The organism is Lacinutrix venerupis, from assembly GCF_001971745.1.
In the GTDB taxonomy this organism is placed as follows: Bacteria; Bacteroidota; Bacteroidia; order Flavobacteriales; family Flavobacteriaceae; genus Lacinutrix; species Lacinutrix venerupis.
In genome coordinates this window covers 2,889,730-2,947,400 of record NZ_CP019352.1, presented here as the reverse complement: position 1 = coordinate 2,947,400, position 57,671 = coordinate 2,889,730, and the positions used below count along the sequence as shown (strand labels likewise).

Genomic DNA, 57,671 nt, shown 5'->3' with positions numbered 1-57,671 from the left:
CTGTAGACTCATGATGAACAGTAATTATATCTGCACCAACTTTTGCAAACTCTTCGATATAACGCTCTGGTTTTTCAATCATTAAATGTACATCTAATGGTTTTTTTGCATGTTTTTTTATGGCTTGAATTACTGGCATACCATAAGAAATATTTGGTACAAAGTGACCATCCATTACATCAATATGAAACCAATCGGCATCACTATTATTAACCATTTCTGTATCACGTTGTAGATTGCCAAAATCGGCAGCTAACATTGAAGGTGCTATTAATTTTTTAGCCATTATTTGTAGTAGTTTTGTGTTGTTTGCGCAAAGCTAAGAATATTTATTAGTCGATAGTTAATAGATCTTCTATAATTTTTGAAAATAGATTACTATTCTCAAAATTACTTTGATTCAATTCCATTACATATTTTTGCAATCCATAAAGAGCATCAAAATCTTCAATTACTGCATAACCAGTATCAAAAGCTTTAAAGCTTAATTGAGAAATAGTTTGATTTAATAGTTCGACAATATTTGTGTGTCTTGTGTCTAGCTTTATTTTCTTATAAACTTCATCTATAATTTTAGAATGACCTTCTATTATTTGAAAGAATGTGTTTTCTTTCTTTACCAATACACCAAAAATGTTGTTTTTATTATTGTTAATTTGAGTTTCATTAAATAAAGCTTCAAAAGTTAGCATGCTTAGATTTGATTTAGCTTTACTTTTATAGCATATGGTTTTTAGCATACTGTAAATATAATAAATTCAATAAGTTGAGTGTTAAAGAATATATTAAAAACGACCTTAATAAAATGAGTGAACCCAGAGTAATCAGCTCTGGGTTCTTTCATCAATCAAAAAACGAACAGTTATGAATAACTGTTTGTTATTGTAACTTAGTGTTTATCCTAAGTAAGTTTTTAATATTTTACTTCTAGACGTATGTTTTAATCTACGTATAGCTTTTTCTTTAATTTGTCTAACACGCTCACGAGTTAAATCGAAAGTTTCACCAATTTCTTCAAGAGTCATTGGGTGCTGGTTTCCTAAACCAAAATATAGTCTAATAACATCTGCTTCACGAGGTGTTAAAGTTTCTAAAGCACGCTCAATTTCTGTACGTAAAGATTCGTGCAATAAACTACGGTCTGGATTTGGAGACTCACCAGAGTTTAATACATCGTATAAGTTAGAATCTTCACCTTCAACTAGAGGTGCATCCATACTTACGTGACGTCCAGAATTCTTCATAGATTCTTTAACGTCGTTAATAGTCATATCTAATTCTTTTGCAATTTCTTCGGCACTTGGCGGACGCTCGTGTGCTTGCTCTAAAAAGGCAAAAGTTTTATTTATTTTATTAATAGAACCAATCTTGTTTAATGGTAAACGTACAATACGAGACTGCTCTGCTAAAGCTTGTAAAATAGATTGTCTAATCCACCATACAGCGTAAGAAATAAATTTAAAACCACGCGTTTCGTCAAAACGTTGCGCTGCTTTAATTAAACCTAAATTACCTTCGTTAATTAAATCTGGTAACGTTAAACCTTGGTTTTGGTATTGCTTAGCTACCGATACTACGAAACGTAAATTAGCTTTTGTTAACTTTTCAAGAGCGACTTGATCGCCTGCTTTAATACGTTGTGCTAATTCTACTTCTTCGTCTGCGGTAATTAAGTCAACTTTTCCAATTTCTTGTAGGTATTTGTCTAATGATGCGGTCTCACGGTTGGTTACCTGCTTGGTAATTTTAAGTTGTCTCATGTAAATAAGTTGTGATTAATTCCTAGTAAAATAGGAGTGAATAATTTTGCTATCAATGGTTATACGTACTAAAGAAACATTTTGTTACAAAAAAGTTTATTTTTTTTTAAAGTTGTTACTTTTTTTATTCAGAAGGTTTGAAAAGACTAGGTTTTTCGACTATATAATTTAAAAATATAAAGCCTGTTTAATAATAAAAACAGGCTTTATAGAGTTTATGGTGTTTTATAAGTTTTAAATATTTGTTCTAATATGTCCGTCTCCAAATACGTAATATTTATTAGTTACTAATTGTTTAAGACCTAATGGTCCACGATGGTGCAATTTGTCTGTACTAATAGCTAATTCTGCTCCAACACCCATTTGTCCGCCATCTGTAAATCTAGTAGAGGCATTATGGTAAACAGCAGCGCTATCGACTTGTTGCATAAATTTCTCTGCTTGTATTTTGTTTTCGGTTATAATAGAAGCAGAATGTCCGCCAGAGAATTTATTTATCATATCTATGGCATTGTCTTCATTATCAACTTCTGCTATTAAAAGTTTCATGGCTAAAAACTCTTCGTACCAGATAGATTGAGATAGTATTTTATTTTCATTTGGAAGTAGTTTGCTTATTTTTTCATCTACAACCAAATCAACATCTAGTTTATTTAAAATAGTTTTAAGTTCCTTAACTTTCTTTTCATATTCAGGAATATTTTTATCTATTAATACTTTGTCTAAAGCATTACAACCAGAAATTTTATCGGTTTTAGCATTAATAATTACTTTTACAGACTTTAACCAATCGGCATTTTTAGATACATATAAGAAGTTGTTGCCACGACCACTTATTAATACCGCGCACGTAGCGTGATCCTTAACAAATTTGATTAAACGTTCTCCACCTCTAGGTACAATTAGGTCTATTTTTTCTGGCGGATTTTTTAAAAACTCTTGAGTTTCTTCGCGTTTTAAATGCAATAGTTTAATCCAATCTTTAGATAAATTATTTTCTTCTAATGCTTGATGCCAGCATTTTTCAAGAATAAGATTGCTGTTTATGGCCTCTTTACCACCTTTTAATAAAATTTTATTATTTGCTTTAAAAGCTAAAACGGCGGCTTCTATTGTTACATCTGGTCTCGATTCGTAAATAATCATTATGGTGCCAAATGGTGCACTTTTATTTTCAATTTTTAAACCACTATTTAATGTGGTGCTTGATATAATTTGATTAACAGGATCTTCTTGGTTTTTTACTTCTTCAATAGCGTTTATCATGCCGTTAATTTTAGCATCGTCTACTATAAGTCTATCGTATAAAGCTCTGTCGTCTTTAGTAAACGACTCTAAATCTTCTTTATTAGCGGCTATTATATTAGCACGCTGTTTATCAATAATTTTCATCATTGATTGTAGTACTTTATTTTTTATTTCTGTATTTAATAATTTCATAATGTCTTTTTAGTGAATAAATTTTGTTCCAACTTCTTTATTGTCTACAATGTCTACAATAACATTTTCACGTTTACCATTGGCGATATAAGTTGGAATGTTTTTTCTTGCTGTGCCTTTGGCAATTTTTAGTTTTGAAGCCATGCCGCCTCGACCTTCACCTTCTTTTTTAACAGAGGCTTGTACATATTGTTCTACGTTTTGGTCTACGGTAACTTCGGTTAACTTTTTAGAATTTTCATCGTCTGGATGTCCGGTATATAATCCATCTGTATCAGATAGTATGATTAAACGGTCAGCATCTAATAATTCTGCAACTAAACTAGCTAGCTCATCATTATCTGAAAACATAGACATTGTTAGTGAAACCGCATCATCTTCATTAGCGATAGGTACTACGCCTTCAGATAATAATCCTTCGTAACAATTAATCATATTTTCGCGATGTTTTCCTGCATCAAAATCTCTTTTAGTTGCTAAAACTTGAGCGCATCGCATACCATAATCATGAAAAAGACTATAATAATGGCGCATCATTCTTGGTTGTCCTACCGATGAATACACTTGTCTTCTTATGGAGGAATCATCTATATTGGTTTCTCCTAAAATTTCTTTACCTGCAATTGCAGAACCAGATGATACTAAGATAGTTTCTATATTACGTTCGTATAAAACGGATATTTGTCTTACTAATTCTCTTAAAATTGGGCCTAAAATTCTGTTATCTTTATTGGTTAATACATTTGTACCAACTTTTATTACTACTCTTTTTGTTTCCATTTTTATTTTTTTCCTAATTCAATTGCTCTATCAAATGCTGCATATGCTGCATCTTGAATAAGTTGTTTTACGTTGTTATCTTCCATGGAGTCTATAGCGGCTTGTGTTGTACCTCCTTTAGAAGCAACTTTATCTATCCAAGATTTTGGAGAAATATCATTTTGGTTAAAAAGTTCTATTGCACCTTCAAAAGTGCTACTAACTAAAACTTTAGAATCGTAATCTGAAAACCCCATTTTTTGAGCAGCCTCTAACATAGATTGCATAAAATAAAAAACGTAAGCAGGACCACTTCCAGAGATTCCTGTAGAAGCATCAATAAACGTTTCGGTATTTACATGTATTGATGTTCCTGTGGTGTCTAATAGTGTTCTTACCATTATTAATTCTACTTTAGAAACTTCTTTAGATTCTGTATAAGATGTTACACCTTTTCCAACTTGTGCTGGTAAATTAGGCATAGATCTTACTACTTTTTTTACTTTTAGTTTTTCTTGAATGGTTTCTATGGTAACTCCTGCCATTAAAGACACAAAAATTTGATCACCATTAAGCATAGATTTCATGTTATTAAATAGACCATCACTATGGTATGGTTTTACTGCTATAAATACTATGTCTGCTTTTGGTAAGCAGTCTTCCAAATTATCGTAAACGAGAAATCTTGAATCTTTACGTAATGTTTCAATTTTTTTAGGATCAGTATCATAAATTTTTAATCTATGCTTATTTAGCATCGCACTATCTGCCATACCTTCTGCATAGGTTAATCCCATGTTTCCTGCTCCAATTACTAATACTTTCATGTTTTATTATATTATTTCAACCTATTAACCACAAGGACTATACGGAAGTGCCATAATATAATATTGATTTTAAAAATTATAGAATTCTGAATATATGCAGGAGAAGTATTGTGATACTGAAAACTATATGGTTGTTTGCTTACGAAAATGAAAAAAAGAAAAATTTTGAATGGATACGAAACTGACAGGCTGTCGGTGACATATTGCGTTTTCTTCAATAAGAAAACTTCAAAGTCCTTAAACGCATTTATTATACGTTTAAGGACTTTGAAGTTTTAAATATAAAAAGGCTATATTATTTTACTGCGTTTAATTCGCGAGTTAACCAACCACTTTTACTAGCAGTTGCAATTGCGTAAGGTGTAATCCAGAATAGCGCAAATGTATACAATATACTATATGAATATGCCCAAATACCTTTAGTAGTTTTATATCTACTTGTGAAAAATAAAACAGAAAACGTAGAAATAATTAAAATACTAATAGATGTAGAGCCTATAAATAGTAATGGATGCAAGGCAACAAAAAATAACATGGCTATTATTAAAGGATAGCTCATTAGTATTTTTAAAAACTGACTAATAAATAAAATTCTTATTCCAGATTTATTTGTTGTTCTAAAATTTGTGAAAATAAATTTTCCCATTTCTAGACTCTCTCTTACATTGCTTCTTCCCCAACGTATGAACATTTTATATAATCCAACGTATTGTTCTGGGACATTAGTGTAAGCAATAGCATCTTTTTGAAAAAGCACGTGCTTGCCTTGTTTTAAAATCATGTTGGTTAATGCTCTATCCTCACCAATATCTGAAGGTTTACCCATAAATGTTTGGTTAATCCATTCTGGTAAGCATTTGTGCACTGCTGTGCTCTTGTATGCTGCCAAAGCTCCTGGTGTACATAGTACAGAATTTAAATTACTTTCTGCAGAACGCACAAACTCAAAACTTAAAACAAAACTAACATCCAGCATTTTAGGAAGTATTTCTTTTTTGTTATTTAAAACTCTAATGTTTCCGGCAACGGCACCACAATGTTCGTTAGTTGTAAAAGGACTTACTAAATTTCTAAGCGTGTCTTCTGTTACAATAGAGTCGCTATCTACTGTAATATAAATATCACCAGTTGCTAAGTTAAAGCCTCTAAATAATGCTTGACGTTTACCTTGATTTTCTGGTTGTTGATAAATTTCTAAACGGTCTCCTAATTTTTCTTTAGCGTCTTGCATCCATTTCCATGTATCGTCTTTACTACCATCATCTATAGATATAAGTTGGATTTTATGTTTTGGATAATTACTTTTCGAAATACTCATTAATGTATCCCAAACTTGTTTTCCTTCGTTATAGGCAGGAACAATAACTGTACATGTTGGTAATTCTTGATCTGAAGCAGAAGCAACAGGCTTGTATTTATAATAATTATAGGCTTTAAAAATAAAGAATAGAACTTTAAAAGCGAATAGGAAAACTGCTATAGCTATAAATGTAATACCTAAAGATGAACTCATTTGATAGGCATTGAATTTTTCAAAATCTTCATGAAAAACGGAGAAGAAATAAACGCCTAACATTAAGAGTGAGAATGTGCTAAGTAGCACTATTTTATTTTGCGAACTTGATGTTTTAGACTCACTAATAAGAAATAGGTTAAAATTTCCTGTGTGTTTTTTTATTTTACTTTTTGTAGATGATAAGAAGTTTTTTAGAGTAGCTTTTTTTGAAATCATAAATCGTTATATATGGTAATGGTTTAAAGTAGATTTACGATGACTTTTAAAATTTAGATTGTTTTTAATTTTTATTTAACATTATATGGCCATTTTTATAAAAAAAGAACCCTAAATGAAATTTTCATTTAGGGTTTTATATTTAAGAATTAAAGTTAGAAATTAATTTTCCTTCTTGTCTTCTCTAGGTTTTCTATTATCACGACCGCGATTATCTTTACCTTTGTTATCACGTCCACCAGAACGTTTATCGTCCCTTGGTGGTCTTGCAACATAACCTTCTGGTTTTGGTAAGATGGCTTTTCTAGATACTTTTTCTTTACGAGTTCTTGAATCTATTCCAAAATATTTTACATCAAAAACGTCTCCCATATTTACAACATCAGATACATTTTCTGTGCGTTCCCATGCTAATTCACTTACGTGTAATAATACTTCGTTTCCAGGTGCATCCATATACTCAACAACAGCACCAAAATCTAACATTTTGATAACTTTTACTGTGTACACTTTACCAACTTCAGGCTTAAATAAAATAGCATCTATTTTTGCCATAACAGCATCGATACCTTTTTTACCTACACCCATAATTTCTACAATACCTTCTTCGGTTACTGGATCTTCATTAATAACAATAGTAGTCTCAGTTTCCTTTTGCATTTCTTGTATCACTTTTCCTCCTGGTCCAATTAAAGCTCCAATAAATTCGTTAGGAACTCTTCTTGTTACCATATTTGGTGCATGATCTTTAACATCTGCATTTGGATTAGAAATAGTGTCTGTTAATTTTTCTAAGATATGTAAACGTCCAGCACGAGCTTGTTTTAGTGCGTTTACTAAAATCTCATATGATAATCCTTTTACTTTAATATCCATTTGGCAAGCAGTAATACCATCTGCAGTACCAGTTACTTTAAAGTCCATATCTCCTAAATGATCTTCATCACCTAAAATATCAGATAAAACAGCGTATTTTCCAGAATCTGCGTCAGATATTAATCCCATAGCAATACCAGAAACTGGTTTTTTCATTTGTACACCAGCATCCATAAGTGCCATTGTTCCAGCACAAACTGTAGCCATAGAAGAAGAACCGTTAGATTCTAATACTTCTGAAACCACACGTACTGTATAAGGACATTCATCTGGTACCATACCTTTTAAAGCACGTTGTGCTAAGTTACCATGTCCTACCTCTCTACGAGATGTACCACGTATTGGTCTAGCTTCACCAGTTGAAAATGGTGGGAAATTATAGTGTAAATAGAAACGCTCTTCTCCTTCTTGAGATGGCATGTCTATTTGGTTAGCATCTCTAGATGTTCCTAAAGTTACAGTGGCTAATGCTTGTGTTTCTCCACGTGTAAAGATTGAAGATCCATGTGTAGATGGTAAGTAATCTACTTCACACCAAATTGGTCTAATTTCATCTGTTTTACGACCATCTAAACGTAAACCTTCGTTTAATGTTAAATCTCTAATTGCAGCTTTTTCAGCTTTGTAGTAATATTTTGAAATTAAATCTCCAAAATCTTCTTGCTCTTCTTCAGAAAAGGTAGCAATAATTTCTTCTTTTATTTCAGAGAAAGCATTACTTCTTTCATGTTTAGCAGATCCAGCTTTTGCTATTGCATAAACTTTATCATAAGCCATGTCATGAATTTTCTTAGCTAAATCTTCGTCTGCTCTTTCTGGCTCGTATTCACGAGTTTCTTTCTTTCCAAAAGCTTCGGCCAATCTAACTTGCGCAGCACATTGTACTTTAATGGCTTCATGAGCAAACTTAATTGCTTCAGCCATTTCTTCTTCAGAAATTTCATCCATTTCACCTTCTACCATCATTACTGAGTCGGCAGAAGCACCAATCATCATATCTATATCAGATTCTTCTAATTGTGCCAATGTTGGATTGATTATAAATTCTCCATTAATACGTCCAACTCTAGCTTCAGAGATTGGGCATTCAAATGGGAAATCTGATAATTGTATAGCAGCAGAAGCAGCTAAACCAGCCATAGCATCTGGCATAACATCGTCATCGTGAGACATTAATTGAATCATTATCTGAGTTTCAGAATGATAATCTTTAGGGAATAACGGACGTAAAACACGGTCTACTAAACGCATAGTTAATACTTCGCCATCACTTGGTCTTGCTTCTCTTTTAAAGAAACCTCCAGGATAACGACCTGCTGCAGCAAACTTTTCTCTGTAATCTACTGTAAGTGGTAAAAAGTCCACTGGACTTTGTTTGTAATTGGAAACAACTGTACATAATAACATACATTTTCCTGATTGCACAACAACGCTACCATGCGCTTGTTTTGCTAATTTTCCGGTTTCGATAGAAATTTCTCTTCCATCACCTAGGTCTATGACCTCTCTAAAAACTTTTGGAATCATAAATAAGTTTTAATTCTAATCTTGAAGATTTAGTTTCTCTATCAAGATTTTGTTAAACATTGGTAGTTGTGTTGTGTAGTAGTAGTTATTGTTATTACCAATGAAAAACTATAATTAGCTTCTTCAATTTTGGAGTTTAAACTCTTCCAAAAACGAGTTGATTTTTTATGAAAAAACCACGCTGTTAGGCGTGGTCTTTGTGTTGAGATTATTTTCTTAATCCTAATTCTTTTACTATTGCACGATATCTTAAAATATCTTTTTTAGTTAAGTAATCTAGTAAAGCACGACGCTTTCCTACTAACATAACTAATGAACGCTCTGTATTATAATCTTTACGATTATTTTTTAAGTGTTGCGTTAAATGCTCAATTCTTTTTGTAAATAATGCAATTTGTCCTTCTGCAGAACCTGTGTCTTTTGCGTTTTTACCGTGTTTTTTAAAGAGTTCCTCTTTATTTTCTTTTGTTAAATACATTCTAATATTATTGTAAATGATTGTTATGTACACGAAAGCTTGTCTTTCGAGCGGCAAATATAGTTATTTTTTATTTCCTACTATATAATTATAATCAATATTTTAAAAACTATAGTTTTATTCTAAAAATTACATTATTGATAACAAACTTTATTAATGGATAATATCTTTGTAATATTCTAATGATTTTACATCAAAATTTTATTTATTGATATTTTTTTATGCATTTTACCGTAAAATTTCGTTTTTATTTTTTTGTTAGGTATTACTCTTTTATTTTTATGTCGTTATATTTCAATGTTTTATGAGTGTTAAAATTGCCGAATTAGAAGCAGAGCTTTTTCAAACGATTTTTAATCAAGCTAATGAAGGGATTTCTATTGTTAGCTTAGAAGGTGAGTGGATAAAAGTAAATAAAAGTGTTTTAGATACTTTAGGATATACCGAAAATGAGCTTTATGCAATGACCTTTAAAGATATTACTCATAAAGATGATTTAGAATTAGATTTAAATAAAATGACGTCTTTATTATCTGGAGAGATTTCTAACTATACAATGAAAAAGAGATATTTTCATAAAAAAGGTCATGTTATTTGGGCTAGACTTAGTGTCTCGTTAGTAAGAAATGATTTAGGTAGACCATTGTATTTTATTTCTCAAATAAGTGATATATCTAATGTTATAAAAAACGAGCTTAAAATTAAAAGCATGTTAGGTATTGTAAAAGCTCAAAACGAACGACTGTCTGATTTTACAGAGATTGTTACGCATAATCTTAAAACGCATGTGTCTAACTTATCTACACTTGTAGGATTTATTGAACAGGATATTCCAGAAGTTAAACCTAAGGAAGAATTTATAATGTTAAAAGATTCTGTTTTAAATTTAAATGATACAGTAAAGCATTTAACAGAAATCTCTAAAATTAATGTAATAAAAGAAAATAATTTAGAAACACTTAGTTTGTGTAATTATGTAGATAAAGCAATTTATAATATTAGCGCATTAGCTAAAAATTTTAATTGCAAATTCGTTAACAATATAAATTCTAATTGTAAAGTTAAAGCTATCCCTGCTTATTTAGATAGTATTATACTTAATTTTTTAACAAATGCTATAAAGTATAGGTCTAAAGAAAGGCAATTGGTGGTAACATTACAAAACGAAATACAAGGTGAGTATAATGTTTTACAAATAGAAGACAATGGTTTAGGGATAGATTTAAATAAATTTGGTGATAGTTTATTTAAGCTGTACAAAACGTTTCATTATAATGATGATGCTACAGGTGTTGGTTTATTTATTACAAAAAACCATGTAGAGTCTATGGGAGGTAAAATTGAAGTAGAAAGCGAAGTTAGTAAAGGTACAGTATTTAGAATATATTTTAAAAAAGGTTAGTTTTTTGAAGCTATATATTTATAAAAAAAAACCTTTAATATATGTTATTAAAGGTCTTTTTTTATATAGAAAATTGTGTTAATTTCTTAATGGTTGATTCATTATCAAATCTATATACAAATTAACCTTATTCTTTAGGTCTTTACGTAATGTAATAAAATCTAAGAAACCATGTTCTAATAAAAATTCTGAGGTTTGGAAACCTTCAGGTAATTCTTTACCGGTAGTATCTCTTACAATTCGAGGTCCTGCAAACCCAATTAGTGCTCCTGGTTCTGCGATGTTAATATCTCCTAACATAGCAAAAGAGGCAGTAGTTCCTCCTGTTGTTGGATCTGTACATAAAGAAATATACGGTAATCCTGCGTCTGCTAATTGAGCTAATTTTGAAGATGTTTTTGCTAACTGCATTAAAGATAATGCCGCTTCCATCATTCTTGCTCCTCCAGATTTAGAAATAATCATAAAGGGTAATTTCTTTTTTAAAGCATAGTCTGCAGCACGAGCAATTTTTTCTCCTACAACAGAGCCCATAGAACCACCAATAAATTTAAAATCCATAGCGGCAACTACTAAATCTTTTCCTTTAGATTTTCCTACGGCGCAACGTACTGCATCTGTTAATTTAGTTTTTTCTTGAGCAGCTTTTAAGCGTTCTGGATATTTTTTAGTGTCTTCAAACTTTAAAGGATCTTTTGATGATAAGTTTTTGTCTAATTCTTTAAACTTATTATCATCAAATAATATTTCGAAGTATTCTTTACTTCCAATTCTTACGTGATAACCATCTTCTGGACTCACATAAAAGTTTTTTGCTAATTCTTCAGAATCTACTACTTTTCCAGTTGGAGATTTGTACCATAAACCTTTTGGAGTATCTTTTTTCTCCTGAGTTGAGGTGGTGATTCCTTTTTCTTTTCTTTTAAACCAAGACATATTGCTTTGTTTTTTAAGTTTAATATTCTAGCTTAAACTAGAATAGTTGCTATTAGTTAGTTTCTATTTATGGAATAAAATAGGAAGACAAAATTACTGTTTTTATTATTATAACTCAAAATTTGAAGAGCCTATATCCTAATTCTTGTTTTTTTTTAACTAAAAAATCCCATTTTAACACAGTTAAAATGGGATTGATAGAAGTATTTTTTTATTATAATGTATTTACATTATTTAAATCTTTAAAAGCTTTTTTTAATCTTTCTACAAAAGTAATTTCTCCTTCTCTTAACCATTTTCTTGGGTCATAATGTTTTTTGTTTGGAGATTCTGGACCGTCTGGAGAGCCAATTTGAGATTTTAAATATTCGGTTTTTTCTCCCATATAATCACGAACACCACTCATGAATGCGTATTGCATGTCTGTGTCTATATTCATTTTAATTACACCATAGCCAATAGCTTCTTGAATTTCTGCTTCTGTAGAACCAGATCCACCATGGAATACAAAATCGATATGATTGTGTTCTACTCCATATTTTTTAGAGATATATTCTTGAGAATTCTTTAAAATTTTTGGAGTTAATTTTACATTTCCTGGCTTATAAACACCATGAACGTTACCAAAAGCTGCTGCAATTGTAAATTGATCGCTTACTTTACTTAACTCTTCGTATGCGTATGCAACTTCTTCTGGTTGCGTGTATAATTTAGACTCATCTACATCGCTATTATCTACACCATCTTCTTCTCCTCCTGTAATACCTAATTCTATTTCTAAAGTCATACCCATTTTACTCATGCGCTCAAGATATGTTTTACATATTTCTATGTTTTCTTCAAGAGGTTCTTCGCTTAAATCGATCATATGTGAGCTATAAAGCGATTTTCCTGTTTCTTTATAATGTTGCTCACTAGCATCTAATAAACCATCAATCCACGGTAATAGTTTTTTTGCACAATGGTCTGTATGTAAAATTACAGGAACACCGTAGGCTTCTGCCATTAAATGTACGTGTTTTGCACCGGCAATTGAACCAGCGATTGCTGCTTTTTGGTCTTCGTTGCTTAAGCCTTTTCCAGCATTAAATTGTGCACCTCCATTAGAAAATTGAATAATAACAGGAGCGTTTAAAGCTGCCGCAGTCTCTAATACACCGTTTATAGAATTAGATCCAATTACGTTTACAGCTGGTAAAGCAAAGCCTTTTTCTTTTGCTAATTTGAATATTGCTTGAACTTCTTTTCCAGTAGCTACTCCTGGTTTAATATTATGTGACATTTCTCTAATGTTTTTAGTTAAAAATTGAATATCAAAAGTAAACAATTTTTAATAATTTGTAATGTAAATATTGAATAAAACCGCGAAAACGATGTAGTGTATTTTTAATGTTTAGCTATTAAAATGGATAGTTTATACCAATATTATATGCAGCATTTCTAAAGTTATAATCGTTAAACCAACGGTTGCTATTTCCGTAAGAAGGATCGTAAGTTTTAAAGCCTATATCTCCTCTTAAAACAAAGAAGTTAAAATCGTATCTTAAACCAAAACCAGAGCCTATTGCTATGTCTTTAATAGAATCTAACGAGCTAAAAGTTGCTGCATCCTCTTCGACATCATCTAAAACGTTCCAAATATTTCCTGCATCAATAAATATAGCTCCATTTAAAGCTCCAAATATATTAAATCGGTTTTCGGCACTTAAAGCAATTTTCATGTTGGCTTCATTAAATTCGTTTAGAGATTGTGTGCTTCCAGGTCCTAAATTATATGCAGACCACGCACGATTATCGTTTGCTCCACCGCTAAAGAAACTTTTTGAAAAAGGAATGTTTGTAGAATTACCGTAAGGTATAGCAATACCAAAAAAGGTACGTATTGCCACAACATTTTTATTGCCTAAATCCCAATATTTAACATAGTCTAATTCTGTTTTTACATATTGTGAAAAAGCAACATTAAATATTTCGTATTTGTCATTATTGTTTTTTTGTAACCCTAAAATATTCGAGGTTGCAGCAAAAACATTTCCTGCTAATTCTAATTTTAATCTAAAAATAGAGAAATCGTTATCGAATAAATTATCTCTTCTATCTTTGGTGTAGTTAAACGTTGTGGCTAAAATAAGGTTGTCTTCGGTTAGTCTTTCTTTTCTTTCGTTAATAGAATTTACAGTTTGAAAATCTTCTGCACTAACACCACTAGTTCCATTAATAACATCTGCAATAAATTGATTGGCTTGTTCTGGACGCGTTAATTGTTGTCCATTTTCTATATAACCAGAATTTATTGCAATACCATTTAAGGTATTAAATGAGTTTTCATAAACATAAAAATAGTTACCGGTGTTTAAGTTTTTTACATACTGAATATTAAAAAGATCAAGACTATTAGATACTTTTTCGTTAGGAAACCATCTGTAATTAAATACTCCTGTTACGGTTTGCTTATCTAAACCTACATTAGTTTGGCTGGTGGTTGCTAAACTAATTTTTGTACTTGGAAACATAGAGCTAGGGATTATTTTTTCTGTATTAAAAGGAGAAAATAATCTAGGAATAGTTAAATTTAAATTTGCTCCAATTTCGTTAATATCGAAAAATGGATCATCTGGATCTCTTCCATCTTTAGAGGCACCAATAGAAGCTATTCCAGAAAGTTCGAGTGTTTCGGCACCTTTAAAAACATTACGCATTAATACGCTTGGGTTTAAAGAGAAACCTATGGCTTGTATGTTACTTTGTGAGGCTTCTGCTCTAAAGTCTAAACCAAATTTCTTTAATGGTGTTAAGTATAAATTAGCTGTTAATGTTGTGTCTATATCATTAACTATATAGTCTATTTTAGGATATTTAAAAGTTTTTAAATTACTAATTCTTCTAGATGTTAACGGTTTGTTTTTATCGCGAAAAAGAGTGTTTGGTTTTATAAATACAGCATCTGTTAGCATTTTAGTGTTGTAGCGTAGTTTTTCTTTACTGTAGATATTAAAACCTTTATAAGTTGTAGAGTCTGTAATGGCCTTGTCTTTGTTTTCGAAAGAGCTGCTAGTATATATATTTACATCTTTTACTTTATAAATTTTAAAAGGCTCGTAAAAAACAGAATCTTGTATTCTAGTTTGTTTGTTACTTATTTGTAAATCTATATTTACTTTTTTAGTTTTTCCAATAGTATCAATTTCAAAATAGATATTATCTTGTGAGAAATGGTATACTCCAGAGTTTCTTAGCATTTCGGTAATACGATCTCGCTCGTCTAAAACGTTATTTGTTTTGTACTGAGTGTTTGTTTTTAGTAAAGATTGATTTACTACATTTTGATAAAGAGAATCTATTATTGGCGTATTAATTTTAGTAGAAAGGGAGTCTATTTTATATGGCTCACCAGTAGTTACTATGTAATCTACTGTGCCTCTTTGGTTATCCTTTCTAGTAGTTTTAAAATCTGCTTTAACATCAAACCAACCATTGTTCCAATAATAACTTTCTAATCTTTTAATGGATTTTTTAGAAAGCGTATCGTCTATTATAACAGGAGCTTCACCTGTTTTTTTTAACCAATTGTTAAATGCTAATTTGTTTTTTCGTCGTTGTTCAAATTGTTTTTTTGATAAAAAGTTTATTTGTCGTTGTGTACGTTTTGGATTGTTAGCAATTTTTGCTTCTAAAATAGAGTCTAAATTTGGTCTTGCTAAATTGTAAATGTAAAGCCTTGTTTTTATATTAGTATAAGGAATACTTGCATTAGGTTTTTGATATATAAGATTGTTTATAACATCTCTATCTTCGTTTTCATTATTTACTTTTATTGTAGTTTTTGTTAATAAATGTTCGTTTTTAGGTACACGCCTAACAGAACTACATGCGGTTAGAAACCCAAAAATTAAAATAATAAGTAGTATTTTTGAATCTTGTATTTTCAACTAAATAGTCTTTAAAAGGATTTATTTTAACTTTAAATTTTTAATTCGAATCACTTAAGATTCAAAAATACATTTTTTAAATGCTATCAAAAAGCCAAATAAAGTTAATAACGCGTCTTAAGCAGAAAAAATATAGAATTGCAGATGGTTTTTTTGTAGCTGAAGGTATAAAAGTAATTAATGAGCTTTTAAACTCCTCTTTACAATTACATTTTTTGTTTACTACAGAGTCTTTTGTAGATAATAATGAACAGGAAATTTTAATTACAGAAAACGAATTAAAGAAAATTAGTTTTCTAACCACTCCAAATAAAGCTCTTGCAGTTTTTAAAATTCCAGAACAAAAAAACATAGAGACTAAAGGCTTAATTGTTGCTTTAGATAGTGTTCGCGATCCCGGAAATTTGGGTACTATTATACGATTATGCGATTGGTTTGGAGTGAAAGAATTAATTTGTACTAAAGAAACTGTAGATTGCTATAATCCAAAAGTTGTACAGGCAACTATGGGTTCTATTACTAGAGTGAATATTAGTTATTTAGATTTAAATATGTTTTTAGCAGAAACTAAAATACCAATTTTTGGTGCTTTTATGGATGGAGAAAATGTATATAAAAAACAATTACCTAAAGAAGGTATTATTGTTTTAGGAAATGAAGCTAATGGTATATCTAAAAATATTGAAAAGCAAGTTACAGAGCGTATTGCAATTCCAAGATTTGGCGATTTGCAAGAGACTGAAAGTTTAAACGTAGCAACTGCAGGATCTATTTTACTAAGCGAGTTTAGAAGAAGCTAAATAATAAACAAATTATTACCTAAAAGTTAGGTTAATAAATACGCCACGTGTTTTCATAGAATTAATGTTACCAGTCCAAGGACTGTTTGGGTCGAAATCTCTTACTAATTCATCATTTAGCGCAAAAACACCTCGTATTGAAGGTGTAAATTTAAACCAGTATAAGTAAAAATCTATACCAAAACCAAGGTCTAAAAACTGTGTGCTTTTAGTTGTTCTAAACTCTCCACCACTATTATCTTCAGGATTTTTTTCGTTACTAGATAAATTTAAAGATGTAGCAATACCAACAGTTATAAAAGGTTTAAAGTTATTAAGACGTTTTGTAGAAAGTCTCATTAATAATGGTACATAAATGTATGTGGATTTAACTTCTCTTAAAAAATCTGAACTATTTAAATCTTCTTCAGGAATGTCGTCAAAATAATTTTCAGGATAATTTAAATTTCTTGCCGAAATAACTAAACCTGGCTCCAATCTAAAATTAATGTAATCGTTAACTCTAACGTCTCCAACTAAACCAACATTAAAACCAAAGGTTTTTACGGTTTGTATATCTCCAATATTGTCGTTATAATCAAATTTATAATCTAGATTATTTGTTCCAAAATAGTATCCCCAACTTAAGATTTGTTTATCCATGTTTTGGTTATTTTGTACTTTTTCTCTAGTAAATAACTGCGCAGAACACATTGTACTTGCTGTTATGCATATAAATAGGGCAATTAATTTCCTCATGTTACTGTTTTGATGCTGTATAAATTGTAGCCACTCCAAACGTTTGTGGTAAATGGTTCACATTTATAAACCCAATATTACGTAAAATATTGTTTAATGCTTCACCATAAGGAAAAACCGAAGCACTATCGCTTAAGTATTTGTAGGCTGTTTTGTCTTTAGAAAATAACTTTCCTACTGTTGGTAATATAATTTTAGAATGAAAAATGTAGCCTTGTTTAAAAGGGAACTTAGTAGGAACAGAAGTTTCAAGTATAACAAAAGTACCACCTGGTTTTAATACACGTAAAATATCTTTTAATCCTTTTTCTAATGTTTCAAAATTACGAACACCAAAAGCTACAGTAATAGCATCGAAACTATTGTCTTCAAAAGGCATATTTTCGCTATCTCCAATAATCATTTCAATTTTATGCCCAAGTTTTTTAGCAGCAATTTTATTTTTGCCAACTTCAAGCATACCACTACTAATATCTAATCCTACAATTTTAGTAGCACTAGTTTCGGCAAGATTAATTGCTAAATCACCTGTACCGGTAGCAATATCTAAAACAGTATCTGGATTGGTAGCTTTTACAATTTCGACTACTTTTTTTCTCCATTTAATATCAATTCCAAAGGAAATAACACGGTTTAAGCCATCGTATTCTCCAGAAATAGTATCGAACATTTTTGTAACCTGTTCTTTTTTACCTAGGTCGCTGTCTTTATAAGGATTTACTTTTGTCAAAATCAATTTTTTTACAAAGATAATACAATGTTTTTCCTTTAAGAAACATGAAAACAATTAATTAATTACCTTTGTTGTCCCTTTGATATAAAATTATAATGAAAATAATTATTGCAGGAGCTGGTGAAGTAGGATTTCATTTAGCAAAATTATTATCCTACGAATCCCAAGAAATCACATTAATAGATAGTGATAGAGCGAGTTTGTCGTATGCAGATACCCATTTAGATATAAAAGTTTTAAAAGGTGATGCAACTTCTATTAGTATATTAAAAGAAGCAAGAGTTGAAAATAGTGATCTTGTAATTGCGGTAACGGCTTCCGAGACTACAAATATTACAGTATGTGTATTGGCTAAGCAATTAGGTTCTAAACGTACTATTGCACGTATTTCTAATACCGAATTTATTAAGCATAAAGACGAAGTTGGTTTTACGCGTTTAGGTATAGATGAACTTATTTCTCCAGAATCGCTTGCGGCCTCAGAAATTCAGTTACTATTAAGTCAATCTGCTTTTAATGAAAGCTATGAGTTTGAAGAAGGAGCTCTTAGAATGGTAAGTTTAAGCTTAGATAAAACAGCTTCTTTTGTAGGTAAATCTGTTAAAGAAGCAGCTCAATATTTTCCAGAAATTCACTTTGTGCCTATTGCAATTCAACGTTTTGGGACACAGTATACAACAATTCCAAGAGGAGATACACAATTTAAAGAAGAAGATACAGCTGTTTTTATTACTTGTGCTGGTGGAGGAGAGGAGTTGTGTAAAATGACTGGAAAAAGTAACAGTACAATTAAAGATGTTATGATTCTGGGAGGTAGTAAAATTGGATATAAAACTGCCAGAGATTTATGTGGAAAAAGTTTTAATGTTAAACTTATAGAAAAAGATAAAGACCGTGCTTTTGATCTTGCAGACGAACTTGAAAAAGTCTTAGTTATTAATGGTGATGGAAGAAACGTTGAGCTTTTAGAAGAAGAAAATATAGGCGATATGGATGCTTTTATTTCTGTAACAGGAAATTCTGAAACTAATATTATGTCTTGTCTTGTTGCAAAATCTAAAGGTGTAGAAAAAACAATTGCTTTAGTTGAAAATATGGACTATTTTGAGTTGTCTCAATCTATAGGTATTGATACTTTGGTAAATAAAAAATTATTGGCGGCTAATAATATTTTTAGATACATAAGAAAAGGAGAAGTTGTTGCAATGACTAAGCTTAACAACATGAATGCCGAGCTGTTAGAATTTAGAGTGAAAAGAGAATCTAAAATTTGTAATCAACAAATTAAAGATGTAGAGTTTCCTCGTTCTGCTATTATTGGAGGTGTTATTAGAGATGGAAAAGGATTAATAGCTTTAGGAGATTTTAAAATTAAGGAAGGAGATTATATTGTAGTATGCTGTTTACCAAAATCTATAAAAGAGGTTGAAAAATTATTTTTATAATCTATATGCCTAAAAGTCTAAAACTCAATTATAAAATTATATTCCATTTTTTTGGATTGCTATTCCTTTTCAATGGAGGCTTTATGCTTATCTCTTCACTGGTAAGTTTTATTTATAAAGATGGAGTTACTTTGGAACTCTTTTTATCTGGATTAATAACGGTTCTTATTGGTGTTTTTGCTATGGTTTATACTAGAAACCATAAAAAGGAAATGAATAAGAGAGAAGGTTATATTGTTGTAGCCTTTGGTTGGATAGTAATGGCATTGTCTGGAGCTATTCCTTATTTTTTTACCGACGCTATTCCTAGTTTTACCGATGCTTTTTTCGAAACAATGTCTGGCTTTACTACTACTGGAGCATCTATTTTAAATGATATAGAAGTGGTGCCAGAAGGTATTTTATTCTGGCGTAGTTTAACGCATTGGATTGGTGGAATGGGAATTATTGTTCTTGCAGTAGCAATTTTACCTTTGTTAGGTATTGGTGGTATGCAGCTATTTGCTGCCGAAGCACCTGGCCCAAGTGCCGATAAATTACATCCAAGAATTACAGATACAGCAAAACGTTTATGGTTAATATATTTTGGATATACTGCAGCCGAAACTATTTTGTTAAAAGTAGCGGGTATGTCTTTTTTTGATGCTATTAATCATTCTATGAGTACGCTTTCTACTGGAGGATTTTCTACAAAAAATGCTAGTGTTGCTTATTGGAACGATAATCCATTAATACAGTATATTATTATTGTATTTATGTTTTTAGCAGGAACAAATTTTGTGTTAAGTTACTTTATTTTTAAAGGTAAAGTATCTAAAGTAGTACAAGACGAAGAGTTTAAACTTTACTTTAAGTTTATTGCGATATTTACAATTGTTGCTGCTGTTTTAATTTATTTTAATGCAGATTTGAGTCTTTCTTCAATAGAGCATCCGCAAACATTAGGAGCAGGAGAGAGTGCATTTAGGCATAGTTTGTTTCAAGTTTTAGCTATTGTAACAACAACAGGTTTTGTAACAGCAGATTATACATTATGGACTCCTTTTTTAACGGTGTTCTTTTTTGGTATGATGTTTTTAGGAGGTTCTGCAGGTAGTACATCTGGAGGTATAAAAGTGGTAAGGCATTTAATAACGATTAAAAATGGGTTTTTAGAATTTAAACGAGCTTTACATCCTAACGCAATATTACCTGTTCGTTATAATAAGCGTTCTGTTTCTGGTGATATTGTATTTAATATTCTTGGCTTTTTTATTCTTTATCTTTTAGCTTTTATTGTTGGAACTTTAGGTTTTGCAATGATGAAAATTGATTTTGAATCTGCAATAGGTTTAGCAGCTTCAAGTTTAGGGAATGTAGGACCGGCTTTGGGCGATTTTGGACCTGTAAATAATTATGCAGCATTACCTCCAATAGGAAAGTGGTGGTCTTCATTTTTAATGCTTATTGGACGTTTAGAATTATTTACTGTTCTTATTTTATTAACGCCGTTTTTCTGGAGAAATAGATAGTGTTTTTAAAACTATATTATAAAAAAAGCCTCTAAAGTAATTTAGAGGCTTTTTCATTTTAATATAATTCGATGCTTACTAAGCTAAAGCAGCTTTAATTCTTTTTATAGCTTCTTTAATTTGCTCTTGAGATGCAGCATAGCTTATTCTAATACAGTCTGGATTTCCAAATGCTTCACCAGTTACAGTAGCAACAAGAGCTTCTTCTAATAAATATAACGAGAAGTCTGTAGCGTTATTTATAGTTTTTCCGCGTAAAGTTTTTCCGAAGAAATAAGAAATATTTGGAAACACGTAAAAAGCACCTTCTGGTGTATTGGTATTAAAACCTTCTATATCTGCTAGTAAATTTAAAACCATATCACGACGCGTTTTAAACTCGTCAATCATATATTTTACAACACTTGGTTCTGCGTTTAAAGCTGTAATAACTGCGCGTTGAGCAATACAATTTGTTCCACTAGTTACTTGACCTTGCATTTTGTTACAAGCACGAGCAATCCAATCTGGAGCACCAATAAAACCAACTCTCCAACCAGTCATAGCAAATGCTTTAGAAACACCGTTTACAGTAATGGTATTATTAAACATACCGTCTATTCCAGCCATACTTGCGTGCGGTTTTCCTGTATAGTTTATGTGTTCGTAGATTTCATCTGAAACAACGTAAATATTAGGGTGTTTTTTTAAAACAACAGCTAAAGATTCTAGTTCTTCTTTACTATATAAAGATCCACTTGGGTTACAAGGAGAGCTAAACCATAGCATTTTTGTTTTTGGTGTAATGGCAGCTTCTAATTGAGAGGCGGTCATTTTAAAATCTGTATCTATAGATGTTTTTACTTCAACAGGAACTCCTCCTGCAACTTTAACAATATCGCTATAGCTTACCCAATATGGACAAGGTAAAATAACCTCGTCTCCATCGTTAATCATTACTTGTGCAATGTTGTATAAAGATTGTTTTGCGCCAGTAGAAACTACTATTTGCGGTAACGTATATGTTAAATTATTATCACGTTTAAATTTTGTAATTACAGCTTCTTTTAAGTCTACATAACCATCCACAGGTGAGTAAGAGTTGTAATTATCGTTTATGGCTTGTATTGCAGCATCTTTAATAAAATCTGGAGTATTAAAGTCTGGTTCGCCTAAACTTAATCCTATAATATCTTTGCCTTCTGCTCTAAGTTCTCTTGCTTTTGCTGCCATAGCTAAAGTGGCAGATGTAGACATGTTATTTATTCTGTCTGAAAGTTGGTTCATTTATAAAGATGTTATGTTGTACAAATAATTATTATTAAGCTAAACTAGGTTTTTGGCCTAATACTTTTAATTGGTGGTAATGCTCTGCAATGGCTTTCCAAATAGTATTATACTCATTATAAGGTAAGCTAAACTCTTGAGCTGTTTCTTTAACAATTTTTGCTATATTTTTGTAGTGAACATGGCTAATATGAGCAAATAAGTGATGCTCTACTTGTCTATTTAAACCACCTGTGTAAAATTCTACTAACCAACTTTTTGGTGAAAAATTAGAGGTTGTAAATAATTGATGTATTGCCCATGTATTTTTCATATTTCCAGACTCGTCTGGAATAGGCATATCTGTATTAGGCATTACATGTGCTAATTGAAAAATAACACTTAAAATAATTCCTGCAGTATAATGCATAATTAAAAAACCAATTAAAACTTGCCACCAAGTATACCCTAGAGATAAAGGTAAAACAACCCAAATAGAATAGTATAAAATTTTACCAATTATAAGTTTAGTCCATTGTGTAGCTGGTTTAGGAAATTTACCATAAGATAATTTTCTTTTTAAATACACATAAGTTTGTTTAAAATCTGTAGTAATTGCCCAATTTACAGTTAAGAATCCATATAAGAAAAAGGCATAGTATTTTTGGTACTTATGAATTTTTAACCAAGGAGAATGTTTAGAAAAACGAATAATTCTACCGGCATCTATATCTTCATCATGGCCTTCAATATTTGTATAAGTATGATGTAAAACATTGTGTTGAACTTTCCAATTATAATCGTTACCAGCTAAAATATGTATGCTGCTACCCATTAATCTATTAACCCATTTTTTACTAGAAAACGAACCATGATTAGCATCATGCATAACATTCATTCCAACTCCAGCAATACCTATACCAATCACTATCATTGATATTATTTGTAACCATACAGGTAAATTTACAGTTAATAAAAGAACTAAAGGTCCTAATAATAGAGTAAACATTATAATGGCTTTAGTATATAATTTCCAATTTCCAGTTTTTTTAATATCATTCTCTTTAAAGTAATTATTAACACGTTTGTTTAGTGTTTTAAAAAACTTAGCAGAATCTTTTCTTGAAAAAGTTATTGTTTGCTTTGTCATAATTATATTTTTGAATAGAACATGTACATTAAATGTGCCATTCGTATTTAATGCGCAAAGATAATTAATAATTGCTTGCCAAGTAATAGTGAATTTCATAAAAATGTGCCAAGATTAATTTCTATTTTTGCATAATATTTAAAACTTATGGAGCTTATATTAAAATACTTCCCAAATTTAACCGAAGATCAAATTGATAAATTCACTAAGCTTGAGGCTTTGTATCAAGATTGGAATCTTAAAATTAATGTTGTTTCTAGAAAAGACATAGACGAGTTGTATTTACGTCATGTATTACATTCGTTAGCAATAGCAAAGGTTATAGAATTTAAAGATGGTACAAAAATAATGGATGTTGGTACAGGAGGTGGATTTCCAGGAATACCATTAGCAATCCTGTATCCCGAATGTTCATTTCATTTAGTAGATAGTATCGCTAAAAAATTAAAAGTAGTTAATGAGGTTGTAGAAGGCTTAGGTCTTGAAAATGTTAAAACAACACATACCAGAGTAGAAGAGATTAATGATACTTACGATTTTATTATAAGTAGAGCAGTAGCTGCTATGCCAACTTTTGTTCATTGGATAAAAGGTAAAATTGCAAAACAGCAAAATCACGAATTAAAAAATGGTATTTTATATTTAAAAGGTGGAGATTTATCTGAAGAGTTAAAAGATTATAAAACAACTACAATTTATAACATCTCAGACTTTTATTCTGAAGAGTTTTATGAAACAAAAAAAGTAGTACACTTGCCAATTAAGTATAAAGTTAATTAAACTTAAAGTTATCATTTAAAGCTAAAATGTTATCAAAATACTTTTTACTTGTAATAAGCTAAATAATCTTGTACTTTTGCAGCCCTAAAAAACACATGTTTTAAAATAAAAAAATTAATAATTCCTTTTTTCTAATAACGAATTTAGGAGATAAAATATAATATTTATGAGTGCAAAAGGAAATTTAACTTTCGATGCTTTAATTGAAATACCTAAAGGAAGTAGAAACAAATACGAATATGATTTCGAATTAAAGAAAATTCGTTTCGATCGTATGTTGTTTTCATCTATGATGTATCCTGGAGACTACGGTTTTTTTCCAGAAACTTTAGCATTAGATGGAGATCCTTTAGATGTTTTAGTTTTAGGTCATGAACCAACAATTCCATTATGCGTTGTTGAGGTTAAACCTATTGGAGTATTTCATATGGCAGATGAAAAAGGACCGGATGAAAAAATTGTTTGTGTTCCTGTTTCAGATCCAATTTGGAATTCAAAAAAAGATTTGGAAGACATAAACCAACACCGTATTCATGAAATCACTCACTTTTTTGAAGTTTATAAAGATTTAGAAAAAAAGAAAGTTAATGTAGGTCGTTGGGGAGATGCAAAAGAAGCTTACGAAATAATAAACGACTGTATCGACCGTTACGAAAACAGTGATCATAAAAAAACAAATGATTTTGCAATTTAATGATTGTAGATAATTTTATAAAAAAGCCTTTCAAAATATAAATTTGAAAGGCTTTTTTAACTTTGAAAATGTTTTAAACAAAAAACAACTTACTATATTTGTAGCGTGATACAATTAGCAACATTTTTATTCATTGGAGGTCAAGAGGCTATATTAATTATACTAGCAGTAGTTATGATTTTTGGTGCTAAAAACATTCCAGAAATTGCTCGCGGCCTTGGTAAAGGCATGCGTATGCTTAAAGACGCAAGTAACGATATTAAAAGTGAAATAACGAAAACTGCAGAGCAACAAGGCATAGATACAAGCATCACTAAAGATGTAGAAGATGAATTAAAAAAGGTAAAAGATGACTTCGAAGATTTTACCGGTTCTATTAGTAGAAAAATGTAATTCGCTTTTTTGATATTGTTTTTTTTGAAATTTCATATTTTAAAAGTTAAAAAAATGTGAAATATTTAATATATTTAAAATCTAACCCATTAAAAATATATTAAATGAAATTTAATTATCTCAAACTATTTTTAGCAGCATCCATTATCATGACATCCTGTACAAAGGATACTATAAGTGATTTTGAAGAAGAAAAACAACAAGTTGTAGATCAATCTAAGCCACTAACCATTCAGCAAATTAACGCTGAAATTGAATCTCAAATCAATAATGGAGAAGAATTTAATTGGAATAATGAATCCGACCATTTTTTATGGAGTGCAATAGTTCATGGAAATAATATTTTAACCATAGGTTATGGAAATGAAAATGAAAGTTATAGTGAAAACCGATCTCAAGAACTTTTAAAAACAAAAGATAATATTTTAAGGCTCGTAGAAACTCAAGAAAACTATAAGCGAAATAGAGAAAATGTAGTTGAGCATGAAATTATTAATGTAGTAGATGTTAAAGTAGAAAATATTGAAACCGTAAAAGCACTTAGAAAGAGTGAAGGTATTCGTTACTTAGAACCTAATGGCTATAACCACTATGGTACAGAAAACACTATGCGCTCTAGTTCTGGGTGTAGTAAAAATGGAGAGTCTATAAGTAGTTCGCATTATACAACTGTAAACCCAAATAATGCACAAGTATCTTGGCATTTTAGTGAGCATAACATACCACAGGCCTGGAATTATAGTACTGGTAGTGGTATAACTATTGGTTTAATAGATACAGGAGTATCGCAATCTCAATCTCTTTTAAACGGTAATGGATTTAAAGATGGTTACTCTACAAATTCTAGGTTCGTTCAAAAATATGGAACTTTTATAGACTCTAATTGGTGGTGGTCTAATAATTATGATGGTCCTCACGACAAATGTGGTCATGGAACAGCAATGGCTTCTACAATGGCGGCACCACGTAACGATAATGGTATGCCAGTAGGTGTGGCTTATAATGCTAATTTAGTTGCTTATAGAGCTACAGAAGATGTTTTACTTAATGATTATCATGAACGTAAAGGTGTGTCTCAAGCATTAACAGAACTTGCAAACCGAAGCGATGTAAAAATTATTTCAATGTCTATTGGTTACGTTTGGTCTATTGGTAATATAAAAGATGCTGTAAAATATGCATATAGTAAAGGTAAATTAATATTTGCAGCAGGAGGAACTTCTACAAGTTTTACTAATGGTTATGGTGTTATTTTTCCGGCAAGTATGAGTGAAACTGTTGCTGTTACAGGAGTAGACGATGGACCAAATTACGAAAGGTGTGAAGTATGCCATAGCGGAAGTAAAATAGACTTTACAATAATAATGGAAGGTAATAATAATACAAGTAAAGCACCACCAGTTTTAGGTTTTTACAATAACCAAAGACGTTATACAGGAGGCTCATCTGTAGCAACAGCAACTACGGCAGGAATTGCAGCTTTAGTGTGGGCAAGACACCCAAGTTGGAGCAGAACGCAAGTATTAAATAAACTTAAGCAATCTGCAGAATTTTATCCTAATAAAAACTCAAGTTTTGGTTATGGAAATATAGATGCTTTACAAGCGGTACAGTAAAAGTTTATTTTTATTAATTAAAATTAAAAGCCTCTTCAAAACGAAGAGGCTTTTTTAAATATTAACTATCACTATCTCCACATAGTACATATTTCTTAAATATATCTTCAAGTTCCTTTTCAGGATTTTCGGTTAATCCAGAATGTGTTTTAGAGCTTTGTATAACAGTACTTCTTGTAGCTGCAAGCCATCTAAATCTATCTGATAATTCAAATTGTCCAATAATACCAGCAGATGCATTTCCGTCGCTAATTAATTTCCATGATTGTAAATAGCTATTTAGCGCTTCTAAATCTAAATTACAGGAGTAAGCATTTAATTTAGCTTCATTAATTTTAAATTTTACATCTAAAAATTTTTTGCGCTTAGAAAATAAAATAACACCAATATTAAAAAACTCCTCACGTTCAACCTTAGGAACTAGCCTAATAATTGCATATTCAAAAGTAACTTTATCTTGCATCTTTTGCTTCTTTAACTAATGAATCAATCTTTGAGAGTCTGGTGTTTAAATATTTTATATAGGCAGCTCTAATTTGATCTGGCGTAAAGGTATCAGACTCATTTATTAACCAGTTTTCTGGAATGGTATCAATAATGTTTTTAATGGTGTCTTGGTCTAAAGCATTAATAATGTCTTTAGCAGCAAGGTCTAAATCTGTAGCACGATTTAAAAGCACGTGGTCTTTTATAAGAGGAAACGTTTTAGTTAAATGATTTTCCCAAGTTTCCCAATTATGATGAAAATAGAAACTTGCTCCATTATCGATAACCCATAATTCTTTATTCCAATTTAATACATTTGGATTTTTGGCAGTTCTATCAATATTACTAATTATACTATCTAAAAGCACTAATTTAGAAGCTGTTTTAGCATCTGCTACAGATGCTAAAGGATCGAATGTTATGGAGCCACTTAAATAGTGTAATCCTAAATTTAAACCTACGCTAAATTTAAGTAAATCTTGAATTTCTTCATCAGGTTCTGTTTTGCTAAATGAATCGTCTAAATTCATAAACACTAACTCCGGAACTTTTAATCCTATGGCTCTTGCTAATTCACCTCCAATAAATTCTGCAATCAAAGCTTTTTTTCCTTGACCAGCACCTCTAAATTTTAAGACATATAAAAAATCATCACTAGCTTTAACAATTGCAGGTAAAGATCCACCTTCTCGTAAAGGTGTTACGTATTGTACAACATCAACAGTTCTAATATTTAATTTGCTCATAGTTATTATAGCTTTCTGCTTATTGTTAAGCCGTCTCGAATAGGTAAAACAACCGTTTCAATCCTGGAATCTTCTTTTAAAAGTGTATTAAAGTCTAGTACTGCTTTTGTTGAAATATCTTTTGGGTTTAATTTTTCAACTACTTTACCATGCCATAAAACATTGTCTGAAAGTATAATACCTCCAGAATTTAACTTATCTATTATTAAGTTAAAATAGTTAACGTAATTAGGTTTGTCTGCATCAATAAATACTAAATCAAAAGTTTTATCCAATGTTGGTATAATATCTACAGCATTTCCTAAGTGTTGATGAATTTGAGAGCCATAACCAGATTTATTAAAATACTTGCGTTGAAAATCTTCAAGTTCTTCTTTAATATCTATTGTATGTATCTCTCCTTCTTTTTGTAGGCCTTCCGCTAAACAAATTGTAGCGTATCCAGTAAAAGTGCCAAGTTCTAAAATAGTTTTAGGTCTAACTAATTTAGAAATCATACTTAAAACGCGGCCTTGATATGGGCCAGACAACATTATAGGTTGAAGTATTTTAAGGTAGGTTTCTCGCGTAAGTTGTTGTAATAGTTCTGGTTCTTCTTGACTATGAGAAACAATGTATTCGTCTAATTTTTCTGGTAAGAAATACATAAATAATTAATGTATTATAATATTATAAAGCGTTTTTATTAAAATTGCAATGAGTAACACTACTATAATTGTTAATGGGAAAATGTTTTTAAATTTAATGTATGTTGCAACAGTGTCACAAAAAGACTTTTTTTTCATTATCCCAATATTCGTTTCACAAGTTTGTCTTTAGCAGCTTGGTCGTCTCCACAAAGCCATTGTATTACATTGTCTTCCCATATAGCATCTCGTTGTGGCTCTGTAATAATTTTACGTTCCATTGCTAAATCTAAAATTTTGCCAGGATAAGAGCTTTGCTTTTCACTTTCCATTTCTCCTAAAGGATACGGGTCGTCTAATCCCATAATAACTTGATTAGATGTTTGGTTTCTAATTAATAATTCTAAACCACCAGTATCATGAACCAAAGTATCAAAAAATATATTTTTATGTGCTACGGCTTTTCTTGGATGACTTTTTCCTTCAAATAAATCTGGTCTGCCATCAAAACCTTGAATACGTCTGCCTAAATTTATTTGCGCTAATTGTCCTCCATGTGCAAAACATGTTCGCATGTTAGGATATTTGTCTTGGTAACCATTTAAAGTTAAAAAATGGTAAGCATCGGCACATTGTGCCAGCATCCAAATTAAATGAAAACGCCAAGACGTATTTTCTAGTTTTATAAACTTTTCACCATCATACGGATGGATTTCTACTGCAAGATTATATTTATTGGCTAGCTCGAAAATAGGCTCGTTTTCTTCATCAAAAATACAACGCCAAGTTCCAATAGTATCCATATAATGCGTTGGTAGGCACAATAACTGTAAACCTAACTCTTCGACACAACGCTCTATTTCCCAACAAGCTCCTCTTACAAATCCAGGATGTACAACAAATCCACAAGTGAATTTACTTGGGTTTTGGTGTTGTACTTTGGCATTAAAGTCGTTTTGGAAACGTAAAGCTTGTTTCATTTCTTCAACACGCAAACCGTTTCCATATAATTGAGATAAGTTTAAAACAACAGCATGGTCTATTTTAAAACGTTCCATCCATGCTAGTTTTTCATTTAAGAAAAAACTTGAATCTGTAATTGGTCGATTCCAGTCTTTTTGTAGCATAAATTTTCGATCTTTATCTACCCAAAAAATACCTTTATCTTGCATAAATTGAGGGATTTCCTCGGGATAAGGCAATAAATGCGAATGACCGTTTATTCTTAATTTGCGTTTACTCATTAATTTTTACTTTTTTTGGTGTTTGCATTATTTCGCCACAATTTGGACATGTACGTTTCTCTTGATCGCCATAATATTTATCGAAAATTTTAGGCATATCGGTTTCTATATTTTTAATAGTAAAATCTTCTTCGTATAATTTTGTTGTACAGTTTTCGCAAAACCAAAGTAATGCATCCTGCACTCCTTTTTCTCTTGGATATTCAATTACTAAGCCTACAGTATTCGCACCACGTTGAGGTGAGTGTGGTACTTTAGGTGGTAATAAAAACATTTCACCTTCTTTAATATGAATATCTCTTGGCGTGCCTTCGTCTATTACTTTTAAAACAATATCGCCTTCTACTTGATAGAAAAATTCTGGTGTTTCGTTATAATGATAATCTTTTCTGCTATTAGGACCACCAACAACCATTACAATAAAATCGCCATCTTTCCATACTACTTTGTTACCAACAGGTGGTTTTAAAAGATGCCTATTTTCTTCAATCCAATCTTTAAAATTTATAGGTGGAAATAATTTACTCATGATTATTATATTTTATGGTTATGTAATTTTATAAAGTTACAAAGATTTTGTTCTTCCGCCATCAACAGGAAGATTAATTCCGTTAATATAAGCAGCACGTTCGCTAGCTAAAAAAGTTATAGCATTTGCTAATTCTTCTGGTTTTGCAAAACGTTTTGCTGGCACGGCACTCTTCATTGCATTGGCAGATTCTTCTTCGCTTTTTCCAGATTTAGCAGATTTATTTTTAATAATTTCAGTTAACCGTTCTGTGCCTGTTGCACCTGGTAATACATTGTTTACAGTAATACCAAATTGTCCAAGCTCATTTGCTAGTGTTTTACTCCAATTTGCAACTGCTCCACGAATAGTATTACTAACTCCAAGTCCATCTAAAGGTTGTTTTACAGAGGTTGAAATTATATTTATTATTCTTCCATATGCTTCATCTTTCATGAACGGAACTACCGCTTGCGCTAACACGTGATTGCATTTTAAATGTTGTGTAAAAGCGGTTTCAAACTCCTCTATTTCTGCTGAAAAAACGGGACCACCTTTTGGTCCACCAGTATTGTTTACTAATAGATGAAAACCATGATTGTTTTTAATGTAGCTTTCTACCTTTTCTTTTAATTCCATTGGATTAGAAAAATCAGCAACAATATAATCGTGATTTCTATGTTGAGGTAGTTGTGTTAAAGTAGCCTTTAGCTTGTCTTCGTTTCTTGCAATTAGCGTTATTATTGCACCTTCTTCGGCTAAAGCCAAAGCAGTAGCTTTTCCTATTCCTGCTGTGCTTCCACAAACTAATGCGTATTTGTTGTTTAGTTGTAAATCCATAATAATTTCCTGCGTAGGCAGGAATCTTTTTTAATGTTAAACGGAAGCTATATTTAATTAACTTCCAATTGTAGTAATAAATATTTTTTATATCCAAAGGTTGTTCTATATAGAGTTGACCTTTTTCCTTTTATTAACTTTACGTCGATATCTTCTACTAATTCTACTTCCAAAATATTTGATGTGCACCAATCAATTTTTGCTTGAATATAATGTTTACCATATGGTAACTCTAATTTTTGTTTTTCACTATTATTTATTTTTGCGAATAATTTACCATTAACTTCTAACCGAATTTTTCTAAATCTATTTTCGTGTTCACTAATTCTATTAATTGTAACAATTGGCATTAAAATAAAGTTTCAAGTTAAAATTTAATTAAACTAATATTTTATACACACATTCTTAGCCTCAGTAAAAAATCGAAGAGCTTCAAAACCACCTTCTCGTCCAACACCCGAAGCTTTTATGCCGCCAAATGGTGTTCTTAAATCACGCATCATCCAGGTATTAACCCATACAATTCCTGCTTGTAATTGGTTGCTCATTCGCATAGTGCGTTTTAAGTTGTTTGTCCAAAGTGTAGCAGATAAACCGTACTTTACTTTGTTGGCCATTTTTAAAACTTCATCTTCTTTATTAAATGGCATAATGGTAACTACTGGTCCAAAAATTTCTTCTTGGTTTACACGGCATTCATCACTTGGCACTTCTATAATTGTAGGTTCTAAATAGTATCCGTTTTCAAAACCTTCTACAGTAACTTTATTGCCTCCATAAAGAATGGTTCCGTTTTCAGTTTTAGCTATATCTATATATTCCTTTACTTTTTCTAAATGTGCTTTAGATACTAATGCGCCAATATTTGTGTTGGCTTCTGCTGGATGACCAACTTTTAAAGCTTTTACCTTTGTAACAAAGTCTTTTTTAAATTTCTCATAAATAGAAGCTTCAACAAAAATCCTACTTCCGCATAAACAAATTTGTCCTTGATTAGCAAACGAAGAACGAACAGTTGTGTTTAACATATCGTCATAATCGCAATCTGCAAATATGATGTTTGGATTTTTTCCACCTAATTCTAAGGATAATTTTTTAAACATTGGAGCTGCTATTTTTGCAATATGAGCTCCAGTTGCAGTTCCTCCTGTAAAACTTATGGCTTTAATATCTTTATGTTCTATAATTGCTTGTCCTGTAGTGCTTCCTAAACCGTGAACTATATTTAAAACACCTTTTGGTAGTCCGGCTTCACTACAAATTTCACCTAATAAATAAGCGGTCATTGGTGTGACTTCGCTAGGCTTAGCAACAACACAATTTCCTGCAGCAATGGCTGGAGCTATTTTCCAAGTAAATAAATACAAAGGAAGATTCCATGGCGAAATGCAACCTACAACACCAATAGGTTGACGTAAAGTATAATTAATTGCTTGGCCAATGCTTTCATGACTTTCGCTAGCAAATTGAGTAATAGCATTGCCAAAAAACCTAAAATTACTTGCAGATCTTGGGATGTCTACTGCCTTAGCTAAGCTTATTGGTTTTCCATTATCTTTACTTTCTGCTTGGGAGAAAGCATCTAGATTCTCTTCTATTAATTCTGAAATTTTTATGAGTATTTTACTTCGTTCCTCTATGCTAGTTTGTGACCATTTAGGAAATGCAGATTTTGCTGCTTTATAAGCATTTTCTACATCTTCTTTTGTTGAGTTTGGAATTTGCCCATAAACCTCTCCTTTACTTGGGTTGTAGTTATCTATCCACTTATTTTGAATAGGGTTTTGGAAAGATCCATTTATGTAGTTTTGAATATTTTGCATTTTACTTACTGAAGTTAATCTCACGTTATTTGTAAAATTATAAGAATAGATTATAGTAAGCAAACCTTTTGCTAAGTTTTAAATGAAATGAAAAATTAGAAGATGAGACTGGCTTTAAAGTAAATGTGTTTTGCTTAAGTGATTATTATAACTTGAAGAGAAATCTGCTTTCTATTAATAGCTTCCTTTTGTATTTTTGCTTTATGAGAAAAGCACTTACAAAGCAAGAGTTACATAATCTTGCTATGAATCACGTTGGTAAAGACCTCGAAAAACGAGGCTTTGAGTTTATTGCAGTAAATAGTAAACTAAAAAGACACCCTCAATTTGTGTGTATAGATGCTAATAAACAATATTTTTTTGTTATAGTAAAAGCGGTCTTATTACCAGATAACGCCAATAATTACGATGTTATTTGGATGGAATCTTTTAAAAAACATGCACGCGAAAAAAATGCAAAAGTATTGTATGCGGGAGTTGGTTTAGGAAATCCTGAAGGAGAAGATTTGCCGGTTTATTTAAACGAAGAGTATTTAATTGAATATAATGGTATCCAGGTTATTGAAACTAATTTAAACTAAGATTATGAAATTGTTATTTGCTTTAAAGAAGTTTTTGTTTGTGTTATGTCTTGTTGTTTTTTTTGTTTCTTGTAAACAGGAACTTAAAAACAGCAAAATAAGTGGTTCTGTTTTCGGTACGTTTTACGAAATTACTTATGCTTCAAATACTAACGAAAATTATAAAAAACAGTTTGATAGTATATTTTATATCATCAATAAATCAATGTCAAATTACCAGCCAGATTCCAATATATCAAAATTAAATAAAAACGAAAATATTAGTGTAGATGCTCATTTTGTTAAAGTATTTAAAGCTTCTAAAAAACTATATAGAGAAACAGAAGGCGCTCTAGATCCTACTATTGGTAACCTTGTTAATGCTTGGGATTTTGGTTCTGAAAAACCAAAAATAAAAATAGACAGCATGAAAATTGATAGTTTATTAAATTATGTTGGTTTTAATAGAGTTGGCTTGGTAGATAATTATATTAAAAAAGAAGATGGTGTGTTTATAGATTTTAATGCTATTGCAAAAGGTTATGCTGTAGATGTTATAGGAGAATTTTTAGAGGCAAAGGCTGTAAAAAATTATATGGTAAATATTGGTGGCGAGCTAAGGTCTAAAGGTGTAAATGTTGATAAAAAAAAGAATTGGACTGTAGGTGTGGAAAACCCAAATTTTGATGGTTCCCAAAGTACAAATACTGTTATTGAGCTTAAAGATAAAGCAATGGCTACTTCTGGAACATATAGGAAGTTTAAATTAGATGAAAATGGAAATCGTTATGCTCATATAATTAATACAAAAACAGGTTATCCATCTAAAACAAACATTTTAAGTGTTTCTGTAATTGCAGAAACCTGTATGATGGCAGATGGTTATGCTACTGCTTTACAAGCAATGGGAGTTAAAAAAGCCGATTATTTTTTAGCAAAACACCCAGAACTAAAAGCTTATATTATTTTTGAAAACAATAAACAAGAGCTTGAGGTTTTAGATATTAACGGGTTTAAGGAATAATTAACCAATTTTAATAAAGAGTAATTTTGAATAATAAAACCAAGTATTCTGTACTTACGGCTATAGTAATAATAGCAACACTATTAATAAACGAGTATCTAAATAATAAGCAGAAGACAGAAGTATTTAATGAAGGAGCCGTTTTAAAGACTGAGACTAACGAATATTTCTTACCTACAAGTACTACAGGAGAAATAGTGCATCACGAAGGTTATAGTTTAAGTTATAGCGAAGAGCATGAACAGGCAGAATGGGTGGCATACGAATTAAAAGAAGAGCATTTATCTAACGCAAATTTTAAAAGACCTTATTTTGAAATAGATGAAGCTGTAAAAACTAAGGCTGCACATTGGAGTAATTATAAAAACTCTGGATATGATCGAGGTCATTTGTGTCCGGCAGGAGATAGAAAGTACAGTCAAGCAGCACACGACGAAACTTTTTTAACAAGTAACATATCACCGCAAAAGCATGATTTTAATGCTGGAATTTGGAATAGGTTAGAGCAAAAAACACGTTATTGGGCAAGTAAATACGATGGTGTTTTTGTGGTTTCAGGTGGTATTTTAAAAGGAAAAATGAAAACTATTGGTAGTGAAAAAGTTGCAGTGCCAAATCAATTTTATAAAGTAATAATCGATAATAATTCTGGAGCAACAAAAATGCTTGCATTTTTAATAGACCATAAAGAGTCTAAAGAACCACTTTATAAATTTGTGGTATCTGTAGATGAAATTGAAAAATTAACTGGAATAGATTTTTTCTCAAGTTTAGAAGACACTAAAGAGAATAGGTTAGAGGCTTCGAGTAGTTATAAAAATTGGAGTTTTAACTAGTTTTTTCGTTTTTAAGTAAAAGGAAAATCTCATTTAAAACATCTCAAACCAAAAAAACCTCACATTCAAAAGAATGCAAGGTTTGTGTGTTTTATATAAAAAAAACGATTTACTATACGTTTTCTGCGTCTCTTAATCCTTGGATATAAGATGCTTTTTGAATTTGACGACGACGTGTTACAGAAGGCTTAGTAAAGAATTGGTTCTCTCTTAAGTTTTGCATTACTTTAATGTTACGGTGCTTTCTTTTGTAACGTTTTAAAGCTCTTTCTATATTTTCTCCGTCTTTAATTTCTATTCTTAACATATCGTTATATTATGTGTATTCTTAAAATTCAGGTTGCAAATATACATTTAAACTTTTAATTTAAACAATAGAGTTGCATAATTTTTAAAATTTTATTTAAATTTATTTAATGGTGTCGTTTTTCTTCTTGTTTTTTCCAAAAAGTCCACCTAAAACATTTTTAACTACATTTCCTGTTTGATTTGTAGAATCTGTTGTCGTGGTTGTGTTTGTGCCAGATGTGTTTCCGTTAGAAAAGATATCTTTTATTACATTTTTAACAGGAGAACTTTGTGTGGTAGTAGTGTCTGTAGTGCTTCCACTATTACTATTAACACCCAATAAATCCTTAATTTTATCTTTTCCGTTATTAATTAATTTTTGTTTTTCTATTTCTATTAGTTGTGTCGTTAAATTTTTTACACCTGTTGTTAAATCGGTTTGAACCTTTGGGCTAGTAAACGAGCCTGTTAAATTAGCTGTAACAGGAATAGAAATTTTGTTAACCTCATTATCGTTTATTTTTCCAATAAGTCTATTTACTTCGCTGCCTAAATATTTTGCAGGTACATTAAAAACTATATTGTAATCCATAGTGTTTTCAAAACTATGGCTACCTCCAACGGTAATGCCAATGTCTTTATAATTTAAATTAAAAGGAGAAATATTTACAAGACCATTTTCGAATTTTAGTGCTGTTTTTAAGTCTTTTAAATCTAACTTATCGAAATCTATAAAATTCAATTTGTTAGTTAAGGCATTAAGTAAAGGTGCGTTTTCAGTTTCAACTTTAGTAGTTAACAATTCAGCTAATGCTCCACCAGAAATAGAGTTCATTATTGGAGTAAAGTCGTCTCCTAAAGTACCACTTACATTAATGGCGCTGTTTAATTTTCCTTGTAATGCTTTAGCAATTGGTGCTAAATTTTGAAGCATGTCTAAATCTCTAAATGATTGAGAGATATCAAAATTAGTCATGCCTAAATCCATATTAAAAGTAGGCGTTTTGCTTTTAGTATTAATTAATCCAGACATGTTTAGGTTTCCTCCTAATAAATCTGATGTTACATTTTGTAAGCTAGCAGTTTCATCTTTAATTAAAAGTTTACCTTTTACATTGGTTAATGTTAAGTTGTCGTAAACTACTTTTTTAGCATCAGCATTTACAGTGCAATCTAAAAAGGCTGGTATTTTAAGAGCGTCATCGGGTTCTGTACTTTGGTTTACAGGCCTGTCGCTTCCTCCTTCTACCATGAAATCACTTATTAAAAAGTTGTTAGACGCTACATTAAAATCTCCTTTTAACTTTTGGTCGCTTAATAAAAATCCTAATAAATTATTTATTGTTCCAGTAGCATTTAAATCTGATTTTCCAGTAGAAGCTTTAAAGTTTTCTAAAGCAATAGTTCCAGGTTTAAAGCTTACATTGGCTTGAGAAATGTTTAACGGATTTACAATATCTGCAGATGAGAACACAAAATCGTTAACACTAACGTTTCCATTATTTTTAATTCTGCTATATGCATTAGTTTCAATAGCATTCATGTCGAAACTTGTGTTTAATTTTGCTTTTATAATACCACTAAGTTTGTTTTCTAACTCTATAGGGTAAGCTTCGGTAATATTTGCTAAGTTTAAAACACCATCAATATTTGCGTTTACAAGCATGTTGGTTGTTAGGTTTTTAATAACAGCAGAAGACTTAAATTCATCTTCATCAATTTTAAAATTTAGTGTTTTTAAATCTAAAAAAGTATCGTCTATATTTCCTGTTGTATTTTTTACCGCAGCATTTATAGAAATATTTTTTACACTTTTTGGTAAATCTGGATATTTAAACGATGCATTATTAGAGGCTATGTTAATATCTAAAGTAGGTATAGTTTCTTCTGTAACTTTTCCTTTAATTTTTCCGTTAACTTTAAAACTCCCGCTAGTTTCAACATTACTAATGTTTTTAGAGTATGTTTTAGGAATTACTGCTAAAAAATCTTTGAAGTCTGAACCTGGGTTTTCAAAAGAAATATCAATATCCTGTCCTTCTTCAATAAGTTGTACGTAACCTGAAAACTCTAAAGGTAAATCGTTAATTAAGCCTTTATTTTCTTTAAAAGTGTATTTGCTGTTTTGTAAATCAAGATCTATTAAAGCATCTAGTTTTATGCGGTTATTGCTTAAATATTCTGTACTATCAATACTTAATGTAACATTAGCTTCACTTTTTGTGTTTAACTCAGAAATGTTTTCAGAAAATGTTCCGCTACCAGAGTGGTCAAGTTCTGTTACATCTAGTTTTGTATTAGAGCCTTCATCCAAATAAATTAAAGCGCTTTTAGATATTGCGTAATCTTGAATGTCTATTGTAAAGCCTTCGCCATTTTTAGTTGTAGATGTTGAAGTTTCATTCTCTTTTGCAATATCATAATTAGCATCACCAAACTTATTTACTTTTAAGTTTACGAGTGCTTCGTTTACATAAATTGAATTTATAACTATTGGACCTTCATCTTCTTTCTTAAATAATTCTTTAATAGACATATCAAAAGATAGAGACTTTACACTGGCTAGAGTTTCGTCTTTAAAAGGTTCAAAATTGGTGATTTTTAAATCGTCTACACTAACATTTGCTTGAGGAAAACTACTAAGAAAGCTTAAGCTAACATCTGCAAATTCTACATTAGCATTAACGCTATTATTAATAAAATTACGAACCATATTTTTAATTTGATTCTGAAAAATAAATGGTGCAACTAATAGAAGTATTACTATAGTTAATAGAGAAATACCAGTGATTTTTAATATTTTTTTCATCTTTAATTTCCGCCAATGCGGCACTATTTTAGTTTTTGTTAAGTATAGTATTTACGTACAATCTAAGCAAATAGTTGTAGAATAAAATTTTTTAATAAAAGTTTAGCATTTAGGGTGGTAGTATATTTTTTTTATTCATGTTTTTAAGTAGTTAAAAGGCTTATTTGTACAGGTAATAAATTTCGTTAATAAGTTCTTTAAGTAAATATAAAAGAAACCATTTACTTTTAGTTATTTTGCTTTCTCTTTAAAATGGAATCACAAAAAATTTATATATCTATAGGAAGTAATAAAGGCGACAAATTTAAAAATTTGCAATCTGCCGTAGATGCTATATATGTAAAGGTTGGTGCTGTAAAAATAATTTCTAAAGTATTTAAAACACCAGCTTTAGGTTTTGAAGGAGATGATTTTTTTAATGCATGTTTATTAGTAGAGAGTTATTTAAAGCCAAATAAAATTTTAAAAGAATTATTAGCAATTGAAACTAATTTAGGTAGAATTAGAAGTAAAAAAGAGGGCTACCAATCTAGAATAATAGATTTAGATATATTATTTATTGAAAATGAAATTTTAGAGACTAAATCTTTAAAAGTTCCACATCCAGAGTTGCATAAACGTAGATTTGTTTTAGAGCCATTACACCATATAGCTTCAAAATTTAAACATCCAATTTTAGATGATGAAATTTCTGTTTTATTAGAAAAATGTGAAGATAAAAGTGTTTTAGAGCCTGTAAATATCTGGTTAAAAAATCCGAGTAAACAACATCAATTTTCTAAGTACAATTATATAGCTATTGAAGGTAATATTGGTGCAGGAAAAACAAGTCTAGCCACTAAAATAGCACAAGATTATAATGCAAAATTAATTTTAGAACGTTTTGCAGATAATCCGTTTTTGCCTAAGTTTTATAAAGATGCGCAGCGTTATGCTTTTACTTTAGAGATGTCTTTTTTAGCAGACCGCTACCAACAAATTAGCGACGATTTATCTCAGCTCGATTTGTTTAAAGATTTTATAGTTAGTGATTACGATATTTTTAAATCGCTAATATTTTCTAAAATAACACTGCATCAAGACGAGTTTAAACTATACCGAAAGCTATTCTATTTAATGTACAAGGATATAGCTAAGCCAGAGTTGTACGTTTATCTTTATCAAAATACCGAGCGCCTTCAAGAAAATATTAAAAAGCGAGGTAGAAAATATGAGCAGAATATAGATAGTAGTTATCTTGAAAAAATAAATTCCGGGTATTTAAATTTTCTTAAAAATCAAACAGAGCTTAATGTAAAAATAATAGATATTTCAGATCGTGATTTTGTAAAAAATCGTGAAGATTATTTATATGTTTTAGATGCTATATGTAGCAATTAATTACCGTTATATAACATCTATTTTAATATGATAACTTCGAGAAAACATCCCAAACAACAACACCACAACTTACAGAAATATTGAGCGAGTGTTTTGTGCCATATTGTGGTATTTCAATAACAACATCACTTTTGGAAACTACGTCTTGTGCAACGCCTTTAACTTCATTGCCAAAAACAAGAGCGTAAGTAGTGTTTTTTTCTACTTTAAAGTCATTTAGCATAATTGCGTTTTCAGCTTGTTCTATTGCGCAAATTTTCACACCTTCAGCTTTTAATTTTTCAATTAATTCTATAGTGTTTTCTACGTACTCCCATGCCACAGTTTCTGTACTGCCTAATGCAGTTTTATGTATGTCTTTGTGTGGTGGTTTTGCAGTAATTCCACACAAATAAATTTTTTCAATTAAAAAAGCGTCACTTGTTCTAAAAACAGAGCCAATATTATTTAAACTTCTAATATTATCTAAAACTATAATAATAGGTGTTTTGTTTGCTTGTTTAAACTCGTCTACATTTAATCTATCAAGTTCACTATTCTTTAATTTTCTCATGTTTTCTTTTGTTGCTAGAAGTATGCGGTAAGGCAATCTCTTCAATCAAAATTGTGAATAATAATAAATAACTAAAACGAAATTGATTTTAAAAAAAATCATTATTTAGTTACATTGCAAACTTATATCCAATAACGGTTAAAACAAAATTCTTTGGCAGCAAAAACAAAAAAAGTGACACCTTTAATGAAGCAGTATAACGCTATAAAGGCAAAATATCCAGACGCTTTATTATTATTTCGCGTAGGCGATTTTTACGAAACTTTTGGAAGCGATGCTGTTAAATCGGCCGGAATTTTAGGTATTACTTTAACTAAAAGAGGAGCAGGAAGCTCAAGTGAAACAGAGCTAGCAGGTTTTCCGCATCATTCTTTAAATACTTATTTGCCAAAACTAGTTAAAGCAGGTGAGCGAGTTGCTATTTGCGACCAGTTAGAAGACCCTAAACAGACTAAAAATATTGTAAAACGTGGTGTTACAGAATTAGTTACGCCTGGAGTTGCACTTAACGACGAGGTGCTTCAATCTAAAACAAATAATTTTTTGTGTTCTGTTTACTTCGGAAAAACAACAATTGGAATTTCATTTTTAGATATTTCTACAGGAGAATTTTTAACTAGCCAAGGTAATCAAGAATATATAGACAAATTACTTCAAAATTTTAATCCAAGCGAAGTACTTGTCTCCAAACAAAAACGATTAAATTTTAATGAGAGTTTTGGTAACGATTTCCATACTTTTAATTTAGAAGATTGGGTTTACCAAACAGACTATGCAAACGAAACATTATTAAAACACTTTAATACAAAATCTTTAAAAGGTTTTGGTATAGAAGATTTAAATGAAGGTATAATAGCTTCAGGTTCAATACTTCATTATTTAGCCGAAACACAACACAATAAATTACAGCATATCACTTCGGTTTCCAGAATAGCAGAAGATGAGTATGTCTGGATGGATCGGTTTACTATTAGAAACTTAGAGCTTTATCATTCAACAAATAACAACGCAGTAACATTATTAAACGTTATAGATAAAACAAGTTCTGCTATGGGAGGACGCTTGTTAAAACGTTGGTTAGCATTGCCTTTAAAAAATGTCGAAAAAATAAAGCAGCGTCATGAAGTGGTGTCTTACTTTAAAAATAATAAAGCAATTCATCAGAAAATTCAAAATCATATAAAAAGCATTGGTGATATAGAACGGTTAATCTCTAAAGTTGCTACAGGAAAAGTAAGTCCTAGAGAAGTTGTTCAGCTTAAAAATTCTTTAGAAGCTATTACACCTATAAAAGAATTGTCATCAAATAGTGATAACGAATCCTTAAAAATAATAGCAGATACATTACAAAGTTGTACCGTACTAATAGATAAAATAAAACAAACAATTAACGAAGAAGCTCCTGTAAATGTTTTAAAAGGAAATACTATAGCTAAAGGTTTTTCTAACGAATTAGATGAACTTCGTGGACTTTCAACTTCTGGAAAAAATTATTTAGACGAAATGTTAAAGAGAGAAAGTGACCGCACAGGTATAACATCTCTTAAAATTGCATCAAATAATGTTTTTGGTTATTACATAGAAGTAAGAAACACTCATAAAGATAAAGTTCCAGAAGAGTGGATTAGAAAGCAAACACTAGTAAGTGCAGAACGTTATATAACAGAAGAATTAAAAGAATACGAAGCAAAAATACTTGGAGCCGAAGAACGCATTTTAATTATAGAACAACAGTTATTTGCAGATTTAGTAGTGTGGATGCATCAATATATAAAACCTATACAGCAAAATGCCTATTTAATAGGAAAATTAGATTGCTTATGTGGTTTTGCACAGTTAGCAAAAGAAAATAAATATGTATATCCAACAATAGACGATTCCTATGACTTAGAAATTAAAGAAGGACGTCATCCTGTAATAGAAAAACAATTACCAATTGGAGAAGTATATATTGCTAACGATGTTTTCTTAGACCGAGAAACACAACAAATAATAATGATAACCGGACCAAATATGTCTGGTAAATCTGCAATATTACGTCAAACAGCTCTTATTGTGTTATTGGCACAAATAGGAAGTTTTGTACCTGCAAAAAGTGCAAGAATAGGATTAGTAGATAAAATTTTTACAAGAGTAGGAGCGAGTGACAATATTTCTATGGGAGAATCTACCTTTATGGTAGAAATGAATGAAACAGCCTCTATTCTTAATAATATTTCAGAGAGAAGTTTGGTTTTGTTAGATGAGATAGGTCGAGGAACCAGTACATATGACGGTATTTCAATAGCATGGGCAATAAGCGAATATCTTCATGAACATCCAGCAAAAGCAAAAACACTATTTGCAACACATTATCATGAGTTAAATGAAATGACCGAAACTTTTAAGCGTATAAAAAACTTTAATGTTTCCGTAAAAGAATTAGAAGATAATGTTCTTTTTTTAAGAAAACTTATAGAAGGAGGTAGTGAACACAGTTTTGGTATCCATGTTGCAAAATTAGCAGGTATGCCACAGCAAGTATTACATCGAGCAAACAAAATTTTAAAAAAATTAGAGCAGTCACATTCAAGTGAAGAATTAACAGATAAAGTAAAATCAATAAAAAATGAGATGCAATTAAGTTTTTTTAATTTAGATGATCCTTTGCTTGTTCAAATAAAAGATGAAATATTACTAACTGATATTGATACACTTACACCTGTTGAGGCGCTTATGAAATTAAATGAAATTAAACGAATGTTGGTAAATCCTGAAAAGGATTAAATTTTTTTTTAATAATTTTTACAAAAACGCTTTGTTGTTTGCAAAAAAGACTTAAATTTGCAACCGCAATAGCAATATTGTATGTTCATATAAAGACTGCGAAAGTAGCTCAGGGGTAGAGCATCACCTTGCCAAGGTGAGGGTCGCGGGTTCAAATCCCGTCTTTCGCTCTGAGATATTTTTCTTTAAAATAAATTCCAATGCTGAAGTGGTGGAATTGGTAGACACGTTGGACTTAAAATCCAATGTCCATTAGGACGTACGGGTTCAAGTCCCGTCTTCAGTACATAAAAAAAGCCGAAACGAAAGTTTCGGCTTTTTTGTTTTTATAAATTTTGATATTTTATTGTTTAATCATTAAAACACCTGCGCTAGTTTGATATAGGTCTCCTGTAGCAAGGCCACCAGAAGTAGATTCTGCTTCTGTATTAAATACCAAAAGCCTTCTTCTTCATTATTTTGGAAAATTTTTAGATTTCGTTTAGTAAAAAAGCTTTTAAAAAAAATCTCGTCGATAGATTTCCCGATTTCGTATAGTCAAAACCTACAAACGTCTATCGCCTTATAATAAGATAGCATATAGTTTCATCTTTGAAGTGTAAAATTAAAACACTTTTAAAAAATGAAATTATATCTAATCATATTAAGTTTATTTTTTGTGCAGCAGACGTTTGCACAAGATACATCTACTAAAGTTTGGTCGCTTCAAGATTGTATAGATTATGCAATTGAGCATAATATAACAGTTAAAGATGCTGCTTTAAATAAAAATCTTGCCGAAGTAGATTACAGTAAAGCAAAGTCGTCTAGACTACCTAATTTATTTGGTAGTGCATCGCAAAGTTTTTCTAACGGAAGTACTATCGATCCTATTACTAGTGATTATGTTACAGACCAAATACATAGTACAAATGTTGGTATTAATAGCTCGCTAACTTTATTTCAAGGAAATCAACTTAACAACCAAATTAAGCAAAATAAGATTTTATTAGAACAAAGTATTTTTCTAGAAGAAGTAGAAAAAAACAATATTGCTTTAAATATTTTGGAAGTGTATTTACAAACACTTTATAGTAAAGAAAGCATTGTTATAGCTGAAAATAACGTTGTTGCATCAGAAAAAGAAGTTGAACGTGCAAAAGCAAGATTAGATGCAGGAACCATTGCTTTAGGTGATTATACCGAAGCGCAGAGTCAAGCAGCCACTAACAAATTCAATGTAATATCTGCTAAAAACGATTACCAACAATATATTATTCAACTAAAACAACTATTAGAATTATCACCTTTAGAAGACATTGAAATTGAAACTATTGATGAAAACATGGATTTAGTAAATCTAAACATCGATAAAAATCAACTATACAATAATGCTATTGGTTTTCTGCCAGAAATTCAGGCAAGTAATTTAAATATTGAAGCAAACGAAAAAGAGCTTGATATTGCTAAAGGTGGTTTTTTACCAACCTTATCGTTAACCGGAAGTGTTGGTTCTGGTTATACAAGTATTAACGATAATACGTTTTCAGATCAGTTTGATGTTAACTTCAATCAAAAATTAGGATTATCGTTAACCATTCCAATTTTTAATAGAAACCAAACCAAAGCTGCGGTTAAAACAGCAACAATTAACATTGAGAAAGCACAAATACAAAAGCAAACTACAGAGAAAGAAGTGTATAAAAAAGTAGAAACTGCTTACCAAAATGCAATTTCTGCACAAGAACAAGTTATAGCTGCAGAAGCCTCTAAAGTAGCAGCTGAAGAAAGTTATAAACTTGCACAAAAAAAATACGAATTAGGAGCGCTAAGTACAACAGACTTGGTAATAAGCCAAAACACATATACCAATGCTCAGCAAAACTATTTACAATCTAAATACTTAAATATTTTATACCACCAATTATTACAGTTTTACCAAGGAAACGACATTAAAATTAATTAACAGAATTATGAAAACTAAAAAGAAAATTATATTAGGAAGCATAGTATTAGTGATACTTGCTATTGGAGCATTCAGTTTTATAAAAAGTGATGATGCTATAGTTATAGAGCCTAAAACCGTTACAGCAAAAATAAATAATGTAACCACTATGGTTACTGCAACAGGTACTATTGAGCCCATTACACAAGTAGAAGTTGGGACACAAGTTTCTGGAGTTGTCGAGAAAATTTATGTAGATTATAATAGCGTTGTTAAAGAAGGTCAACTTATTGCAGAATTAGATAAAACCAACTTAAATGCTTCAAAAATACAAGCACAAGCAGCTTATGATAATGCAGTAAGTCAACGAAATTACACAAAAACAATTTACGACAGACAAAAAACATTATTCGATAATCAAGTCATAAGTAAATCAGATTTTGACGATGCAGCATTTAATTACGAAACAGCAAAAGGAACTGTAATACAGCGTTATTCAGATTTACAATCGGCTAGAACCAATTTAGGTTATGCTAATATTTATTCGCCAATTGATGGTGTTGTATTATCTCGTGCAATAGACGAAGGACAAACTGTTGCAGCAAGTTTAAGCACACCAACGTTATTCACAATAGCTCAAGATTTAAAAGAAATGCAAGTAGAAGCAGATGTAGATGAAGCAGATATAGGTAATGTAAAAGAAGGACAACGTGTAACCTTTACAGTAGATGCTTATTTAGGCGAAACTTTTGAAGGTGAAGTTACTCAGGTTCGTTTAGATCCAACAGTAACCTCAAACGTAGTAACGTACACAGTGGTTATTAAGGCGCACAATCCAGATTTAAAACTTAAACCAGGATTAACAGCAACCATTTCAATTTATACTTTAGAGCTAAACAATGTGTTAACTGCGGAAGCTAAAGCCATAAACTTTACTCCGGATACAGAAACGTTAGCGTCTTACAATGCATTTCATAATTTATCAACTACTAATAAGGTAAATTCTAAAAATGAAACTACACTTTGGGTATTAGGAAAAGATAAAAGTATAACACCAAAAACAGTAACACTTGGAGCTAGTGATGGAGTTAATGTAGAGGTATTAAGCGGAATTAATAAAGGTGATGAGCTAGTATATAGTTTAAAAGGTGTTTCAAAAGCTGAAGCTTCAGGACCAGCAGGAGCAAACGAAAGTCCGTTTATGCCACAACGTCCAGGAGGAAACAAGAAAAAATAAAAGCCATGAGTAAAGATATTATTAAAATAGAAGACTTAAAACGTCAGTTTACTATGGGAACCGAAACGGTACATGCCTTAAAAGGAATTTCTTTTAATATAAAAGAAGGCGAATTTGTTACCATAATGGGATCTAGTGGTTCTGGAAAAAGTACGATGCTTAACATTTTAGGATGTTTGGATCAACCAACCTCTGGAAAATATGAAATTGATGGAGTAAGTGTTAAGGCTTTAAGCCGAAATGAATTAGCAACAATAAGAAACGAAAAAATAGGATTCATATTTCAATCTTATAACTTATTAGCAAGAACATCGGCAATTGAAAACGTAGAATTGCCATTGTTATATAACAGTAAAGTGTCTACTGAGGAACGTAGAGAACGTGCTATAAAAGCATTAGAAATGGTTGGTTTAGGAGAACGTTTGCATCATACACCTTCGCAGCTTTCAGGAGGACAACAACAGCGTGTTGCTATTGCAAGATCGTTGGTAAATAATCCAGTAATGATTTTGGCAGATGAAGCCACAGGAAACTTAGATACAAGAACGTCTTACGAAATTATGTCCTTGTTTCAAGAATTAAATCATAAAGGGATTACCATAACTTTTGTAACACACGAGCCAGATATTGCCACTTTTAGTAGTAGAACAATTGTTTTAAAAGATGGAAATATCATGCAAGATTATAAAAATCATAAAATACAATCTGCAGCAGAGCAATTAGCAAAACTGCCTAAACAAGACGATTAATTATGAGACTATTAAATTTAATAAAAATTGCTTTTAAAGCAATTGTCCTTAATAAAATGAGAACCTTACTGACTATGTTAGGCATCATCATTGGTGTAGCGTCTGTAATTGCTATGTTAGCTATTGGAGAAGGTTCTAAAGAAAGTATCCGTTCTACTATTTCAAATATGGGTTCAAATATGATTACCATAAGACCAGGAGCAGACGATAGAGGTCCAGCTAGAGGTAGTGGAGGAGATGTACAAACTTTAACACTTCAAAATTATCAATTAATTAAAGAGCAAGCCAATTTGCTAAGCTATGTTACACCTGTTGTAAATGGTGGAGGACAAGTTATTAATGGCTCTAACAACTGGCCTTCTACAATTTATGGTGTTAATCCAGAATATCTAGATATTAAAGTAGTGGATTTACAAAGCGGAAGTATGTTTACAGATGCAGATGTGCAATCGGCTTCAAAAGTAGCAGTTATAGGACAAACCGTTGTAGATAATATATTTCCTGATGGACAGCAACCTGTTGGGCAAATGATTCGTTTTAATAACATTCCGTTTAAAGTAATTGGTGTTTTAGAAGAAAAAGGAGAAAATACGTTTGGTCAAGATCAAGATGATGTTGTTATTGCGCCTTATACTACAGTGCAAAAACGTATTTTGGCAATAGATTATCTTAATCAGGTTATGGCATCTGCAATTAGTGAAGATGATGCTGCCGATGCTGTAATTCAGGTTACAGAAATTTTGAGAGAACAACATAAATTATTAGACTCAGAAGACGATGATTTTACAGTGCGTTCTATGGAAGAATTAATTTCCACCTTTAGTTCTACTAGCGAAATGTTAACTGTATTATTAGTTGCAGTAGCAAGTATTTCGTTATTAATTGGAGGAATAGGAATTATGAATATTATGTATGTTTCTGTAAAAGAACGTACTAAAGAAATTGGTTTGCGTATGGCAGTTGGTGGTAAAGGGTCAGATATTTTAATGCAGTTTTTAATCGAAGCTATATTAATAAGTATTACTGGTGGATTGCTTGGTGTAATCTTAGGACTCGGAGCCACAGTATTTATCGAAAAATTCTTAAATTGGCCTACAAGTGTTGCGTTGTATTCTATAGTGATTTCGTTTGCTGTTTGTGCGGTAACAGGTATCTTTTTTGGATGGTATCCTGCAAGAAAAGCTTCAGCTTTAGATCCAATAACTGCATTACGTTACGAGTAATATAAATAACAAATTAAAGAAAATGAAAATGAAAAAAAATAGTGATATAGGATATTTAGTTTTAAGAATTACGGTTGCAGCATTAATGCTATTTCATGGTGTGGCTAAATTAAGTCATCTTGATGGTATTAAAGGTATGCTGTCCGGAATTGGATTGCCAGAATTTATGGCTTATGGTGTTTATGTAACAGAGATAATTGCACCAATACTTATTTTAATTGGGTTTAGAACACGCCTAGCATCACTAGCTTTTTTCTTTGGTATGATAGCAGCTATGTTTCTTGCACATTCCGATAATTTATTCGCTTTATCTAAAAGTGGTGGACTTGAAATAGAACTTATTTTATTATATGCTTTTGGTGCCTTAGTGTTGTTTTTTACTGGAGCAGGTAAATATGCACTTTCAACCAAAAATAGTTGGGATTAATACATCGAATTAAAAATGATTAAAAATAAAAATATAACAATACTCTCACACATTTTAGTTTGGTTTGTATTGTTTAGTATGCCTTACTTATTGTCGTACGGTCAAGAGCAAGATATTAATAGAGTAGTTATTCATTTTTGGATTCCGTTGGTCTTATCTGCTGTATTGTTTTATTTAAATTACTTTGTACTAATAGATAAATTTCTATTCACAAAAAAAACAGTTTGGTTTGTTGGTATTAATTTAATTTGCATTGCCTTATTTATTTATTTTAAAGAAACAGTTGAGAATACTTTTTTTCAAGATATAGTAAAAAAACGAGCAAATAATAGTAGTTCTGGTCCACCTTTTAAAATGTTTATATACGTTCAAATGGTATCTTATATGGCACCATTATTATTTTCAATAGCAGTAAAAACAACAAAACGTTGGGTACAAACAGAAGCCGAACGTAAGGAAGCTGCTAATTTTAAATTACAGTCAGAATTACAACATTTGCATTATCAACTACAGCCACATTTCTTTTTCAATTCTTTGAATAATATTTATGCGATGGTAGATATTTCTCCAGATCAAGCTAAAACATCAATACATAGTTTAAGCAAATTGATGCGTTATATGTTATATGAAACAAGCGAAGAATCTATAGCTTTAACTAAGGAAATAGATTTTATGAAAAAATATATCGAGCTTATGAAGCTTCGTGTATCTGACAAAACAGTTGTTAATTATAGTTTTCCTTCAGCTGAAACGGGAATTAAAATTGCACCTTTATTATTTATTTCATTAATTGAAAACGCTTTTAAACATGGTGTTTCCGCTAGTAAAGCAAGTACAATTGATATTAATATGACTTGCGATAATCAAACGGTTTTATTTACTATCGAAAATCATAACTTTCCGAAGAAAACCGAAGATAAAAGTGGATCAGGAATAGGACTTCCAAATATTAAAAAACGATTAGAATTGTTGTATCCAAACAAAAACAGTTTTAAAACCTTTGTAAAAGAATCGCGTTTTGTAGCACAATTAGAAATTGAAACCAATTAAATTATGAGCAACCTAAAAATATCTTGTGTTATTGTAGACGATGAGCCTATGGCTTTAAATTTAGTAGAAAGTTATGTGGAAAAAACACCTTTTTTAGATTTAAAACGAAAGTGTAGTAGCGCAATTGAAGCTATGGAGTTTATAAAAAATAATCCTGTAGATTTATTGTTTTTAGACATACAAATGCCAGATTTATCTGGTATTGAATTTTCTAAAATGTTACCAAAAGAAACACGTGTTATTTTCACTACAGCTTTCGATCATTATGCGTTAGAAGGTTTTAAAGTAGAAGCCATAGATTATTTATTAAAGCCTTTTGATTATGCAGAGTTTTTAACTTCGGCAAACAAGGCTAACACTTGGTTTGAGTTGTTGAAAGGCAAGAGAGAACCTATAGTTTCTGAAGAAAAAGAATTTCTTTTTGTAAAATCGGAATACAAACAATTGCGTGTAAAGTTAGCAGATGTTTTATATTTTGAAGGGTTAAAAGACTACATTAAAATCTGGTTGAAAGATAACCCAAAAGCTATTTTAACGTTAATGAGTTTAAAATCTTTAGAGCAAGAATTACCAGAAACACAGTTTATGCGTGTACACCGTTCGTTTATAATTTCACTTAAAAATATAGATGTTATAGAGCGTAGTCAGATTATAATTAATGACCAACGTATAACGGTTTCAGAGCAATATAAGCCTAAGTTTTTAGAGTATATTAATAATAATTCTCTGCATTAATTTACTAAGATTTGGTCTCTTCAAAAATATCTCATCTATAAAATTATCGATTTAGTAGATACAATTTAGCTAACGGTCTATTTTCATTTTTTAACAGAAATATTTCAAATACTTTTAAACTATTAATACTAATAAACGTCTTAGTATTAATAGTAAAATAAAGTTGAATTTTAAACCTTTAAATTATGAAAACGTTTATAAAAGCATACATACTACCAGCAGTATTACTGGTAGCATTTGCAACTCAAGCAGAAGCACAAACAAGAAGAACAACAACAAATAATAATAGTAGAAAAGTTTCAACTACAACCAGAACCACTACAACAACTAAACGTACAGTTGCTAAGCGTGTACCAAGTACAAAAGTAACTTATAAAACGCCTAAACGTAAAGTGGTTTCGGTTAGAAATGTACCAAACAGAACGGTTGTTACACATAGAGGACAAAATTATTACTATGCTAATAATAAGTATTACACACAATCTAGAGGTCGTTATATTGTAATAGCTCCAAAGGTTGGTTTTAGAATTAAAACTTTACCTGTAAACTATAAAAGAGTTCGTTTTAATAATTATAATTATTACAATGCTCATGGTATATTTTATATTCAAGTAGACAACCAATATGAAGTTGTAGATCCAGAAGTTGGAACAATTGTTTACGAGTTGCCAGACGATTATGAAAAGGTTGTTATAAACGATGAAACGTTTTACGAATATGCAAATATATTATATGAAAAAGTACAGGTAGATGGTACTAGAGCTTATGAAGTTGTTGGTATAATAGAAATGGAATAATAAAAAAAAGATATATTTTTTGGTTAGTTAGTTGATGGTTGGAGAGGAGAATAGTTGTAAAGCTATTCTCCTTTCTGTATTTAATAATAGAGTATAAATTTAGTCTAGTAACATATAATAAACATTGGCATAACTTTTAGTTAATATAGCATAGTATTTTAATAAAATACTTGTTTTAGTATATGTATTGTATTTCTATATTGTAACACGCAAGAAGGAATGAAACATAAAGTAATTGATTTTTTTAAAGAATCGCTAAAAAGAAACATTTCTGACTAAAGCAAAATATAAAAGCTTCAGATTTATTCTGAAGCTTTATAATTTTAATAAATAAGTTTTTTTAAAACTATTTAACGTTTTTCCAAGTCTCTTTAATAAAAATTAAGTCTTTTTCTAAATAGTTAAACACTTCTTTTTTATCTATTTTAATTGTATAACTTCCTTTTTCTGCACCACCTAAATCATATTCTGCGTGTAAAGATACTGGTACATTTACATTGTATTTTTTTAATAATGAAAAATAGCGTTTAAAATCTACCATGCCTTCTCCTAAAGGAACATTAATAAGTTTCCAATTATTATTTACTTTTTTCCAGATAAAATCTTTTAATACTATCGAGTTAATAAACGGTAATATGCGTTTAAAACCAAGCTCCCAACTTTGGCTACCTTCTACAACTGCATGTCTAATATCATATTGGCAACCTATATTTTTACCATTAGTAGCTTCTAGAATAGGAATTAAATCCCAAACTGGTGCACCAACATGGTTTCCTGCATGGTTTTGATAACCACCTATAAGTCCTAGTTTTTTATTAAGTATTTCTAGCTCTGTTGCTTGTTTTCCAAATAAGGCTTGACTATCTGTAATAGATTTGTTTTCAGGATATTTTAACCAATCTGTACGATAATGTGTGAAGCCTTGCTCACTAGCTGTTTTTAGTACTTTCTTATTTTCAACGTTGTTAGCATCCCAAACATTTGTCGATAGCATTTTTGGCTTAAGCCCATGTTTTTTCATAGCTTTTACAGCTTTAGGTAAATCTGAAATAACATTTTCAGGAAGTACATGTCCTTTTCGTCTTACGGTAAGATCTAAACCATTAAATCCCATATTTGCAGCAGCTGCAGACATGTTATCGTAATCTAAAAATTGTAAGTGTTTAGAAAATAAATGTATATCTAACTCTTTAGGAGCATTAAAATTTTCAACAGTTAGAGTTGGTGTAAATGATAATAGTGGAATACTTGCTAAACCTAATGCAGAAAGTTTGGTAAAATCTCTTCTTGTATATTTGGTTGCAATATGCTTCATTTTAATGCTAATTTATTAGCAATGAAGATACTGGTTTTTTTAAAATTATCATACTTATAAAAATCTTCCAATTTTAAATGTAAAAAAAAAAGCCCAATCCAAAAGGATTGAGCTTTTTAACTATCTAGTATTCTAATTAGTTTTTGTCGTCATCAGTTGCTTCTTCAAGAGCCTCTTTAATAGACTCACCAGCTTCTTCAGTTTCTTCTACTGCATTATCAATAGCTTCTCCTGCTGCTTCAAACCCACTTTCTGCTGCTTCACTTGTTTCTTCAGCTGCATTTTCAATAGCATCACCAGTTGCATCAGCTGCATTTTCTAATGCATCTCCAGTTTTTTCAGCTTCTTCTCTACAAGATGTAAACGTTGCGCTAAGTGCTAATAATAAAGCAGCGCTAAATAATAATTTTTTCATTGGTTTTTAGTTTTAAATTAATTTAGATGTGAAATTACTATTTTGCAAATTAATTTTAACATTTTTAATTTATATTTTTTAACATTTTCTTATTAAATGCAATAACTTCAGATTAAATACGTAAAAAGTCTAGTATTTGGATTATCGCTCCTTTATTTTTTTCTATAAATTTAAAATTATTTGTTCCAAATTCAGTTCTTAAGGCTTGATTAGTTATAAATAGATTTAAAGCTTTATTTAATTCTTCTTGGTTAGATATTGAAATCATTCCTCTATTATCAATCATCGATTGTGCTTCAGGGAATTTTTTATGGTTATTACCTATTATTATAGGAACTCCAAAAACTGCAGCTTCCAAAGTATTGTGCAATCCTGTTGTGCCTAAAGCTCCACCTACATAAGCAATATCTGCATAACTATACACTTTAGTTAATAAGCCAATAGTATCTAAAATTAAGACTTGATAATTTTCTAAAGATTTATTTTCCTTTTTAGAAAAAAGAATAGAAGATTTAGAAATGTTATTCTTTAGTTCTTCAATTTGTGTAGACTTAATATTATGTGGAGCAATAATAAATTTTATGTTCTTATTAGAATAAGTATTTATATAATTAATAATTAGTCTTTCGTCTTCAGGCCAAGAACTACCAATAACTACACATAAATTATTATTTTTAAATTCCTCTATAAAATTTAAAGTATTGTCTTGTTTTAATTGGTTTGAAACACGATCAAACCTAGTGTCTCCAGAAACTGTAACATTGTTATAATTAATATCTTTTAAAAGTGTTTTAGATACTTCGTTTTGAGTAAAAATATGCTCGAAAGCAAATAGAGCTTTTCTTGTTTGCTTACCGTACCATTTAAAAAAGGATTGATTTTTTCTAAAAGAAGCAGAAATTAATATAGCTTTTAAATTTCTTTTTTTTAGCTCATTTAAAAAATTTGGCCATATTTCGTACTTAACAAATACGGTTAATTCTGGATTTACAATATTTAAAAATGTTCTTGCATTTGCTTTACTATCTAATGGAAGATAAACTACAACATCTGCAAAAGGAGCATTTTTTCTAATTTCGTAACCAGAAGGAGAGAAAAAAGATAAAACTATTTTATGTTTAGAATATTTTTTTCTTAGTTCAGAAAAAACAGGTAATCCTTGCTCATATTCGCCTAAGGAGGCACAATGAAACCAAAGTGTCTTATCGTTACTTAATATGTTGGTTTTTAGGGCAGAAAATGTATTGGCACGACCTTGCACACCAAGTTTTATTTTAGTGTTAAAAAGTGCTACAATTTTTAATACTAAACCAGTAATAAATATTCCAAAAGAGTACAATAAATTCAATTTTAAAAATGCTTTGCGCTAAAATACATAATTCATTGTTTAGCATTTACGAATTTTGTAAATTCGTTCACCTATTCAATAGGTATAAGCATTATTAATGTTTATTTTAATCTTAGATAATATTTCAAATGAAAAAAATACAAATGGTTGACTTAAAAGGTCAATATACCCAAATAAAAAAAGAGGTTAATGACTCTATTCAAGAAGTTTTAGAAACAACAACCTTTGTAAATGGACCAAAAGTTCATGAGTTTCAAAAAAATTTAGAAAACTACTTAGGTGTTAAACATGTTATACCTTGTGCAAATGGAACAGATGCACTGCAAATTGCAATGATGGGACTTGGTTTAAAACCAGGAGATGAGGTTATAACTGCAGATTTTACATTTGCAGCAACAGTAGAAGTTATTGCACTTTTAAATCTAACTCCTGTTTTAGTAGATGTTAATCCAGACGATTTTAATATTGATATAGAAGCTGTTAAGCGTGCTATTACACCTAAAACTAAAGCAATAGTTCCTGTTCATTTATTTGGGCAATGTGCCAACATGGATGCAATAATGGAAATTGCAAAACAAAATAATTTATTCGTAATAGAAGATAATGCACAGGCTATTGGAGCAAAATACACCAATAGTAAAGGAGAAAAACATATGTCTGGAACTATTGGACATGTTGCATCAACTTCGTTTTTTCCATCTAAAAACTTAGGATGTTATGGAGATGGCGGAGCAATTTTTACAAACGATGATGATTTAGCCCACACACTTCGTGGTATTGTAAACCACGGTATGTACAAGCGTTATCATCATGATGTAGTAGGTGTAAATTCTCGATTAGACTCTATTCAAGCCGCTGTTTTAGACGCTAAATTACCACATTTAGATACTTACAATAATAAAAGAAAAGAAGCTGCAGCCAAATATGATAAGGCGTTTAAAGATAACCAGCATATAATTATTCCAAAACGTTCTGGAGACCATGTGTTCCATCAATATACCTTAAAAATTATTGATGCAGATAGAGATGCTTTAGTACAACATTTAAATGATAAGGGTATTCCATGTGGTGTATATTATCCAATACCATTACATAAGCAAAAGGCTTATATGGATTCTAGGTATAATGAAGCCGATTTTAAAGTTACAAACCAGTTGGTTAAAGAAGTAATTTCATTACCAATGCATACAGAATTAGAAGACGATCAAATAGAATTTATAACAAAAACTGTTATAGAATTTATAGATAATTAAAATATTTAGTTATAAATTTTGGCATTTAATAGCTAAAAGTTAGAACTATAGCGTATAATTTTCTTCTTACACAGGTATTAGGAGGTGATAAAATAAAAGATTTAAGTATTAGAATAATGCCAAAAATATTAGTAACAGGAGGATTAGGTTATATTGGTTCGCATACTGTAGTTGCTTTACAAGAAGCAGGTTTTAAAGTAGTAATAATAGATAATCTTTCTAACTCAACACTTAAAGTATTAGAAGGAATTGTCTCTATTACTGGTGTAAAACCAGAGTTTGAAAATTTCGATTTAAAAGAGAAAAATAAAATTCAAGAGTTTTTACAGAAGCATGATGATATTTCTAATGTAATTCATTTTGCTGCAAGTAAAGCAGTTGGCGAAAGTGTAGAAAAACCATTATTATATTATGAAAATAATATAAATACCTTGGTTTGTCTTTTACAAGAATTAAATAAAAAGGAAAGTATAAATTTTATCTTTAGTTCGTCTTGCACAGTATATGGGCAGGCAGATGTTATGCCAATTACCGAAGAATCTCCTATTAAACAAGCCGAATCTCCGTATGGAAAAACCAAGCAAATAGGAGAAACAATAATAGCAGACATATGTAAAGCTAATAAAAAATTTAATGCTATAGCTTTACGTTATTTTAACCCAATAGGAGCGCATAAGTCTGCAAAAATAGGAGAGTTGCCTACAGGAGTACCTCAAAACCTTGTACCTTATATTATGCAAACAGGAGTAGGGAAGCGTAAGCAATTGTCGGTATTTGGAAATAATTATCCAACAAAAGACGGTACTTGTATTAGAGATTATATACATGTTGAAGATGTTGCTAGTGCTCATGTAATCGCAATACAACGATTATTAAATAAAGGCAATAAAAGTAATCTTGAAATATTTAATCTTGGAACAGGAAAAGGAAGTACTGTACTAGAAGTTGTTAAATCTTTTGAGCGTGTTGCTAACCAAAAATTGAACTATAAAATTGTAGAAAGAAGACAGGGAGATATTATGTCTGCCTATGCCGATACAAGTAAGGCGAATACAATTTTGGGTTGGAAAGCAAAATTTACACTTGATGAAGCTATTCTTTCTGCTTGGAAATGGCAAAAAACGCTTTAATTTCTATTATCATATTCTAAAAGATAGCTCTGTCTGTTTGCGAGTCTAATAATTATAATACAGTATCATTATAGATATAATATTAATTGTTTGATTAACAAAGGCTTAACGTGTTTAATTTGTGTTTAACATATAATCTTGGTTTCTTTGTATTATAATGAAATAGATATTATGAAACTGATACAAATTAAAAGAGAAACAATTCAAGAAAACAGATTTACTCCTAAAATGGGACTTTTAACTGCTAAGGTGACTTACATAAAAAAGCAATTTTTAGGTATTCCAATTAAAACTTTACACAAATACAGAGAAACGTATTATGGAGAAGTAAAAGATTGTGAAGATTGTGTGTTAGCTAGATAAACATATTAAAAAAAAATCCCGATAAAACTATCGGGATTTTTTTTATGCTTTTTTCTTTGAGAAATTTCCTAGAATAAGTAGTCCCATTCCAACCATAACAGACACATCTGCTAGATTAAAAATACCTGTTCTAAAAACACCTCCTAAATCTATGTGCCAGAAATCTGTTACGTGTCCGTAAACAACACGATCATACAAATTTGCAATACCTCCACCAATAATACAGCAGAATCCTATAAGAGAGAATTTATCTAATGTTTTATCTCTAAATATATGGAATAAGACCAATGTTAATACAATTATAGGTAAAACATTAAGTAATACTATTTTTAGTATAGGACTAAAATCACTTCCTAGTCCTAAAAATGCACCTGAGTTTTCAACATTATGAAGTGTAAAATAATCACCTAAAATTTCAGATTGACTACCTGGAGTTACATTGGCT

Annotated in this window: 55 protein-coding genes and 2 tRNA genes (2 of these 57 only partly in view); 26 read left to right on the top strand and 31 right to left on the bottom strand. The window is 30.6% G+C overall.

Going from position 1 to position 57,671, the window contains the following annotated elements; all coding sequences use genetic code 11:
* The 9 genes from rpe to rpsO all read right to left on the bottom strand — a co-directional run.
* On the bottom strand, positions 1–286 hold the 5' portion of the coding sequence (gene rpe, locus BWR22_RS13330) for a ribulose-phosphate 3-epimerase (protein WP_076734150.1). The gene continues 377 nt to the left of window position 1, outside the view; 286 of the gene's 663 nt are visible here — the first part of the coding sequence; its start codon is at positions 284–286; the stop codon falls past the left edge of the window.
* 46 nt (positions 287–332) lie between these two features.
* Positions 333–740: a BLUF domain-containing protein gene (locus BWR22_RS13325; protein ID WP_076734149.1), complete on the bottom strand. Its 408-nt coding sequence runs from the start codon at positions 738–740 to the stop codon at positions 333–335.
* Between the two features lie 156 nt (positions 741–896).
* Complete coding sequence (locus BWR22_RS13320; protein ID WP_076734148.1) at positions 897–1,760, bottom strand: sigma-70 family RNA polymerase sigma factor; 864 nt, start codon at positions 1,758–1,760, stop codon at positions 897–899.
* Positions 1,761–1,994: 234 nt separating this feature from the next.
* Entirely contained in the window at positions 1,995–3,200 is a 1,206-nt protein-coding gene (locus BWR22_RS13315; protein WP_076734147.1) for a glutamate-5-semialdehyde dehydrogenase, read from the bottom strand.
* 9 nt (positions 3,201–3,209) lie between these two features.
* Positions 3,210–3,980 (bottom strand): glutamate 5-kinase, encoded by a 771-nt coding sequence (gene proB / locus BWR22_RS13310; protein ID WP_076734146.1) that lies wholly within the window; start codon positions 3,978–3,980, stop codon positions 3,210–3,212.
* Between the two features lie 2 nt (positions 3,981–3,982).
* Positions 3,983–4,786, bottom strand: a complete 804-nt coding sequence (proC, locus tag BWR22_RS13305) for a pyrroline-5-carboxylate reductase (RefSeq protein WP_076734145.1) — start codon at positions 4,784–4,786, stop codon at positions 3,983–3,985.
* Positions 4,787–5,081: 295 nt separating this feature from the next.
* Entirely contained in the window at positions 5,082–6,518 is a 1,437-nt protein-coding gene (locus tag BWR22_RS13300; RefSeq protein WP_076734144.1) for a glycosyltransferase, read from the bottom strand.
* Between the two features lie 162 nt (positions 6,519–6,680).
* Positions 6,681–8,921, bottom strand: coding sequence for a polyribonucleotide nucleotidyltransferase (locus tag BWR22_RS13295; RefSeq protein ID WP_076734143.1), 2,241 nt, complete (start codon positions 8,919–8,921; stop codon positions 6,681–6,683).
* 208 nt (positions 8,922–9,129) lie between these two features.
* Positions 9,130–9,399: a 30S ribosomal protein S15 gene (gene rpsO / locus BWR22_RS13290; RefSeq protein WP_076734142.1), complete on the bottom strand. Its 270-nt coding sequence runs from the start codon at positions 9,397–9,399 to the stop codon at positions 9,130–9,132.
* Positions 9,400–9,703: 304 nt separating this feature from the next.
* On the opposite strand from rpsO, the gene BWR22_RS13285 reads away from it, so the two are divergent.
* Positions 9,704–10,801: a sensor histidine kinase gene (locus tag BWR22_RS13285; protein WP_076734141.1), complete on the top strand. Its 1,098-nt coding sequence runs from the start codon at positions 9,704–9,706 to the stop codon at positions 10,799–10,801.
* A 78-nt stretch (positions 10,802–10,879) separates the two neighbouring features.
* Here the strand turns inward: BWR22_RS13285 and accD are convergent, their stop codons facing one another.
* From accD to tamL, 3 genes are all read right to left on the bottom strand, one after another.
* Entirely contained in the window at positions 10,880–11,737 is an 858-nt protein-coding gene (gene accD / locus BWR22_RS13280) for an acetyl-CoA carboxylase, carboxyltransferase subunit beta (RefSeq protein ID WP_076734140.1), read from the bottom strand.
* A gap of 214 nt (positions 11,738–11,951) precedes the next feature.
* The gene (gene fbaA / locus BWR22_RS13275) at positions 11,952–13,019 is read right to left on the bottom strand and encodes a class II fructose-bisphosphate aldolase (protein WP_076734441.1); all 1,068 of its coding nucleotides are present in this window, start codon (positions 13,017–13,019) and stop codon (positions 11,952–11,954) included.
* A gap of 118 nt (positions 13,020–13,137) precedes the next feature.
* Positions 13,138–15,666 (bottom strand): translocation and assembly module lipoprotein TamL, encoded by a 2,529-nt coding sequence (tamL, locus tag BWR22_RS13270; protein WP_076734139.1) that lies wholly within the window; start codon positions 15,664–15,666, stop codon positions 13,138–13,140.
* A gap of 80 nt (positions 15,667–15,746) precedes the next feature.
* Here tamL and BWR22_RS13265 point away from each other — a divergent pair, with 80 nt between their 5' ends.
* Positions 15,747–16,466 (top strand): TrmH family RNA methyltransferase, encoded by a 720-nt coding sequence (locus BWR22_RS13265; RefSeq protein ID WP_076734138.1) that lies wholly within the window; start codon positions 15,747–15,749, stop codon positions 16,464–16,466.
* A gap of 15 nt (positions 16,467–16,481) precedes the next feature.
* Here the strand turns inward: BWR22_RS13265 and porT are convergent, their stop codons facing one another.
* Positions 16,482–17,204, bottom strand: coding sequence for a type IX secretion/gliding motility protein PorT/SprT (gene porT, locus BWR22_RS13260; RefSeq protein WP_076734137.1), 723 nt, complete (start codon positions 17,202–17,204; stop codon positions 16,482–16,484).
* Position 17,205: 1 nt separating this feature from the next.
* Positions 17,206–17,937: a bifunctional demethylmenaquinone methyltransferase/2-methoxy-6-polyprenyl-1,4-benzoquinol methylase UbiE gene (gene ubiE / locus BWR22_RS13255; protein ID WP_241828244.1), complete on the bottom strand. Its 732-nt coding sequence runs from the start codon at positions 17,935–17,937 to the stop codon at positions 17,206–17,208.
* Positions 17,938–18,032: 95 nt separating this feature from the next.
* On the opposite strand from ubiE, the gene trkA reads away from it, so the two are divergent.
* Positions 18,033–19,382, top strand: coding sequence for a Trk system potassium transporter TrkA (trkA, locus tag BWR22_RS13250; RefSeq protein WP_076734135.1), 1,350 nt, complete (start codon positions 18,033–18,035; stop codon positions 19,380–19,382).
* 5 nt (positions 19,383–19,387) lie between these two features.
* Positions 19,388–20,893 carry a TrkH family potassium uptake protein gene (locus BWR22_RS13245; protein ID WP_076734134.1) on the top strand — a complete coding sequence of 502 codons (1,506 nt, stop codon included), beginning with the start codon at positions 19,388–19,390 and terminating at the stop codon, positions 20,891–20,893.
* Between the two features lie 78 nt (positions 20,894–20,971).
* On the opposite strand, the gene BWR22_RS13240 is transcribed toward BWR22_RS13245, so the two are convergent.
* Both BWR22_RS13240 and BWR22_RS13235 read right to left on the bottom strand, forming a co-directional pair.
* Positions 20,972–22,159, bottom strand: coding sequence for a pyridoxal phosphate-dependent aminotransferase (locus tag BWR22_RS13240; RefSeq protein ID WP_076734133.1), 1,188 nt, complete (start codon positions 22,157–22,159; stop codon positions 20,972–20,974).
* A 34-nt stretch (positions 22,160–22,193) separates the two neighbouring features.
* Positions 22,194–23,288, bottom strand: a complete 1,095-nt coding sequence (locus tag BWR22_RS13235; protein WP_076734132.1) for a fatty acid desaturase family protein — start codon at positions 23,286–23,288, stop codon at positions 22,194–22,196.
* Positions 23,289–23,435: 147 nt separating this feature from the next.
* Here BWR22_RS13235 and rsmG point away from each other — a divergent pair, with 147 nt between their 5' ends.
* The 4 genes from rsmG (at position 23,436) to BWR22_RS13215 (ending at position 26,771) form a co-directional block, all read left to right on the top strand.
* A complete protein-coding gene (gene rsmG / locus BWR22_RS13230; RefSeq protein WP_076734131.1) occupies positions 23,436–24,068 on the top strand; it encodes a 16S rRNA (guanine(527)-N(7))-methyltransferase RsmG in 633 nt (210 codons plus the stop codon).
* Positions 24,069–24,234: 166 nt separating this feature from the next.
* Positions 24,235–24,762, top strand: a complete 528-nt coding sequence (locus BWR22_RS13225) for an inorganic diphosphatase (RefSeq protein WP_076734130.1) — start codon at positions 24,235–24,237, stop codon at positions 24,760–24,762.
* A 105-nt stretch (positions 24,763–24,867) separates the two neighbouring features.
* The gene (locus BWR22_RS13220) at positions 24,868–25,155 is read left to right on the top strand and encodes a Sec-independent protein translocase subunit TatA/TatB (protein ID WP_076734129.1); all 288 of its coding nucleotides are present in this window, start codon (positions 24,868–24,870) and stop codon (positions 25,153–25,155) included.
* 104 nt (positions 25,156–25,259) lie between these two features.
* Entirely contained in the window at positions 25,260–26,771 is a 1,512-nt protein-coding gene (locus BWR22_RS13215) for a S8 family peptidase (RefSeq protein WP_076734128.1), read from the top strand.
* A 61-nt stretch (positions 26,772–26,832) separates the two neighbouring features.
* On the opposite strand, the gene BWR22_RS13210 is transcribed toward BWR22_RS13215, so the two are convergent.
* From BWR22_RS13210 to BWR22_RS13175, 8 genes are all read right to left on the bottom strand, one after another.
* The gene (locus tag BWR22_RS13210) at positions 26,833–27,234 is read right to left on the bottom strand and encodes a DUF3037 domain-containing protein (RefSeq protein ID WP_076734127.1); all 402 of its coding nucleotides are present in this window, start codon (positions 27,232–27,234) and stop codon (positions 26,833–26,835) included.
* Positions 27,224–28,003, bottom strand: coding sequence for a HipA family kinase (locus BWR22_RS13205; protein WP_076734126.1), 780 nt, complete (start codon positions 28,001–28,003; stop codon positions 27,224–27,226). Before BWR22_RS13205 ends, BWR22_RS13210 begins: the two co-directional genes overlap by 11 nt.
* A 5-nt stretch (positions 28,004–28,008) precedes the next feature.
* Positions 28,009–28,650 carry an O-methyltransferase gene (locus tag BWR22_RS13200; protein ID WP_076734125.1) on the bottom strand — a complete coding sequence of 214 codons (642 nt, stop codon included), beginning with the start codon at positions 28,648–28,650 and terminating at the stop codon, positions 28,009–28,011.
* Between the two features lie 137 nt (positions 28,651–28,787).
* A complete protein-coding gene (locus BWR22_RS13195) occupies positions 28,788–29,873 on the bottom strand; it encodes an amidohydrolase family protein (RefSeq protein ID WP_076734124.1) in 1,086 nt (361 codons plus the stop codon).
* Complete coding sequence (locus BWR22_RS13190; protein ID WP_076734123.1) at positions 29,866–30,402, bottom strand: 3-hydroxyanthranilate 3,4-dioxygenase; 537 nt, start codon at positions 30,400–30,402, stop codon at positions 29,866–29,868. The genes BWR22_RS13195 and BWR22_RS13190 overlap by 8 nt, the downstream gene beginning before the upstream one ends.
* Positions 30,403–30,438: 36 nt before the next feature.
* The gene (locus tag BWR22_RS13185; protein WP_076734122.1) at positions 30,439–31,221 is read right to left on the bottom strand and encodes an SDR family oxidoreductase; all 783 of its coding nucleotides are present in this window, start codon (positions 31,219–31,221) and stop codon (positions 30,439–30,441) included.
* A 53-nt stretch (positions 31,222–31,274) separates the two neighbouring features.
* Positions 31,275–31,571: a hypothetical protein gene (locus BWR22_RS13180; protein WP_076734121.1), complete on the bottom strand. Its 297-nt coding sequence runs from the start codon at positions 31,569–31,571 to the stop codon at positions 31,275–31,277.
* Between the two features lie 33 nt (positions 31,572–31,604).
* Entirely contained in the window at positions 31,605–33,044 is a 1,440-nt protein-coding gene (locus tag BWR22_RS13175; RefSeq protein WP_076734120.1) for an aldehyde dehydrogenase, read from the bottom strand.
* A 203-nt stretch (positions 33,045–33,247) separates the two neighbouring features.
* Here BWR22_RS13175 and BWR22_RS13170 point away from each other — a divergent pair, with 203 nt between their 5' ends.
* The 3 genes from BWR22_RS13170 to BWR22_RS13160 are packed head-to-tail and all read left to right on the top strand — an operon-like array spanning position 33,248 to position 35,464.
* A complete protein-coding gene (locus BWR22_RS13170) occupies positions 33,248–33,625 on the top strand; it encodes a Na(+)-translocating NADH-quinone reductase subunit F (RefSeq protein ID WP_076734119.1) in 378 nt (125 codons plus the stop codon).
* Positions 33,626–33,629: 4 nt separating this feature from the next.
* A complete protein-coding gene (locus BWR22_RS13165) occupies positions 33,630–34,628 on the top strand; it encodes an FAD:protein FMN transferase (protein ID WP_076734118.1) in 999 nt (332 codons plus the stop codon).
* Positions 34,629–34,654: 26 nt separating this feature from the next.
* Positions 34,655–35,464 carry a DNA/RNA non-specific endonuclease gene (locus tag BWR22_RS13160; RefSeq protein ID WP_076734117.1) on the top strand — a complete coding sequence of 270 codons (810 nt, stop codon included), beginning with the start codon at positions 34,655–34,657 and terminating at the stop codon, positions 35,462–35,464.
* 112 nt (positions 35,465–35,576) lie between these two features.
* On the opposite strand, the gene rpsU is transcribed toward BWR22_RS13160, so the two are convergent.
* The gene (gene rpsU, locus BWR22_RS13155) at positions 35,577–35,771 is read right to left on the bottom strand and encodes a 30S ribosomal protein S21 (RefSeq protein ID WP_044399960.1); all 195 of its coding nucleotides are present in this window, start codon (positions 35,769–35,771) and stop codon (positions 35,577–35,579) included.
* Positions 35,772–35,873: 102 nt separating this feature from the next.
* The gene (locus tag BWR22_RS13150; RefSeq protein WP_076734116.1) at positions 35,874–38,561 is read right to left on the bottom strand and encodes an AsmA family protein; all 2,688 of its coding nucleotides are present in this window, start codon (positions 38,559–38,561) and stop codon (positions 35,874–35,876) included.
* 252 nt (positions 38,562–38,813) lie between these two features.
* Between BWR22_RS13150 and folK the strand changes: the two genes are divergently transcribed.
* Positions 38,814–39,941, top strand: coding sequence for a 2-amino-4-hydroxy-6-hydroxymethyldihydropteridine diphosphokinase (gene folK / locus BWR22_RS13145; RefSeq protein ID WP_076734115.1), 1,128 nt, complete (start codon positions 38,814–38,816; stop codon positions 39,939–39,941).
* A 22-nt stretch (positions 39,942–39,963) separates the two neighbouring features.
* Here folK and BWR22_RS13140 read toward each other — a convergent pair whose 3' ends face one another.
* Complete coding sequence (locus BWR22_RS13140; RefSeq protein ID WP_076734114.1) at positions 39,964–40,494, bottom strand: RNA methyltransferase; 531 nt, start codon at positions 40,492–40,494, stop codon at positions 39,964–39,966.
* A gap of 153 nt (positions 40,495–40,647) precedes the next feature.
* On the opposite strand from BWR22_RS13140, the gene mutS reads away from it, so the two are divergent.
* The 11 genes from mutS to BWR22_RS13085 all read left to right on the top strand — a co-directional run bounded on the left by mutS (position 40,648) and on the right by BWR22_RS13085 (position 51,402).
* Positions 40,648–43,260 (top strand): DNA mismatch repair protein MutS, encoded by a 2,613-nt coding sequence (mutS, locus tag BWR22_RS13135; RefSeq protein WP_076734113.1) that lies wholly within the window; start codon positions 40,648–40,650, stop codon positions 43,258–43,260.
* Between the two features lie 98 nt (positions 43,261–43,358).
* A tRNA-Gly gene (locus BWR22_RS13130) sits at positions 43,359–43,430 on the top strand.
* Between the two features lie 32 nt (positions 43,431–43,462).
* A tRNA-Leu gene (locus tag BWR22_RS13125) sits at positions 43,463–43,546 on the top strand.
* 336 nt (positions 43,547–43,882) lie between these two features.
* On the top strand, positions 43,883–45,205 hold the full coding sequence (locus BWR22_RS13120) for a TolC family protein (RefSeq protein ID WP_076734112.1): 1,323 nt from the start codon (positions 43,883–43,885) through the stop codon (positions 45,203–45,205).
* A 7-nt stretch (positions 45,206–45,212) separates the two neighbouring features.
* A complete protein-coding gene (locus BWR22_RS13115) occupies positions 45,213–46,421 on the top strand; it encodes an efflux RND transporter periplasmic adaptor subunit (RefSeq protein ID WP_076734111.1) in 1,209 nt (402 codons plus the stop codon).
* A 5-nt stretch (positions 46,422–46,426) separates the two neighbouring features.
* Positions 46,427–47,170: an ABC transporter ATP-binding protein gene (locus BWR22_RS13110; protein ID WP_076734110.1), complete on the top strand. Its 744-nt coding sequence runs from the start codon at positions 46,427–46,429 to the stop codon at positions 47,168–47,170.
* A 2-nt stretch (positions 47,171–47,172) separates the two neighbouring features.
* Positions 47,173–48,393 carry an ABC transporter permease gene (locus tag BWR22_RS13105; protein WP_076734109.1) on the top strand — a complete coding sequence of 407 codons (1,221 nt, stop codon included), beginning with the start codon at positions 47,173–47,175 and terminating at the stop codon, positions 48,391–48,393.
* Between the two features lie 28 nt (positions 48,394–48,421).
* Complete coding sequence (locus tag BWR22_RS13100; protein WP_198033381.1) at positions 48,422–48,820, top strand: DoxX family protein; 399 nt, start codon at positions 48,422–48,424, stop codon at positions 48,818–48,820.
* Between the two features lie 15 nt (positions 48,821–48,835).
* Positions 48,836–49,870, top strand: a complete 1,035-nt coding sequence (locus tag BWR22_RS13095; RefSeq protein WP_083678311.1) for a sensor histidine kinase — start codon at positions 48,836–48,838, stop codon at positions 49,868–49,870.
* A gap of 3 nt (positions 49,871–49,873) precedes the next feature.
* A complete protein-coding gene (locus BWR22_RS13090; protein WP_076734107.1) occupies positions 49,874–50,605 on the top strand; it encodes a LytR/AlgR family response regulator transcription factor in 732 nt (243 codons plus the stop codon).
* 185 nt (positions 50,606–50,790) lie between these two features.
* Positions 50,791–51,402 carry a DUF6515 family protein gene (locus BWR22_RS13085; RefSeq protein ID WP_076734106.1) on the top strand — a complete coding sequence of 204 codons (612 nt, stop codon included), beginning with the start codon at positions 50,791–50,793 and terminating at the stop codon, positions 51,400–51,402.
* 346 nt (positions 51,403–51,748) lie between these two features.
* Here BWR22_RS13085 and BWR22_RS13080 read toward each other — a convergent pair whose 3' ends face one another.
* From BWR22_RS13080 to BWR22_RS13070, 3 genes are all read right to left on the bottom strand, one after another.
* Positions 51,749–52,717: a sugar phosphate isomerase/epimerase family protein gene (locus BWR22_RS13080; RefSeq protein WP_083678310.1), complete on the bottom strand. Its 969-nt coding sequence runs from the start codon at positions 52,715–52,717 to the stop codon at positions 51,749–51,751.
* Between the two features lie 136 nt (positions 52,718–52,853).
* Positions 52,854–53,132, bottom strand: a complete 279-nt coding sequence (locus BWR22_RS13075; protein ID WP_076734105.1) for a hypothetical protein — start codon at positions 53,130–53,132, stop codon at positions 52,854–52,856.
* Positions 53,133–53,244: 112 nt separating this feature from the next.
* Positions 53,245–54,471, bottom strand: coding sequence for a 3-deoxy-D-manno-octulosonic acid transferase (locus BWR22_RS13070; RefSeq protein WP_317042527.1), 1,227 nt, complete (start codon positions 54,469–54,471; stop codon positions 53,245–53,247).
* Positions 54,472–54,608: 137 nt separating this feature from the next.
* Between BWR22_RS13070 and BWR22_RS13065 the strand changes: the two genes are divergently transcribed.
* The 3 genes from BWR22_RS13065 (at position 54,609) to BWR22_RS13055 (ending at position 57,226) form a co-directional block, all read left to right on the top strand.
* Positions 54,609–55,733 (top strand): DegT/DnrJ/EryC1/StrS family aminotransferase, encoded by a 1,125-nt coding sequence (locus tag BWR22_RS13065; protein WP_076734103.1) that lies wholly within the window; start codon positions 54,609–54,611, stop codon positions 55,731–55,733.
* Between the two features lie 116 nt (positions 55,734–55,849).
* Positions 55,850–56,863 (top strand): UDP-glucose 4-epimerase GalE, encoded by a 1,014-nt coding sequence (galE, locus tag BWR22_RS13060; RefSeq protein ID WP_076734102.1) that lies wholly within the window; start codon positions 55,850–55,852, stop codon positions 56,861–56,863.
* A gap of 171 nt (positions 56,864–57,034) precedes the next feature.
* The gene (locus BWR22_RS13055) at positions 57,035–57,226 is read left to right on the top strand and encodes a hypothetical protein (RefSeq protein ID WP_076734101.1); all 192 of its coding nucleotides are present in this window, start codon (positions 57,035–57,037) and stop codon (positions 57,224–57,226) included.
* A 42-nt stretch (positions 57,227–57,268) separates the two neighbouring features.
* Here the strand turns inward: BWR22_RS13055 and lspA are convergent, their stop codons facing one another.
* Positions 57,269–57,671 carry the 3' portion of a signal peptidase II gene (gene lspA, locus BWR22_RS13050; protein WP_076734100.1) on the bottom strand. Its footprint extends 83 nt past the window's final position, so only the last 403 of its 486 coding nucleotides appear in the window; the start codon falls outside the window, past its right edge — the gene reads right to left on this strand; it ends in the stop codon at positions 57,269–57,271.

Coding starts and splice junctions, on each gene's coding strand:
- BWR22_RS13325 (WP_076734149.1), bottom strand. CDS start 740: ATGCTAAAAACCATATGCTATAAAAGTAAAGCTAAATCAAATCTAAGC.
- BWR22_RS13320 (WP_076734148.1), bottom strand. CDS start 1,760: ATGAGACAACTTAAAATTACCAAGCAGGTAACCAACCGTGAGACCGCA.
- BWR22_RS13315 (WP_076734147.1), bottom strand. CDS start 3,200: ATGAAATTATTAAATACAGAAATAAAAAATAAAGTACTACAATCAATG.
- proB (WP_076734146.1), bottom strand. CDS start 3,980: ATGGAAACAAAAAGAGTAGTAATAAAAGTTGGTACAAATGTATTAACC.
- proC (WP_076734145.1), bottom strand. CDS start 4,786: ATGAAAGTATTAGTAATTGGAGCAGGAAACATGGGATTAACCTATGCA.
- BWR22_RS13300 (WP_076734144.1), bottom strand. CDS start 6,518: ATGATTTCAAAAAAAGCTACTCTAAAAAACTTCTTATCATCTACAAAA.
- BWR22_RS13295 (WP_076734143.1), bottom strand. CDS start 8,921: ATGATTCCAAAAGTTTTTAGAGAGGTCATAGACCTAGGTGATGGAAGA.
- rpsO (WP_076734142.1), bottom strand. CDS start 9,399: ATGTATTTAACAAAAGAAAATAAAGAGGAACTCTTTAAAAAACACGGT.
- BWR22_RS13285 (WP_076734141.1), top strand. CDS start 9,704: ATGAGTGTTAAAATTGCCGAATTAGAAGCAGAGCTTTTTCAAACGATT.
- accD (WP_076734140.1), bottom strand. CDS start 11,737: ATGTCTTGGTTTAAAAGAAAAGAAAAAGGAATCACCACCTCAACTCAG.
- fbaA (WP_076734441.1), bottom strand. CDS start 13,019: ATGTCACATAATATTAAACCAGGAGTAGCTACTGGAAAAGAAGTTCAA.
- BWR22_RS13265 (WP_076734138.1), top strand. CDS start 15,747: ATGCTATCAAAAAGCCAAATAAAGTTAATAACGCGTCTTAAGCAGAAA.
- porT (WP_076734137.1), bottom strand. CDS start 17,204: ATGAGGAAATTAATTGCCCTATTTATATGCATAACAGCAAGTACAATG.
- trkA (WP_076734135.1), top strand. CDS start 18,033: ATGAAAATAATTATTGCAGGAGCTGGTGAAGTAGGATTTCATTTAGCA.
- BWR22_RS13245 (WP_076734134.1), top strand. CDS start 19,388: ATGCCTAAAAGTCTAAAACTCAATTATAAAATTATATTCCATTTTTTT.
- BWR22_RS13240 (WP_076734133.1), bottom strand. CDS start 22,159: ATGAACCAACTTTCAGACAGAATAAATAACATGTCTACATCTGCCACT.
- BWR22_RS13235 (WP_076734132.1), bottom strand. CDS start 23,288: ATGACAAAGCAAACAATAACTTTTTCAAGAAAAGATTCTGCTAAGTTT.
- rsmG (WP_076734131.1), top strand. CDS start 23,436: ATGGAGCTTATATTAAAATACTTCCCAAATTTAACCGAAGATCAAATT.
- BWR22_RS13225 (WP_076734130.1), top strand. CDS start 24,235: ATGAGTGCAAAAGGAAATTTAACTTTCGATGCTTTAATTGAAATACCT.
- BWR22_RS13215 (WP_076734128.1), top strand. CDS start 25,260: ATGAAATTTAATTATCTCAAACTATTTTTAGCAGCATCCATTATCATG.
- BWR22_RS13210 (WP_076734127.1), bottom strand. CDS start 27,234: ATGCAAGATAAAGTTACTTTTGAATATGCAATTATTAGGCTAGTTCCT.
- BWR22_RS13205 (WP_076734126.1), bottom strand. CDS start 28,003: ATGAGCAAATTAAATATTAGAACTGTTGATGTTGTACAATACGTAACA.
- BWR22_RS13200 (WP_076734125.1), bottom strand. CDS start 28,650: ATGTATTTCTTACCAGAAAAATTAGACGAATACATTGTTTCTCATAGT.
- BWR22_RS13195 (WP_076734124.1), bottom strand. CDS start 29,873: ATGAGTAAACGCAAATTAAGAATAAACGGTCATTCGCATTTATTGCCT.
- BWR22_RS13190 (WP_076734123.1), bottom strand. CDS start 30,402: ATGAGTAAATTATTTCCACCTATAAATTTTAAAGATTGGATTGAAGAA.
- BWR22_RS13185 (WP_076734122.1), bottom strand. CDS start 31,221: ATGGATTTACAACTAAACAACAAATACGCATTAGTTTGTGGAAGCACA.
- BWR22_RS13180 (WP_076734121.1), bottom strand. CDS start 31,571: ATGCCAATTGTTACAATTAATAGAATTAGTGAACACGAAAATAGATTT.
- BWR22_RS13175 (WP_076734120.1), bottom strand. CDS start 33,044: ATGCAAAATATTCAAAACTACATAAATGGATCTTTCCAAAACCCTATT.
- BWR22_RS13170 (WP_076734119.1), top strand. CDS start 33,248: ATGAGAAAAGCACTTACAAAGCAAGAGTTACATAATCTTGCTATGAAT.
- BWR22_RS13165 (WP_076734118.1), top strand. CDS start 33,630: ATGAAATTGTTATTTGCTTTAAAGAAGTTTTTGTTTGTGTTATGTCTT.
- rpsU (WP_044399960.1), bottom strand. CDS start 35,771: ATGTTAAGAATAGAAATTAAAGACGGAGAAAATATAGAAAGAGCTTTA.
- BWR22_RS13150 (WP_076734116.1), bottom strand. CDS start 38,561: ATGAAAAAAATATTAAAAATCACTGGTATTTCTCTATTAACTATAGTA.
- folK (WP_076734115.1), top strand. CDS start 38,814: ATGGAATCACAAAAAATTTATATATCTATAGGAAGTAATAAAGGCGAC.
- BWR22_RS13140 (WP_076734114.1), bottom strand. CDS start 40,494: ATGAGAAAATTAAAGAATAGTGAACTTGATAGATTAAATGTAGACGAG.
- BWR22_RS13120 (WP_076734112.1), top strand. CDS start 43,883: ATGAAATTATATCTAATCATATTAAGTTTATTTTTTGTGCAGCAGACG.
- BWR22_RS13115 (WP_076734111.1), top strand. CDS start 45,213: ATGAAAACTAAAAAGAAAATTATATTAGGAAGCATAGTATTAGTGATA.
- BWR22_RS13110 (WP_076734110.1), top strand. CDS start 46,427: ATGAGTAAAGATATTATTAAAATAGAAGACTTAAAACGTCAGTTTACT.
- BWR22_RS13105 (WP_076734109.1), top strand. CDS start 47,173: ATGAGACTATTAAATTTAATAAAAATTGCTTTTAAAGCAATTGTCCTT.
- BWR22_RS13100 (WP_198033381.1), top strand. CDS start 48,422: ATGAAAAAAAATAGTGATATAGGATATTTAGTTTTAAGAATTACGGTT.
- BWR22_RS13095 (WP_083678311.1), top strand. CDS start 48,836: ATGATTAAAAATAAAAATATAACAATACTCTCACACATTTTAGTTTGG.
- BWR22_RS13090 (WP_076734107.1), top strand. CDS start 49,874: ATGAGCAACCTAAAAATATCTTGTGTTATTGTAGACGATGAGCCTATG.
- BWR22_RS13085 (WP_076734106.1), top strand. CDS start 50,791: ATGAAAACGTTTATAAAAGCATACATACTACCAGCAGTATTACTGGTA.
- BWR22_RS13080 (WP_083678310.1), bottom strand. CDS start 52,717: ATGAAGCATATTGCAACCAAATATACAAGAAGAGATTTTACCAAACTT.
- BWR22_RS13075 (WP_076734105.1), bottom strand. CDS start 53,132: ATGAAAAAATTATTATTTAGCGCTGCTTTATTATTAGCACTTAGCGCA.
- BWR22_RS13065 (WP_076734103.1), top strand. CDS start 54,609: ATGAAAAAAATACAAATGGTTGACTTAAAAGGTCAATATACCCAAATA.
- galE (WP_076734102.1), top strand. CDS start 55,850: ATGCCAAAAATATTAGTAACAGGAGGATTAGGTTATATTGGTTCGCAT.
- BWR22_RS13055 (WP_076734101.1), top strand. CDS start 57,035: ATGAAACTGATACAAATTAAAAGAGAAACAATTCAAGAAAACAGATTT.